Raw genomic sequence first — 56527 nt, 5'->3', positions numbered from 1 at the left:
GCACTGGCCCAGGCGGGTTACATCACTGGTGCCGGACCCGACGACAAGGAAGAAAAAGCCGCGCTCATGGCGACAGGGTGGCGTCCATATAGCATCAAGTCCGGAGACACCTACCACGAATACAGTCGTCTGGATCCGTTCAGCCAGTGGCTGGGACTGGCGAGCGACTTGGCCACGATGGACTACCAGCACAAGGACGCCGGCGACCTTGCGACTACCACGCTGTCCTCACTGGTAAACAACACTGTCAACAAGACCTACATGCAGGGTGTTTCTAATCTCGTCGAGTTCCTGCAAGACCCTCAGCGCAACGCCGGCTGGTATGTGCGTCAGATGGTCGGGACACTCGCGCAGCCTGTCACCCTGGCCAGCAACATCGCCAGCGAGAACGATCCGTACGCCCGCGAAACCAACTCTGTGCTGGACCAGATCCGCTACCGGACGCCAGGTCTGCGCCAGGATCTGCCGGCCAAGCGTGATCACTTCGGCGAGCCAGTCCCGAACCGCACCTACCCAGGTGGCCCGCTCTCAATCGCCGCGCCTATCGCCCAATCGAAAGAGACGACCGACCCGGTACGCCGCGAGGCTGCTCGCATTGGTTGGGCACCCGGCAAGGCGCAACCCCACTTCACCGTCAAGAAAGAGCGATACGACCTCAATGATGAGCAGATGGCTGAGTTCAACGAGCTGGCCGGGAAGCTGATGCATAAGTCTGCGCAGCGCGCCATGCAGTCCAAGGGTTGGGCGGCGATGGGCGACGACGAAAAGCGCGACTTTCTCGATGCCGAATTGAAGAAGGCTCGCACTGCTGTGCGTCTTGCGCTCATCCCACTTGTGGTCAACGGCAACCGTCGCGCCATCGACAACCTGCTCCGGGCAACCGGGCACCCTGGAGTGAAATGAAATGACCACTAGTGACGAACGACAAGCGGCTGACGCCGTGGCGAAAGCTCGGGATGAACTCGATCGGCTCCTACAGATCAAGGCCCTTTTGAAAGTCGAGCTGCCCGCTGCCCGCGCCGTATTGTTCGGTGCCGAGAAACGACTGCGCGGGCTGACGAAGCCGACCAAGGCAGCGGTTCGCGCAGCAGAGTTGGAAGCCCTCAGCCGTCTACTCAACGAGGTGAAAGAAAATGCTTAATCCCGACCTGCTATACATCCGCGAAGACTGCCGGACCCTGTGCATCGACACCACCCGCGCAACCATCAGCACCGACAGAGACGGCTACCTCGTCACGTTCGGCAAGCCACTGGTTGACCTCGGCGCCGCCTTGGACGATCCGCCCGAAGAGACGCGGTGCAGCAACGCCGCGCAGGCTGAGTTCGAGCTTTTGAGTGGCTGCCGTCGCCTCCAGTTGGCAGAGCGGGTCAAAGTCCGGGCGGGCCGCGTCTACGGCTGGTCCGGCTCGGACATCAACCGCCGACCTTTGACCGTCGAGGAACTGGCCGAATACAAGGCCAGCATCGAGCATGCCGCCACTGTGAAACGTCTTACCCGTGAACTGGCTGCCGTCGTCAAGCAGAACGCCGCCGCTGCCACGGCCAGTGCAGGCGCAGCTGACCTCGCCGACCGCTACGGCCTGGCGCCTGCCAAGACCCCAGCCAAGCCGGCTAAGGCAGACCCACTGCCTACCGCCAAACGTGAACGCAATCCATCGAGGGCAAAAGCATGAGCGACCTTAACGAAGACCTGAGCCAAGACTGGGCCGCCGAATTGACCGGCAGCGTTGGCCTGCACGACGATGGCAGCGGCGATGTGCCAGAAAGCCTGGCCACTGATCTGGCCGAGAAGGAAGCGTGGCAGGCCGAGAAGGACATCAGCGTACCCAATGACGTAGACGACACTCGCCAAGGCGCTGCCGACCGTGCTGAAGAAGCGGAACAGCAGCGCCCTGGCAAGAAAGTGCCGCTCGCTGCACTGCATGAGGAGCGCACCCGGCGCCAAGCGCTGGAGGTGCAGCTGCAGGCTCAGGCCCAACAGTTGCAGCAGCTCATCGCGCAGCAAGCCGCCCAGCAACAGGCACAGTTGCAGGCACAGCAGGAAGCGGAAATCCCCGACGTCGAGGAAGACCCGGTCGGCTGGCTTAAAGCTAAGGAGAAGCAGTTCGAACAGAGGCTCGAGCAGTTGCAGAACGGCGGTCAGCAACCACAGCACCAGCAACAGGCACAGCAGATCGAGCAGTTGGTGATGCAGGAGGCCACTGTGCTTGCCCCTGTGATCGCAGATGCGGAGGCACGGTTCGAAGCCGCTAACCCGGATTACCGGCAGGCGTTCGACCATGTGCAGCGGACGGTCGATGCGAACATGCGCGCCCAGCACCCAGGCATCAACGAGCAGCAGCTCGGCATGCTGCGCACCGCTGCGCTCGTCACACTTGCAAAGCAGTGCCAGGCGCAGGGTGTCAACGTGGCGGAACACGTCTATCAGCGCGCCCAGGCAATGGGGTTCCAGACTGCCAGCCGTGCGCCACGTCGTGAGCCACCTACCAGCCTGTCCAACCTCAGCGGATCTCCGAGGGCGCCGGACGAGAAAGGCGCTATCAGCGTGGCTGAGATCTCCGACATGTCGGACGCTGAGTTCGATAAATATTGGAACGAGATGCGCGGCAACAGTGCTGTCCGGCCAGCGGTTTAACGGGGGTGGATCATGACAATGTCGGAACGAAAGCCGCGACGCTCCAGAGAATCTCTGACCGAAGAAATGCTTTGCAGGCTTCAGCGAGAGATTGAGAGGGCGCCGACCAGCTCGGCTGAAGATCGCCGCCGCGATCGCGCCCTGATCCGTGGGTTCAGGGCTGCGCTCTGGAGCGTGACGGCACCGGCTACGCTCCCCGAACTCGAGGTGACGTTACGCCTGGAGCTGGGCTTACCAATACACACTGTGCCAGCCGGCACCGAAACCGAGGGGTGAATGAAATGATCGACAGACGCGAAGGTGAAACCAAGAAGCCAATCCCGAGTCAGGAAACGTACTTCCCTCGGGTGAAGCAGGAACTGCCGACGAAGGACGTACAACCCAGCCAGAAGAAGGCACCTAAGACCCGCCCGTGCGCAGAGTGAAGGCGCGCGGCGCAGACGACAAGGCCACCCGGGAGAGTGGCCTTTATTTTGCCTGGCGATCTATAGGTGGTGGCAGAGAATGTAAGCCACCAGGCCGATAAGCAGCCAGCCGACTTCGGTCGAGCAGCGAAGGCACAGGTAGCGCCAAGCCTTGTTGAAGTCGTGGGTGGATTTGCAGATACCCTTGCTGTCGCCCATTATGTAATCCACTGCACGGTAGCCGACACGCTCCCGGTTCCACTCGGCGCATATCTCCCTATCGGCGTCGTCCATCGGTGTGCCGTCCGGCCTGGTGTGGTAGGTGATGGTTCCGTCAGGTTCGAAGGTGCAGTATTCGTGGTTGGTGGTGTTCATGGTTCGTCACCCTCATCAGTCACCTTTCGTATGTACGCCCCTCGCGCTCTCTCGTACTGCTCGACAGCCTGTTCGGCGTCATGCCTGACGTCTGGGTCTTTGGCAGACTCCGCAAGTTCTTTCAGTTTCTCCAGCGCATCGAAGGCTTCGAGCTGCGCGAGCTCCCTACCGGCGTCAGGACCGGCAATGTCTAGCAACTCGGCGGCACAGCGTTGGCGGGTGTCCTCATCCGTCCCCGGATCGCGTGCCAGCTTATCCAGTGTACGCACCCATGCCTCAAACTCATTCATCGTCGTCACCATCGTCGGCGTCCAGATCATCCAGAAGCTGCTCCAGGCTACCGTCATCGATACGCTGTGCTGTAATGTCGCGCTCGATCCGGGGCGTCTGTGCTGCACCGTGAACTTGGGCTGCGCCGGATGCCACCGAGAACGCGGCCAGGACTTCCAGCAGCGTGTCGACGTCGCCGCCTTTCTTCTTGGCGTCTGCGTTTTCGTCCTCCGTTTCGCGCACCTTGCCGATCCCCCGGTTGATCAGATCCATGCGGATCTTGTGCGCCAGGGCCGGGTCAGTCGCAGGGTCGAGCGCCGCCTGGATGGTCTTCTCGGTCATGATCTTGGACCACTCGAGGGACAGCATCTCGATTTCATGCTTCGCCTTGCGCTTGGCTGCGAGCTGTCGGGCGCGTTCGTCGCTACGCTGACTGGTTGACTCCCTGTCCGCCACACGCTGGCTCACTGGGCGAATATTCAAGGAAAACGGGACCGGCAGCGGTGCTGTAGCGGTGCCAGATAGACTAGTCATGTGCCTGCCCCGTTTTCAGGTGTTCCAGAAACGCCGCGTGGGGTTGCTTCATCCACTCGTCGTAGTTCCTCCAGCAAAGGAACGACTCACTGTGCCTGTCGAACTGGAAGTGGATTATTTCAACGCCGAACAAGCGCTCAAGCTCCGCCATATCGAAGAATTTTACTTCAGCGGCGCTGCACATCGCATGACGTGCCGGGTCCAGGGACACGCGAAGACCACCGCACCGTTCGGATGCCCCGCTCGGTGCGTAACGCTCGAAGTCGTTGGAAAAGTACCCGGTGCCGTTTTCGATCTGGCTCAGGATGTCTGCAACCTGCCCGCGCCATGCGGCGTCCGGGTCTGGTTGTTGGCCTTTTGGCAATGGGTAGTCATTCATGATTTTCACCTTCGGTTTTCGGGTAGTCGTCAGGCGGCGTGCCTGTCTCGATGTAGGCGTTGAACGCCTTAGGCGATACGTCGATCCAATACGTCTGCTTGCGCCAGCACAGCGCCCTGGAGCCGGCGTTGGTGAGGCTGCCGATCTGGATGGCGCCCGCCTTGCGTGCTGCCCGGCTCACCGACGATGGGCTTAGGTCCATGCGCCGGGTAGCGGCTGCACAAGCTTCCCCCAACTCAGCGGCGATGTCCTTGGCGCGCCCGATGTCCTTGGCAAAGACGCCTTTGCCCCCGGCGATCAATTCGGCGAGAAGGGCGACCAGCGGGCTGCGCGATTCCAGCTGCATTTCCAGTGCTCCGGCTGTCTGTGGCACGTCGGCGTAAGGACTGTAATCGGCGGGGTGTTTCCAGTTGGCGAGCAACCCAGCCACCAGCGCCGGGCCTACGTCGCCGTCGCAGAAGTCCGCCCACGCTATGCGTTCCGTCAAGGTCAGTGGATGGCCGTGGTCAACCATCGAGAGCGCGCGCCGGTCTTTGTGTGCGAGCGGTAGACAATCCAAGTTGTTCGTGGAAATTACATAGTGCGTGAAGTTGCGGATCTGCTTCGACCCGGTACGCATCTGGCGCGAGGCCACATATTCCTCGGTAGTTCGGTTCTTGAACCGCTCGTAGCCCGTCGCCGATCGGCTTGCGGCTTGCGGCATCTCGTGCACAAAAACCATCCGCTTGTGGTCCGATAGTTCTGTGAACTTCTCGTTCAAATCCTCCCCGGTGCAGGATGAAACCAGACCCTCGCCGAGAACGCGCTTGAACAGCTTGAACAGCTTCGATTTACCGGTGCCTTGAAACTCCGAATACATCAGCGTGTACCAAGGCAGCTTGACGTCCGGGTGCTTGTATATCCACGCGTACCCGGCCAGGAAGAACATCACAGTATCGTCGCAGTCCGAGGCGTGCCCGGCGTAGCGCCGCATCTGGTTGAGGAAGATCGCGATCCGGGGATCGTCCAGCGTGACGCCCTCGATAGGTTCGACCATTTCCTGCTTGTACGCGTGCCAAAGGTTCAGCACCTCGGGGCCGTCCCTCGCGTCCTGTACGGCGGTCAGGGTGTTGGGCTCCATGATGACGCGGCGTACCGCACGACGCCCGAAGTCGGGCAGATCGTGATCCCACCAGTAATCCCCGAGCGGTTTCCTTTCTTCCTTCCGAACAATCTCGACCCCGCCGATGGGCGTGACCTTGGCTTTGGGATCTGGCAGCACTGTGCCTTTCCACTCCAGCACCACTTCGCCGACATGCGCAGCGCAGTGCTGCCTAAAGCCCTCTTTGCTCATCGTGTCGCCGCTGGCGATATGGTAGGCCCGGCTGCTGCTGCCGACAGTAAGCATCACGAACGCCTCTGATACTTTCTTGAGAAGTTCGCGGGACATGGGATCGGGCCACGGCTTATCCGGCAGCTTGTCGAACGGTGTTATCTGATTATCGAAGGGCAGCGCGTCTTTGGGGGTGTAGGGAACAAACGTGTCGGGCTGCGCTTTCTGGATCACCAAACCGTCGCCCTTGCCGAAGTCCACTTGAGACAGCCCCCCGAATATCGACTGCACGTCGTTGGCAGCGGGCGTCACCTTCAGGGTGGCCGATACCGTGCCTGTGATCGAATGCCCACCCGGTGCCTGCGCTGTATCACCAAAGAGGCTCACGCCTTGTTCGGTGCCGTTTACAGGTGCTGGCACAGGTTGCGACTTCGCCGCCGCAATGGCAGCCTTCTTTTTGGCGCGGTCGTCGGCTTCTGTACGCAAACGGGCTGCCTTGGACGCCTCTACCTGGGCGAGAATATCTGCCGGCGGCTGATTTTCAGGCGGCGAAGTGTTAGAATTCTTCACACTAAGTACTCCTTTAAGCCCTGGTTGAGCGCGAACTCATCGGGGCTTTTCTTTGCGCGCCGTTCAGGCAGGTTGGCTGGCACCGCGAGCGGACTTTGCGGTCGGTCCTACGGTGCAAGGCTTCGCCAAGTGCTCCGCGAGCCAGGCGTCGACTTCGGCTCTGCTCCAGACGGAACGACCGGCATAGCCGTTCGAGCGCTTCGGGCCGAGGGAGCGGCATGCGGGGAAATAGCCGGCGCTCATCCAGGCGTACAAAGTGCTGAGACACACGCTGGTCACCCGCAGAACTTCGTCGCGGGTCATGAGCGGGGAGAGGGTTGTTTCGGTGGCTTGGTGTGCGGACATAGCGGCGACCTCAAACAGAGTTGAGTCACTTTGGCCGGTGGCCTGCTATTAGAAGTTGGGTATGAAGTGACGACCGCATTTTTGCGATCTGGCGCCCATTATAGGGCGCAATTCGGCATGTAAATAGCAATATCTTCCGATCCTTGCCGACACCGTTTAGACCGTGCCATCAAGAGGCTCGGCCCGCAACTCATCCAGCCAGTCTGCCCACAATTGCGCCGCTTCAAACCGTTCTTCAAGAAATTCGTTCCGGTTGTACGCGTGCCCTAGCGGGTCTTTGGTTTCGTGCCCCATGGCTAATTCGAGAATCGTGACGTCTATCTTCAATGGCTTCTGACCAAGCGTCCGCCAGGTGGCCCGACCACCGTGCCCGCTCACCGTGCCTAATTCGTACCCCAGCTGTTTCAGCTGTGCCAGACGGAAGCTATCCGGGTGTGTCGGCTTGGAAGGATCGCGCCGGCTTGGAAGGACGTATTCTGCGTGTCCTGCACGACGTGCCTGCAATTCGCCAAGCAGCACCAAGGCTTGTCGGGGTAGCGGCACAGCGTGTAATTCGTCGACCTTTGTCATGCGGAAATTCCACCAGCCCGCCTCGAGATCCAGCTCGGTCCACTTCATGCGGGCGAGTTCAACCGGTCGGACTGGCAACATGGCCAGCAGCTTCAAACCGTAGAACGAACTGCTCCGGCCCGGGTGGGTGTATAGCTTGCGCAGGTATTCGGCGAAAGGGTCCACCTTCGTAATTGCCGGATGGTGGCGCTGGGAACGTTCGCCCTCTTTATTTTTCTTTTTTGGCAGTAGTGTCTCGCACCCCTGTGCCACGTTTTCCGCCACGTACCGTGACACCTTGGCGAAGTCGAGCACACGCTTGACGACGCCGAACGCGAAACGCTGCGCGGCCTTCTTGCCTTGGTAGTGGTTAATCACAGCTTTGATGTGGCCGACGTCAACCTCGTTGATCGGCACCGGGCCCATGATCAAGTTGATGGCTTTCAGCGTGTATCCATGCCCTTTGACCGTGCTTTCCTTCCAATCGTCCTTGGTCTTGTAGTATTCGATGAACTCCTTGGAAACAGCGTCGAATGTCCGTGCCGCTTTGGCCTTTCTGGCGACGTCCTCAGCCTGCTTGATGTCTTTCGGATGGGTACCTTGTCGGGCACTGACTTTCGCCCTCTTGGCCGCTGTGCGAGCGTCATCCAAGCCCATATGGTCGTCACTGTCCGGCTCGTAACGTCCGAGCGTGTGGACGTATTCTTTTTTGTCGACCCAATAGCGCAGCCGCCAGGACTTGGTGCCGGTCGGTGTGACGATCAGGAATAAGCCGCGCTCGACACCGTCGGGGTGGGTGCCGGGCTTCTTGCTGCGCACAGCCGGATCTGTCAAAGGCTTCCTGCCTGCCTTGGCGGGCTTGTCTTTCGTCTTCGTAGTCATAACTGTATAACCGATGCCTTTTAGGGTGCAGGGTCACGGTAAATTATACAGTTATCCGTAAAATGACAACGGATGACGCTGGAAAATGACAGATGACACTGGAAGAGAAAAGCCCAGTATTAGCTAGCCTTCGCCTTCGCTTTACCCAGTTCTTCAAGGCGCTGATCAATCAACTGGCACTTGTCTGGCAAATCCTTGCTGGCAGTGCCCAGATCCATCTTCTGCAACTCTTCATTGATCTCCTTGGCCTTGGTCGGATTCTGCTCCGTGAGCTTGGTGATTTCCCTGGCCAGTTGTTCGCGCTTGATGGTGGCTTCCTCGGGCGTGCAGGCCCAAACGGGAAGGGCACAGGCGAACGTGGCAACCAGGGTGAATTTCAGCAGGGTTTTCATAGGGCGAGCCTCTGTTCCGGAAAAGGCGGGTTATCCGGTTGAGGGTTGCAGGGTGGAAAAAGTTCAGCGAGGCCAATTGCAGATTGCCTGTTTCAAGCTGATTTAATAAAAACACCCCCACAGGGGTGGGGGTGTTACCCGGATCAATGCAGGAGCAAGCTTGCTCGCGATGGCCGCGACTCGGTCTCTACGGTCTACCCCCCATGACAGCAGCTGGATGACGCCTTGTCTCCATACTGATCATGAAGCTGCACCCATTCCATGATTTGCTCTTCATTTCGACCTTTGGGCGTCAAGTCCAGATAGTTGTAGGCACCCACCAACATGTCCAGGCCGCGGGCGTAAGTGGAGTAAGTGTGGAAGATTTCGCCGTTTTCATTGCGATAAAACACGCTGAGTCCGGGGAGTTCTTCTTCGGCGCCGTCGGATTTTTCGTAGTTGTAGGTGGCTTTGCCGGCGGCAACGTCTTCTGCCCTGGCCGAAACGCCGAAGTCGTAGTTGAAATCGCAGCCTTCTGACGACACCCAGTCGAATTTCCAGCCCATGCGCCGTTTGAAGGCCTGGAATTCTTCGAACGGTGCGTGGGAAACCGCCACCACCGCCACGTCATGGTGGGCCAGGTGCTGGTTGGCGCCGTCGATGTGGTCGGACAGGAACGAGCAGCCTGAACAACCTTCGTCCCAGCCTTTGGCAAACATGAAGTGGTAAATGATCAACTGGTTACGGCCGCCGAACAGGTCGGCCAGTTTCAACTCGCCGTCCGGGCCCTTGAAACGGTAATCCTTGTCGATTTTCACCCAGGGCAGGGCGCGGCGTTCGGCGCTGAGTTTATCCCGTTCCCGGGTGAAGGCTTTTTCGTGGGCCAGGTGTTGTTTACGAGCGGCGAGCCATTCTTCTCGGGACACGACGGGATGATTTTGAATGTTCATTGGTTTTCTCCTGCGGGATGCTGGGAGGTAACTGACACAGGCTAGTCGTTTGACCTGTGCCAAATTCGACATACCACCGGTCGGTGCTGTTCAAGACCTGATTCAAGACCTCAGCTGAACGGCTGCGCACGCAATCGGTCACAACCTATGTAAGCCATTCCACTCACGGGCGCTGGAGGTTGATCAGGATGACGACTTATAACTGGGATTTGATCGAACGCTTGCTGCACGAAGTACAGAACGGGGCACCCAGCTTCACGCCACGTCCCTATGCCGAACAATACGCTGCCGAGCAAGCGACAGAGGGCGAGGAGACGGAAAACCTGGATCACTTGAAAGCGGTGGCCGGCGAGTACGAAAAGCTACTGCTGGAGCGCGGCTATATCGAGCCTCGGCCAGAGGAGCAGGGTGGCACCGGCTCGAACTATATCTTGACGCCACGGGGCTCGAGTCTGTTGAGCCTGATCGACAGCAGCATTCCGGGCAATGATCATCCGCGGCAGGTGCTGGATGAGCAGGAGGATGCGCTGGACGAAGTGACGTTTGATGAGGTGGCTTCGAAGGCGCAGATAGCCTGAAGATCACGCATACCCAATGTGGGAGCGAGCCTGCTCGCTCCCACATTGGAACTGTGTTTCTTTTAGCCTTCCTTTACGGTTTTCAAGCATTTCAAATCATTGAAATCCTTGCGCACCCCTTCGATTTTCCTCAGCAACCGCTGCCGTTGTTCCGGCGTACTTTCAGCCATCAAGTCCACGAACAGTGACCGCGCCTGGGCCTCGGTATTGGCATAGGCCTGGCGATAGGTGGGGGTCCACAAGCTCTCGCGATTGACCAGGAGCGTCTCGATTTGCTGTGGGAATTGCGGACTCTGACGCTGCGCAACCGCCGCACTGAACTGCATCTGCCAATGGACGCGGTTGGCGATCCATTGCGTATTCTGGTCGCCCAAGGCCTTTGACCAGGCGACGACCCGTTGCTGCTGGATCGGGCTGAGCGGGCCGAGCCAGTCATTCAGGCGTTTTTCCATGCGCTCGCCACGCTCCCTGATTTGCTGCTCAAGCGACGGCTGCAGGTATTGCTCCTGGCGTTTGCGCTGGTCTTTGGCGAAGGCGGCGTTCATTTCCGCGACTTGCCTGTCATCCAGCCCCTGCAACAACTCGATGGCCGACGGAGTGATTTCCCGCGCGGTCTGGGCGATGGCCTGCTTGGCTTCCTGAGTGCGGGCTTGCAACGCGGCATCGGTGACCTGGTTGGCCTCGACCATGTCCTGCAGACGGTCCAGCCAGTCGAGGTAGCCCGGCAGTTGCGTGGTGCAGTGCCAGCTCAGGTGCTCTTCGAGGCGTTCGTCGAACCAGTCTTTCTGCCCACCGTTCATGCTCAGGTAATCGCCGAGCGTCCACGGGATGATCACGTCGAGATTGCGATAGGCCAGGCCCACGCGGCTGCACGCGCCGAGGGCAAGACTGAGGCTGATAACGACGGCGAGATACTTAAACCAGCGCGACATGGGCGAGTCCTTGCGAAAGCGTAGGGTTCTCATGTGGACGCGGGATCAGCGCGTCAGTTCAGCCAATCAATAGAACGCACGCTCAGCCTTGAGGGTGACCAGGCCATCGCACTGGCTGTTGTGCCCCGAGTAGGCGGAGCAGTCGCTGCCGCTGAGGCTGGAACCGCTGTAGATCAGGTCCAGGTCGATGCCCATGAATGGCCGGGAAAGTTGCACGGACCAATCGTTGAAACTGCCTACGTAGCCGCCATCGACCGACACCGGCGAGTTAAGCTGGTGGGTGGTGTATTTCATGCTGATGCCTATGCCGAAGGGCTGATTGCCACCCAGGTCGGCGAACACCGTGCTGTTCTGTTTGTCCGTGTCATTGCTGAACGCGGCACCGAACCGACTGCCCAGCAAGGTCAGGCCGCCGAACAGCTCATGGCTGTCGAGGGTGTCCACTTCCGGGTAGCTGTAATGGATCATGCCGACTTCATAGCCCAGGGTGTGATCGAAAGGTTGTTTAAAGCCCACGTAGGAATCGACTTCAAGTTTGCTCCCGGGGCTCAACCCAACGCTCGGTGACCATTGACCCACATAGAAGCCGCTGTCGTGGCTCAGGTCGAGACCACCGTGGAACGAGCCGATGCTGGAAGGTTTGACCAGCCCCTGGGCCATGCTGCGGCTGGGGGTGGTGCCGAGTTTGAGATCGAAGTCACCCAATTCACGCTGGAAGATTTGCGCATTGGCGACTGAACACGCCAGCAGGCTGGCGAGCAGGAAAAAAGAGTGCTTGAACATGCGTCACTCCATGAACAGCGTGGAGCAGGAACGAAAAACCTGCTGAAACGCTTGATCTAGACGGGTGCAAGCATACCGGCGAATGCCCGGCATTGATGGCCGTTCGTCGATTTTTGGAATATGGGTATGTTACGCGGGGTGTAGCAGGAGGGTTCCAGTCCAAGCGCTTCGAAGCTCAAAGCGCTTAGGGACCAGTTATCGCGGTGGACCTTGTGACAATTACTTTTTGCCCAAAGTGATCTGCTTGGACGGGCCGAACGTCTGGCCGCTGACGCCTTTGGCAATTTGCTGGATCTCGCCACCGGACTTGAGGAACGCAGCAATCTGGTTGTTGATCGATTCGCTGGTTTCAACGGCTGGAGCTGGCTTTGCTTTGCTGTTGGATGCTTTTACACGCATGGCGGCCATTAACCTGTAGAAAATTAACTTGGCCAAGCATAGTACATGAAATACTTGACAATTGCTTGCTAAATATCTCCCGAAATGCACATTGCCCGTGCGTGAGGTATCGCAAGTTATTATTCGGAATATTTGCCTAAGCTGCTGTTTTAACTATGAACATCAATCAGGAGCTGCAGCTTTTTTCACGGGATGGTCGTGGCGTGATCGGTCAGATTGGCCAGACGAGTGGCCACGCGCCATGGACAAAATCCAGGAAAATTAAGGGCTTCAGAGGATTTTCCTGCGCCATCGGGCTGTCCACCGACCGCAGCCCGCAAAACCGGGTAGAATGCCGCCCACGCAATGAGGGTATTGGACATGGCTTTAGTCGGGCGTTACAACAGTTTGCAAGTGGTTAAACACACTAACTTCGGTTTATATCTGGACGGTGGCGCGGATGGCGAAATCCTCCTGCCCAATCGTTATATTCCCAAAGATATTCCCAGCGAAGATGAAGATTGGCTCAACGTTTTTATTTATCTGGACAGCGATGACAAACTCATCGCAACTACCGAAAAACCGAAAGTACAGGTCGGTGAATTCGCCAGTTTGAAAGTCGTTGAAGTCAACAGCATCGGGGTTTTCCTGGATTGGGGCTTGCCGAAGGATCTGTTGCTGCCGTACTCCGAAGAAAAGCGTCAGATGACCGCGGGCGAGTATGTCGTGGTGCATGTCTACCTCGACAAGCACACGCGCCGCATAACGGCGACGGCGCGTCTGGACCGCTACCTGGACAAGACCCCGGCCAACTACACCCCGGGCCAGGAAGTCGATCTGCTGGTCGCCGAAGCCACCGACATGGGGTTCAAGGCGATCATCAACAACAAGCACTGGGGCCTGATCCACAAGAACGAAATCTTCAAGTTCATGCGCGCCGGTAAAGAGGAAAAGGGCTTTATCAAAGAAGTCCGGGCCGATGGCAAGATCAGCCTGAGCCTGCAACCGGTCGGCGAAGAAGCGGCTACCAGCCTCAACTCGAAGATCCTTGCCAAACTGCGCGACAACAACGGCACACTGCCGGTAAGCGACAAGAGCGACCCGACGGTAATCACCAGCATGTTTGGCGTCAGCAAGGGCAACTTCAAGAAGGCGATCGGTGCGTTGTACAAGAACGGCCAGATCGTTATTCATGCCGATCGCATTGAGCTGAGCTGACCCCGCAACGCCCTCGCTCCTACAGGCAAATGACGCAACCAGGAATCTGAAGGTCTCTGGCAGGCGGCATTTCCTGTCCATCTGGTTAATAATCGGCAGCATAATATTTCGCCCCGGCGCTTTCTCAGCAAGAAGCCGGGGCTTTGCTTTTACTGTCGAGTCACTGCCATGGATTGTGTTGTCGAGGTGTACCGGTGAGCGCCACGCGGCGTAGCGCCGATGGGTTTGCCCTGCAAGTGATGATGGGGCTGTGCCTGATCTGGGGCGTCCAGCAAGTCATGATCAAATGGGCGGCACCCGACATAGCGCCGGTCATGCAAGCCGCAGGGCGCTCGGGTATTTCCGCGTTGCTCGTCGGCCTTTTGATCTGCTGGAAAGGAGGGTGGGATCAGGTCGGCAGTACCTGGCGCGGCGGTCTGCTGGCGGGTGCGCTGTTTGGTCTGGAGTTTTTCTTCATTTCCGAAGGCCTGCAACTGACCACGGCCGCGCATATGTCAGTGTTTCTCTACACGGCGCCGATCTTTACCGCGCTGGGCGTGCACTGGCTGCTGCCGAGTGAACGATTGAGGCCGGTCCAGTGGTTGGGCATTTTCCTCGCTTTTATCGGGATCGCCATCGCATTTGCCGGTGGGGTGTCCTGGGACAATCTCGATCGGCGCATGCTGCTGGGCGACGCACTGGGTGTGCTGGCCGGTGCGTCCTGGGGCGCGACCACGGTGGTGGTGCGCGCGTCGCGCTTGTCGGAAGCACCGGTGACCCTGACCCTGTTTTATCAACTGCTTGTCGGTTTCGTCGGCCTGTTGCTGATCGCCATCCTCAGCGGCCAGGTCAGCCACGTCAGCCTGACCACCGTAGCGGTGGCCAGCGTACTGTTCCAGGGATTGGTGGTGTCGTTCTTCAGTTACCTGACCTGGTTCTGGCTGCTGCGCCGTTATCTGGCGGCGAACCTGGCGGTATTTTCCTTCATGACACCGTTGTTCGGCGTGACGTTCGGCGTGGTGCTGCTGGGTGAAGAACTGAGTCTCAATTTCATCATCGGCGCGGTGCTGGTGCTGTTGGGCATCACCTTTGTCAGCGCCGAGCAGTGGGTGCGCCGTCGTTTGCGCAAAGCCCTCGGGCAGCAATGACCGGCCTGGCACCAAGGCCTCCGAACCCTTCAGGCGTGGAGAGAATGGTGACAGACGGTCGATACGTCGTTTTCGCCCCGGGTTCAGGCGATTGCTTGAACTAACGGTCAGGTATTTGGATCAATTCAGTAACAGATCATTGCGTCTTTAGACGAGCATTGCGCAGGACTTCGGACTATTATCAGTGCGAAGGGGCTACAGAATTCACAGCCGCTCGGCACTACCCTGAAGGGGGCACCATGAAAGAGAAAATCCAAAACTGGCTGCATGACCTGGGTGTCGCACTCGGTTTGATCGAACCGCCTCTGCAACCTGTGCCTATTCGCACTGACGACGAACAACGTCGACGCCAGCAGCGTCGCCGGTAACGCGTCAAGGTCTGAAACGATCGCAGTCTGTGGCAGCTCCTGCAGGGGGGTGTGCAAATGCTGCGATTCAGAGTACCTGAGGAAACGCCCCAGACTCGGGCCGTGTTCTACAGGATTCATCATGGGCGGTATTCAATGCCGCCCAATCTCCATCAAAAACCGGCTCAAGTCATTCACCGTCCTGGCGGTCTTGAGCATGTTGTCTTCCTCGGCCGTAAACGCCGTCAGTCCCAGTTCATCTTCCAGATGGAAGATCAGTTCTTCGATATCCTCCTTATCCAGTCCCAACTGCGCCAGGCTGGCGTTGTCGTCGAAGTCGTCCTGACCCTCCAACAGACGGCTGATGAGGCGATGCACGGCGGCGCGGACAGCGGCTTTTTTCATGGTGGTTCTTCGAGGGCGTTATTGTTGTTGTCCCTGCGTTGGAGTACAGCAGGCTTCAGCCATGGGAACGCTGCCACTCGTCAATCATCGTGCGTAAATGCTCCCCGGAAAAACTGCCGAAATGCCCGCCGTGCACCGTGCGGATCGGCAGTGCGCGCAAGCGTTGCAGGCTGCGGGCGTAGTCGTCGAGGTTGGAGTGGTAGGCATCCTCGATCAGCGGCCCGTCGTAGATGATGTCGCCACTGAAGAGCGTTTCGGTCGCCGCCTCGTAAAGGCTGATGCCGCCCGGTGAGTGCCCCGGCGTGTGCAGCACCTGCAGCGTGCGGTTACCCAGGTCCAGCACATCGCCTTCTTCAATCATTCCGGTGGCCGGTGCGGCCTTGACCCGGTATTCGGCGTAGCACAACGGGCAGTCGGGGTGAGCCTCGAACATGTCGTCACCGACAAAGGCCGTGCTCAGTGTGTTGTCGCCGTCCGGTGCGGCGAGGATCTGCGCTTCGGCCGGATGGACCAGGCGTTCGGGGAATTCGTGATGGCCGGCAATGTGGTCGAAATGGCAATGACTCGCCACCGCGACCAACGGCCGCTCGGTGATCCATGGCAATTGCTCGCGCAGGCTGACCAGCCCGGAACCGCTGTCGAGCAGCAGGTCTTTGTCGCGGCCCTGGATGTGCCAGAGGTTGCAGCGATAGAAGGGCCGGATGTACGGCTCGTGAATCAGGCGTATGCCGTCACTGAGCGGTTTGACCTCGAACCACTGATCGCGGCTGACGATTTTCATTAGCGGTTTCCTTCAGGCGAAAAAAAACGAGTGTGGCAACCGACGCCACACTCGTCGAAGAAAAAACTTAATCCATTCTTTTCAGCTTAGATGGCGCTCGCTACCGGTGCCGGACGACGGGACAGCAGGCTGACCACGACGAAACTCACCAGGCCGACACCGAGGCTGTAGTAGATCGGGGTGTTGGCGTCCATACCGTCCTTGATCATGAACATCAGCGCGGTGGCAAAGCCCAGGCCCATGCTGGCGATAGCGCCGGCGGTGGTTGCGCGTTTCCAGAAAATCGCACCGATCAGCGGGATCAGCATGCCGCCCACCAACAGGTTGTAGGCCAGGGTCAGGGCGCTGATCACGTCGTTGACCACCAGCGCGATGCCGAGTACCACGATGCCGGTGAGCAGGGTAAACAGGCGGTTGATGCCCAGGCTCGACTGTTTGCCGCCGCGCAGTTTCGGCAGCAGGTCTTCGGTCAGGGTGGTGGAAGCTGCGAGCAGGCCGGCGCTGGCGGTGGACATCATGGCCGCCAGTGCAGCAGCGATCACCAAGCCCCGGATACCGTCCGGCAGGGACAGTTTCACGATGGCGGCAAAAGCGTTGTTGACGTTGTCCAGATCCGGAATCAGCACATGGGCGGCCATGCCGATCAGGGCGCAGGCCAGGCCGTAGAAGATGCAGTAGATGCCGGCGAAAGTACCGGCGTACTGAGCGACTTTGGCGGTCCGGACGGTGAACACACGCTGCCAGATGTCCTGGCCGATCAGGATCCCGAAGAAGTAGATCATGAAGTAGGTGATGATGGTGTCCCAGCCGATGGTGGTGAAGCTGAAAGCCGCCTGCGGCAGTTTCATCACCAACTCATCCCAGCCGCCGACGCGGTACAGGCAGATCGGCAACAGGATGAACATCAGGCCGACGGTCTTGATCACGAACTGGACGATATCGGTCAGGGTCAGGGACCACATGCCGCCGATGGCCGAATAGATCACCACCACGCCACCACCGAGCAGCACCGAGATCCAGAAGGGCAGGCCGAACAGTACTTGCAGCACGGTGCCGATCGCCAGGATCGAGGTCACGCCGATCATCAGCGCATACGCCAGCATGATTGCCGCACTCGCCGAGCGGGCCATCGGGTTGTAGCGTTTTTCAAGGACCTGGGTGACGGTGTAGATTTTCAGCTTCAGCAGCGGTTTGGCCAGGAACAGGTTCAGCGCCACGATCCCGCAACCCAGTGCGGCGCACAGCCAGAAACCGGAAATGCCATGCACGTAGCCCAGGCGCACGGTGCCGACGGTGGACGCACCACCCAGTACCGTAGCGGCCATGGTGCCCATGTACAGGGTCGGGCCGAGGTTGCGACCGGCGACCAAGTAGTCTTCGTTGGTCTTGGCCTTGCGCATGCCGAAGTAGCCGAGTACCAGCATCGCGGCGGCGTAAATGAGAACGACGAATAAATCCAAAGCCATGATGGCGTGTCTCCGATTGTCTTTTTTATGGTGGAACAAAGATGGTTCTGTGGGGCTGCTTTCTGTGGGAGCGAGCTGTGTCAGGCAGGCTGACGTAGTTCAGGTTTTGCCGTGATGTTTGCGCCTTTGCTGCGTGAATCATTCGGGCCGAACACCGCGGCCGGTTCCGGGAACAGGCTCAGCAGCGCCAGGTACACCAGCGACGCCAGGCCCAGGGTTACCGGCAGGCTGATGTCGATGCCGCCAGCCAGTTCACCCAACGGACCAACGAATTGCCCCGGCAGGTTCACAAAGCACAGACCGACCAGTGCACTCGGAATCCACGCCCCCAGCCCACGCCAGTTCCAGCCGTGGGTGAACCAGTAACGGCCACCTTTCTCGCCGCGGGTGAACACTTGCAGGTCATCCGGGCAGTAAAAGCCGCGACGCACCAGCAGACCGATGATCATGATCACCATCCACGGGGTGGTGCAGGTGATGATCAGCACGGCGAAGGTCGACACGCTCTGCACCAGGTTCGCGGCAAAACGCCCGATGAAGATGAAGGCAATCGACATCACGCCGATCAGCAGCGTCGCCTTGACCCGCGACAATACCCGCGGGAACACGCTGGACATGTCCAGCCCGGTGCCATAAAGCGAGGTGGTGCCGGTGGACATGCCGCCGATCACCGCGATCAGGCACACCGGCAGGAAGAACCAGCTCGGCGAAACCGCCAGCAGACCGCCGACGTAGTTGTTGGCCGCGATGTAGTCCGGTGCCTTGATCGCCACGATGGTGGCGGTGGTCAGGCCGAACAGGAACGGGATGAATGTCGCGATCTGCGAGATCACCACCGCGGCCATGATCCGGCGCTTGGAAGTGTCACGCGGGATATAGCGCGACCAGTCACCGAGGAACGCACCGAAGGAAATCGGGTTGCTCATGGCCACCAGCGCCGCGCCGATAAAGGCCGCCCAGAAGCCTGGTTGCCCGAGGCTGACGGTGCCGGCGAAGTTCACATCGAAGGGCCCGGCGAACGCGAAGATGCCCAGCAGGAACAGCAGGCTGGCGCTCCACACCGCGATCTTGTTGACCCACAGCAGGAAGCGGAACCCATAGATGCATACCGTCAGCACCAGGATCGCGAACAGACCGTAGGCCAGGCCCAGGGTCAGGTCGGTTTCCGGCAGGCCGATCAGGCGTTTGGCACCACCGATCAGCGCATCCCCCGAACTCCACACCGAGAGCGAGAAGAAGGCGATGGCGGTCAGCAGCGACAGGAACGACCCGACGATCCGCCCGTGCACGCCGAAGTGCGCACCGGAAGACACGGCGTTGTTGGTGCCATTGAGCGGGCCGAACAGGCCCATGGGCGCAAGGATCAACGAGCCCAGCAGCACACCGAGCACAATCGCCCCGACGCCGGCCTGGAATGACAGGCCGAACAGCACCGGAAAACTGCCGAGCACGGCGGTGGCAAAAGTATTGGAACCGCCGAAGATCATCCGGAACAAATCCGTCGGACCTGCGGTACGTTCGTTGTCCGGGATCTGTTCGACCCCGTGGGTTTCTATCTGCGTAAGGCTTTGGTCGTTGTTGTTGTTATTCATGATCTGCTCCGATCATAAAGGCGCGCTCATCGTGTGTGAGCGTCACCTGTTTGGCTAAGGGGGTGGCAGCCCTTCCGGCATCGCGGACAAATGTTCGTGGCAGGCCAGCCATGGGCCTTGTTGTTGTCGGCGAAACACAATCGTCTCGCGCTCCTGGCTGAAGTGTTGCTCCCCTTGCATGCGCAGCTCGGTGGCCACGTCATGGATGAAGATCGCCACGTCACCCTGCAGGCTGACGAAGGCGTTGCTTGAAGTGCACGAAAGCACTTCGAAGCCATCCTCGGACCGCCAGGTGTCCCACAACGCCTGATAGGCATCGCGCGACAGCAGAGGCTGTTCGAGGGTGTAGAACACGAAGCTGGCATCAAGGCTGAAAGCGCCGAAGTAGGCTTCGCGATCGTTGCGGGCAAAGGCCGACACCAGATCGGCGGCGGCTTTCAAAACCTGATCACGTTCGCTCATGACCGATCCTCAGCGGTGGACCACGCCAGGCAGTACGCAGAGCATTTCGTACAGCAGGTTGGCGGCCAGCAGCGAGGTGTTACCGGTGGTGTCGTACGCGGGCGAGACTTCTACCAGATCGCAACCGACCAGGTCGAGGCCTTGGCAGCCGCGAACGATTTCAATTGCCTGAATGGTCGTCAGGCCACCGATTTCCGGGGTGCCGGTGCCAGGCGCCCAGGCCGGGTCGATGCCGTCGATGTCGAAACTCAGGTAGACCGGGCCGCCGCCGACTTTCTCGCGAACTTCGGCCATCAATGGGGCCAGGGATTTGTGCCAGCACTCTTCGGCCTGGACCACACGGAAACCCTGGTTACGGCTCCAGTTGAAGTCGTCAGCGGTGTAGCCTTGGGCGCGCAGGCCGATTTGCACGACGCGGTCCGGGTCCAGCAGGCCTTCTTCGACGGCGCGACGGAACGTGGTGCCGTGGGCGATTTTCTCGCCGAACATGTGATCGTTGACATCGGCGTGAGCGTCGATGTGCACCAGGCCGACCTTGCCGTGCTTCTTGTGGATGGCCCGCAGGATCGGCAGGGTGATGGTGTGGTCGCCGCCCAGGGTCAGGGGGATCACATCATGTTCGAGGATATTGTCGTAGGACTCTTCGATGATCCGTACGGCATCCAGCAGGTTGAAGGTGTTGATCGCCACGTCACCGATGTCGGCAACCGACAGCGAGTCGAACGGCGCCGCGCCGGTGGCCATGTTGTACGGACGGATCATCACCGATTCAGCGCGGATTTCACGCGGCCCGAAACGGGTGCCGGGGCGCAGCGAGGTACCGATGTCCAGCGGCACGCCAACGAAGGCGGCGTCCAGGCCGGCAGCGGATTGCAAATGGGGGAGTCGCATCATGGTGGCGATGCCGCCGAAGCGCGGCATTTCGTTGCCGCCCAGTGGTTGGTGAAGAATCTTGTCCACGGGTAGGGCCTCATCGTCGTTGTTTTATTTATGCAGGTAAGCCGCTCGGGGAGAGACGGGCACCGCTGTGGGCCGATTCTGCGAAATGTAGTGGCCGGGAAGAATCGCTACGGGCAAATACTTAGTTCAGATTTTTCTAAACTAATGGTGATGACGGCGATAGACTTGCAGCCATGCGCAGAACCCTGTGGCGAGGGAGCTTGCTCCCGCTCGGCTGCGAAGCAGCCCCAAACCATTCACCTTGGTGTCAGATGGACCGCATCAGTAGATTTTACGACTGCTGCGCAGTCGAGCGGGAGCAAGCTCCCTCGCCACAGAAGCAGGATGCATTACCGTGTACCTCGGAGCCCCCATGGCCAACGCTTTACCCGACCTGAAACTGTTGCGCATCTTCGTCAGCGTGGTCCGCCATCAGGGGTTCGCCAATGCCCAGCAGGAGCTCAACCTCTCAACCTCGGCCATCAGCACTTACATGAGCCAGCTTGAAGCGGCCCTGGGCCTGGTGCTGTGCCATCGCGGTCGCGGCGGCTTCAGCCTGACCAGCAAGGGTGAGTTGTTCCATCAGGAAACCCTGCGCCTGCTCGGCGAACTCGAAGGTTTCGAGCAGTACGCAGCGGCGCTCAAAGGCGAACTGCGCGGCACTCTGAACCTGGGGGTGATCGATTCTACCGTCAGTGACAAGGCCTTGCCGTTTGCCGAAGCCATCGGCGCCTACACTCAGGAGCATCCGGCCGTGCATTTGCACCTGTCGGTCATGAGCCCCTACGAATTGCAGCTCGGCGTGCAGGACAATCGCCTCGACCTGGCCATCGGCGCGTTTTCCACGCGCATGAGCGGGCTGGTCTACATGCCGCTGTACCGGGAGCAGCACTGGTTGTATTGCAGCAGTCGGCACCCGCTGTTCACCGAGCGGCGCATCCCCGAGCAGGTCATCACCCAGCAGCGCATGGTCGGCCGTGGTTACTGGAGCCAGGCGGAACTGGCGCGCCATGGCTTCAAGCACAGCGCCGCAACCGTGGAGAGTATGGAAGCCCAGCTGATACTGGTGCTCTCCGGCGCTTACATCGGTTATTTGCCGGAACACTACGCCCAGGCCTGGGCTGACAAGGGCGATCTGCGGGTACTGCTGCCGGCAACCTTCGGCTATCAGGCGCCGTTTTCCATGATCGTGCGCCGAGGCCGCAGCCGCGAACCACTGATCCAGACTTTTCGCGATTTACTCAAAGCACAACTGAATCAGGCTTGAGACGATGTCCAGAATCCATTGCCCGCGCTGCCTGCGCCCACACAGTCACTGCCTGTGCCCGCTGATCCCGAGCCTCGACAGTCGCACTCGGGTGTTGCTGTTGCAGCATCCGAGCGAGGTGAACCATGCCCTGAACACCGCGCGCCTGGCGGCGTTGGGGTTGAACAATGCCGAGCTGATCGTGGGCGAAGTGTTCGAGGATTTGCCGGCGCTGCTGAATCAACCGGGGTACCGGGCACGGCTGTTGTTTCCTGCCGATGATGCGCAGACGATCCAGGCTTACGCGGCAAATGATGAACCGCTGTTGCTGGTCGTCCCGGATGGCACCTGGCGCAAGGCGCGCAAGATGCTGCACCTCAATCCGTTGCTGGCGGCGTTGCCCCGAGTGACGCTGGCTGCTGGCGCGGTGTCCCGTTATCGATTGCGCAAGGCACCGGGGCCCGGGGCGTTGTCGACGGTGGAGGCGATAGTGCAGGCGTTGCAGGTCCTGGAAGCGCCCGTCAGTTTTGAGCCATTGTTGAGGCCGTTCGAGGCGTTGATCGAGGGGCAGATTGCGGCGATGGGGGGGGAGGTCTTTCAGCGTAATCATGGTGACCGATAGGTACTGTCTGTACCGGCCCCATCGCTAGCAGGCTAGCTCCCACAGGGGAATTGGAGAGCGATCACATATTTTGTATTCACAACTGATCAACTGTGGGAGCTAGCCTGCTAGCGATAGCCATTGCACAGTCAATGAATATTCTGGCCGGATCTATCGCTCCCGCATCGCCTCGGTCCGCGCCTTTAACACCGGCTTGAGCAGATAATCCAGCACACTCTTGTGCCCGGTAATGATATCCACCGTCGCCACCATCCCCGGAATAATCAGCAACGGCTTCACATCCCCACCCAGATGATTCTTGTCGGTCCTGACTTGAATCAGATAAAAACTATTGCCCTTGTCATCGGTGATGGTGTCCGCCCCGATCAACTCCAGCTTCGCGCTCAAACCGCCATAAATCGTGTAGTCGTAGGCACTGAACTTGACCATGGCTTTCTGCCCAGGATGCAGGAACGCCACGTCCTGTGGCCGAACCTTGGCTTCGATCAGCAGGTTATCTTCCAGGGGTACGATCTCCACCATGTCGCTGCCCGGCTGGACCACCCCGCCGATGGTGTTGACCTTCAACATCTTGATAATGCCGTGCACTGGCGACACCACCGTGGTGCGGGTCACGCGGTCGTCGATGGCGATGCTCGAAGCGGTGATTTTCGACAGCTCGGTGCGCTTCTCATTCAGCTCCTTGGCTGCGTCCGAGCGGAAGGATTGCTCCGATTCATCGATCTTGCTCTTGATCTCGTTAATCGCCGATTCGGCCCGGGGAATCGCCAGGGTCGTGGCATTGAGCGAGCCGCGAATCTCCACCGCGCTGCGTTTGAGGCGCAGGATTTCAACCGGCGAAACCGCGCCGGTGCCCACCAGTGGCGCGGACATATTCATCTCTTGTTGCAGCAATGCCAGGCTGGAACTGTATTGACCCTGTTTTGATCTAAATTCCGCCAGTTCCTGGGTTTTTTGCCGAAGTTGTTCCGATAAGGTGCGTTGTTCGCTGGCCAGGCGGCGTTGCCGTTGTTCATGCAGCGAGCGTTCGTCCTCGGCCACTTGCGGTGCCTTGGCGATGACGTCCGGCGACAGTTTGAACGGCCGTCCTTCCGCTTCGGCCGAAAGACGTTCGACCTGCGCGGTCAGTGCGTAACGATCGGCCTCGCTTTCGCCCTTGTTCGACAGAAAACGCGTGTCATCCAGGCGCAGCAAGGTATCGCCCTTGTTCACCATTTGCCCCTCGCGGACGAAGATTTCAGTGACGATACCGCCCTCCAGGTTCTGGATCACCTGAATCTTGCTCGATGGAATCGCCTTGCCTTCGCCCATGGTGACTTCCTGTAACACGGCGAACTTGGCCCAGACCACGGCGGTAATGATCAGCCCGGCGGCCAGCCACACGGTAATCCGCGACCAGCGGGGTGAGTCCTGCAACGCGGCGCTGGCGGTTTCCGGCATGAATTCGCTTTCGGCGCTTTTACCGAAGCTTGCGAAGTAGCCCCGTGAATCTTCGGAAGCGGACATAGGCGACTCCTAGACAGCCGCAGAGCCGACGCGGCCCTTGCGCAGTGCATCGATGACCGTTTCTTTCGGACCGTCGGCGACGATCCGCCCGTTGTCCAGCACCACCAGCCGATCCACCAGGCTGAGCATCGAGGTGCGGTGGGTGACCAGCAGCAGGGTCTTGCCCTGGACCCAGCCGTGGAGTTTCTGCCGCAGAACGTCTTCGCTGCTGTTGTCCATGGCGCTGGTGGGTTCATCGAGCAGCATGATCGGCGGGTCGAGCAACAAGGCGCGGGCCAGTAACACCGCCTGGCGCTGGCCGCCGGACAGCAGCTGCCCGCGTTCGCCCACCGGCCGGTCAAACCCTTGTGGATGCTGGCGCGCGAGCTCGGTGACACCGGTGAGTTCGGCCACTTCGAGCATCCGCGCATCGCTGATATAGCGCGCGCCGAGGGTCAGGTTGTCGCGCAGGCTGCCGGCCAACAGCGGCAGGTCATGGGCGACGTAACCGATCTGCTGGCGCAGGTCGGCAACGTCCAGTTGCCGCAGGTCCAGGCCGTCGAGCAGCAGTTGCCCTTCTTCCGGCGCATAGAAACCCATCACCAGCCGCGCCAGGGTGCTTTTGCCCGAGCCGCTGCGACCGATGATGCCGATCCGCTCGCCAGGTTTGACGCTGAAGCTGACATTGGCCAGCGCCGGCGCGTTCTGGCCGTTGTAGTGGAAGGTCACACCGATGACATCCAGCGCACCTTGCAGCTGCGTGCGTTCCAGCGGCCGCTGCCTGGCGTCGCGTTCCTGGGGCAGGGACATCAGTGCGTCGGTGCTTTTCATGGTCAGTTGCGCTTGCTGGTAGCGGGTGATCAGACCGGCGATCTGTCCCAGCGGTGCCAGCACCCGGCTGCCGAGCATATAGGTCGCCACCAGCGCGCCGACGCTGAGGTTGCCGGCGATGATGCTGTAGACCCCGGCGACGATGGTCGCCATGCCGGAAAATTGCTGGATGAACAAGGTGCCGTTGGTGGCCAGGGCCGAGAGGTTGCGCGCATGGCTGTCGAGGCGGGTGAGGGCGCCGTGGGTGCTTTCCCACTGGTGCTGACGTTCGCTTTCGGCGCTGCAGGCCTTGAGCGTTTCCAGGCCACCGAGGGTTTCGATCAGCAGACCCTGGCGTTCGGCTCCCAGGGTCAGGCTTTTTTGCACGGTGTCGCGCAAGCGGGACTGAATCACCATGGCGAAGATGATCGTGATCGGAAACGCCAGCAACGGAATCACCACCAGCCATCCGCCGAGCAAGCCGATCACCACCAGCATCAGCACGGCGAAGGGCAGGTCGATCAGGCTGGTCAAGGTGACGGCGGTGAGAAATTCGCGCAGGCCCTGGAAGTCATGGATGCTTTGGGCGAAACCGCCGATGGTCGCCGGCCGCGCTTTCATGGCCATGCCGGTGATGCGTTCGAACAGCGTGGCGGACAGGATCACGTCGGTTTTCTTCCCGGCGGTGTCCAGCAAGTGCGCGCGCACCACCCGCAGCACCAGTTCGAAACCGGTGCCGATCAGCAGGCCGATGGACAGTACCCACAAGGTCGACGTCGCCTGGTTCGGCACGACGCGGTCATAGGTCTGCATGACAAACAGCGGCACCATCAACCCCAGCAGGTTGATCAGGAAACTCGCCAGGATCGCATCGCCGTACAGCCACTTCGACAGCTTCAAGGTATCGCGAAACCAGGCTTCGACCCGGGGCACCAGGGGCGAGCGCAAGTCTTCGAGTTCATGCCGCGGCCGGGCGAACAAGGCCTGGCCGCTGTAGTTTTCCGCCAGCTCTTCACGGCTGACCCATTGTTCACCACCGTCGGCTTCGCTCGGCAGGATCAGCGCCCGGCCGTCATCGCCCCAGCGCCGTAGAATCGCGGTGCGGCCGTTGTTGAGGATCAGCATGACAGGGAGGTTGAGGGCGTTGATATCCGCCAGTTCGCGGCGCAGCAAACGCGCCTGCAAACCGGCCCGGGCCGCTGCGCGCGGCAGCAGGTCCAGGCTCAGGCGCTGGTGTGCCAGGGGCAGCCCGGCACTCAGGCTGGCGCGACTGACCGTTGCGCCGTGGAGTTTGCAGAGGATCAACAGACCGTCCAGTAGCGGGTCATCGAAGCTCAGCCGCGGATCGACGCCATGATGGGTGGATTCCATGCTGGTCACAGGGCTCGCTCCAGGTGTGCTATCTCAGTTCGGGCAGGCGGGCTTCGTTTTTCACTTCGGCCTGGGCGATCGCGTCGGCGGGCAGCACCACCCGTTGTTGACTCAGCAACTGGCCCATGTTTGCCAGCACGCGGTACATCGAGTACTCCTCGACGTAACGCACTTCGGTGTAGCGACGGTTGGCGTTGTACAGCTCGTTTTCACTGTCGAGAACGTCGAGCAGGGTCCGCTGGCCGAGGCCGAACTGGTCCTGATACGCAGCCCTTACGCGGGTGGTGGTCTCGGCGTATTCGCGGGCGGTCGGGGTTTGTTTCTTGGCATTGACCATGGCGTTCCAGGCCAGGTGGATGTTCTCGTTAAGCTGACGCAGGGCGTTGTTGCGGATGTCCATCGCCTGGTTGATCCGGTGCGCGTTGCCAGCCAGCCGGGCCTTGTCGCTGCCGCCGCGGAACAGGTTGTAGTTCATCACGATCCCGACGCGCCATTCGTTGTCGTGACCTTCCTCGCCTTGCACGTTGTTGTTCGCGCCCACCGCGGCTTCGGCGTCGAAGCGCGGATAGAACGGCGACTTGGAGACTTCGTACTGGCTCTCGGCCGATTGCACATCGGCCTGGGCCGATTTCAGGTACGGGTTGTTTTCCACCATGCTCTGCTGGGCTTCGGGCAGGCTGGCGGGCAGTTCGCCGCGAATCGATGGCAGCGTTTCCAGTTCATCGGGCATGCGCCCCACGACGGCGAAGAAGTTCGATTCGGCATCGGCCAGATCGACTTCGGCGGTGTCGAGGTTGTTTTCCGCCAGCGCCCGGCGGGCAGTGGACTGGTCGGCATCGGCGTTGCTGCCGATACCGCGCTGGGTGCGCAGGCCGATCTGATCGTTGACGCGCAGGTGGGCTTGCAGATTGTTCTTGGCCAGGGTCACCAGTTCACGGCGCTTGAGCACTTCGAGGTAGACCTCGATGGTGCGCAGGGCCAGGTCCTGTGCGGTGCCCTGAGCGTAATACGCCCGGGAGTTGACCACGCCTTTGGTGCGCTCGACTTCGTTGGCCGTATTGAAGCCGTCGAAGAGCATCTGGCGCAGTCGCAGTTCCGATTGGGTGTAGGTGAGAATTTCCTTGTGGTGATTGCCGAACGCCCGGGTGTTGGTGTTATCGCTGTACCCGCGTCCGTAGGCGGCATTCAGATCAACCGATGGATAAAAGCCCCCTCTGGCGACTTTCACGTCTTCATCGGCCGCGAGGCGACTGTCTACCCGGGATGACAGCTCCGGGTGAGTCGCAATGGTGCTCTGGATCGCTTCGGTCAATGAGATCGCCTGGGCCTGGTTGGTGCAGGCCATGGCCAGAAGAATCGCGCCGCAAAGAGGGGTCAAAACGCGCATGGATGCATCTCCCTGAAGTCCTTGATGGTGCTTATCAGTCGCCAATTATTTGACGACTTTTATAGGTCAAACCGTTTCATGCTTGTAACAACAGAGCTAAGAACATTCTGGAGCCAACCTAAGAAGTATTTCTCATAAGCCATATGCCAAAAAAAACTTATGCGGTCTGAAAAATCCAGCACATTGTTCATTGCGAAAGCCCCTGATTTAGAAGCTTTAGGGAGCTTCTTGGCGCTTGAGGAAAGTTCAATCCATTTATCGACATAGGGCGGGGAAGTGCTGGAGGGGAGGGAAACGTAACGGTTTTTGGGTGACGGTTTTTTGTCACTCAGCTGCTTCAAAACCGTTACGCATCGCTCGCAGGCAAGTGGTTGCGCAACAGGACCCCGATGCCATTGATTGCATAGGGTTTTATCCCGAAACGCAGTATTTGCCCGCGAACGGCGCGCATGGCGAGCATCTCGCCAGGGCAGCGGCTTACTTCAGGTAAGCCCTGCCCAGGTGACGATCGGGCCTGCGACCTGCTTGAGCCATGAGCACATTCTTCGCAACAACAGGGTGCCGACAGTGGTTGGCAGCGGAGGAAATGCACATGGCTAAGCTCATCGGTGTCGTCAGTAAGGTCATTGGTCAGGTGTTTGCCGTTGCGAGCGACGGCACCCGACGCGCCCTGATTGAGGGCGATCGGCTGTTTGCCGGCGAGCTACTGTTCACCGGCAACGAGGGGGCGGTGGCGGTGCATCTGCAAAATGGCCGGGAACTGACGCTCGGCCGTGGCAGCAGTTTGCAAATGAACGCCCAGCTACTCGCTCACCAAGTGCCCCATGTGGACACCACGGAGGTGATGACGCCAAGTCAGGCACAACTGAACGATGTCGTGCAATTGCAAAAAGCGATCGCGGCGGGGGCCGACCCGACGCAGACCGCTGAAGCCACGGCGGCCGGCCCCGCCAAGGGCAATGCCAGCGGAGACCTGGGGGGCGGTCACAGTTTTGTGATGCTGGAAGAAGTGGCAGGTCGGGTCGATCCCACGTTGGGTTTCCCCACAGCGGGCTTCAACGGTATTCCGGAGTTTCCTCTGGAGCGTTTGGCCGGCGGCCCGAATAATGGCGATGACGGTGCGGGCGGCGCAGGTGGTGCAGGTGGTGCAGGTGGCGCGGGCGGTGCAGGAGGTGCAGGCGGCTCAGGCGGAACAGGTGTGGTGCCGGTGCCTCCTGACGATGTGGATAATCCGGTCACGCTGACGGGCCTGTCGGTGGCGGGGGGCGAACTGACCCTCAATGAAGCCAACCTGGCCGACGGTTCTGCCAGCAACCCCGCTGCGCTGACCCGCAACAGCACCTTCACCGTGACCGCCCCGGACGGGCTGAGCAGCCTGAGCATCGGCGGGATCAACGTGATCAGTGGCGGCGTGGCCGCAGGGTTCCCGCAATCGATCACCACCCCCTTGGGCAACACCCTGACCATCACTGGCTACAACCCCGAGACGGGCGTGGTGAGTTACAGCTACACCCTGCTGGATAACGAAACCCATCCGGATGCCAGCGGTGCCAACAGCATCAGCGAAGACTTTGACGTGGTCGCCACCGACAGTGATGGCAGCACCGCCTCGGGGCAGATCAACGTCAACATCATCGACGATTTGCCCACCGCCGTGAACGACAGCAACGCCCGCACCGCCTCGGAAGCGCGGCTGAGTCTCAACGGCAATGTGCTGAGCAACGACGTGCAAGGCGCCGATCACGTGCCGACCGGCCCTGGCAGCGGCCCGATCACCCCCGGCACGTTCAACGGAACCTACGGTACCCTGGTGCTCAATGCCGACGGCACCTACACCTACACCCTCAATACCAGCGATGCCGACTTCAAGGCCTTGCACGGTGGCGGCAACGGCAAGGAAACCTTCACCTACACCCTCACCGATGCCGATGGCGATACCAGCACCGCCAACCTGGTGCTGAACATCCGCAACAGCAATGACCCGGTCATCATCAAGGGCCTGGACATCGATTGTGGCGAGCTGACGGTCTATGAGAAAAACCTCTGCGACGGCTCGCGTCCCGATGAATCGGCCCTGACCCAAAGCGGCAGCTTCAAAGTGATCGCGCTGGACGGTCTGCAAACCCTCACCGTGGGCGGTATCGCCGTGGTGACCGGCGGCGTGGCCGCAGGGTTTCCGCAATCGATCGTCACGGCCCTGGGCAATACGCTGACCATTACCGGTTTCAACCCGGCCACCGGCGTGGTCCATTACAGCTACACCCTGGAGGATAACGAAACCCATCCCAATGCCCGCGGCGCCAACAGCCTCACCGAGAACTTCAATGTGGTCGCCACCGACGGCGACGGCAGCACTGCCTCGGGTCAGATCAACGTCAACATCATCGACGACTTGCCCACCGCCAAAGCGGATGCGGCCAGTGTGGAGGAGGGCGGCACGATCAGCGGCAACGTGCTGCACAACGACATCAGCGGCGCCGACGGCCCGGCACGCGTGATCGGCGTGCGTGCTGGCAGCGACACTTCGACCTCGGCCATCGGCGGCCTGGGTGCGCACATCAACGGCACCTATGGTTACCTCACGCTTGATGCCCACGGCAATGCGGTTTATCACAGCTATCCGGATTCGGTGGGCAGACATGGCGCCACCGACACCTTCACCTACACCGTGCGCGATGCCGATGGCGATCGAAGCACCACCACCATCACCATCGATGTCTACAACAGCTGCATCGAAGCGGTGACCGACACGGATGTGATCGTCTATGAGAAAGCCCTGGACCTGAGCAAGGGCGGCCAGGACCTGGCCGCGGGCAGCGTCACCGGCAGCGAGCCGGGCCATACCGGCGAAACCGCCTCGGGCACCCTGGTCGGTTCCGTCAGCGGCGCCAGTGGCGCGGTCACCTACACCCTGGTTGGCAGTGCCACCGGGACCTTCGGGCAAATCCTGCTCAACGCCGACGGCACCTACACCTACACCCTGACCTCGGCGCCGAAAACATCGCCCAATGCCAATGACGGACCGAACACCCTGAGCGAAAGCTTCACCTACAGAGCCACCGATGCCCTGGGCAACAGCACCACCAGCACCCTGGTGGTGAACATTGTCGATGACGTACCCAAAGCTGTCGCCGCTGAACGTTCGGTCGCCGCCGCGGAGATCGACTCCAACCTGCTGCTGATCATCGACGTGTCCGGCAGCATGGCTGACGGTTCCGGTGTGAATGGCTTGTCGCGGCTGGCGTTGGCCAAGCAGGCGATCAGCGCCTTGCTCGACAAATACGACGACCTGGGCGACGTGAAGGTGCAGATTGTCACCTTCAGCAGCAACGCTTCGGACAAGACCTCGGTCTGGGTGGATGTGGCGACAGCCAAGTCGATCATCTCCGGCCTGACGGCGGGCGGTGGCACCAACTACGACGCCGCCGTCGCCGTGGCGAAAACCGCGTTCGACACCCAGGGCAAACTGACCGGGGCGCAGAACGTCGGATACTTCTTCTCCGATGGCAAACCCAATGAAGGCTCCATCGGTACCTCGGATGAGGCGTCCTGGAAGGCCTTTCTCGAAGCCAATGACATCAAGAGCTATGCGATCGGCCTGGGCAATGGCGTCAGCAACGCCAACCTCGATCCGCTGGCTTATGACGGCATTTCCAACAGCAATACCAACGCCGTGATCGTCAAGGACCTCGCTCAGCTCAACTCGGTGCTGTCGGGCACCGTGGTCGGCGCACCGGTCACCGGTTCGCTGCTGGGCGAGGGCGGTTCATTTGGTGCCGATGGCGGTTTCATCAAGGCCATCACCGTGGACGGCACGACCTACACCTATGACCCCAAAGGCCACGGCAACCAGGGTTCGCTGAACTTCAGCGGCGGTGCCAATCACGGTACGTTCAATACGGTCAACAACACCCTGAGCATCGCCACCGACAACAAGGGCACCCTGCTGGTGAACCTCGACACCGGCGAGTACACCTACACCTCGCAGAAAACCACGGCGGTGGTGCTCACCGAAAACATCGGCTTCACCGTCAGCGACAACGACGGCGACCTGGCCAGTTCCACGCTGGTGGTCAAGGTCATTCCGAACGCGCCTCCAGTGGCGGTCGATGATCACGTCATCACCAACGTGCTGTCGGGGAGCGTCGTGGTGCCGGGCGAGTTGCTGCTGGCCAACGATAGCGATCCCGATGGCGACCCGCTCAGTGCCGCACCGACCACCTTCAACACCGGTTGGATCGCCAAAGGCGCGGACTTCTGCGGAACCGGGGCGATCAACTTCTCCGGCGTCCACAACTCCTCGGCCAACCAGACCCTGGCGAACGTGCGCAGCGCCTTTGCGGCGAATGCGGCCACCATGACCGCCGTGCTGGTCGTCAGCGGTTATCTGGGGAAAGTCACCCACGCCAATGCCAACGATGAGGACCGCATCACCGTCAACCTCAAACAGGGTGAAACCCTCAATCTGGACCACAACCTGTCGGGCGGTCATATCGCAATGGAGTATTCCGTCAACGGTGGCGCCTTCATTGCCATCGCCGATGGCCAGACCATTACCGCGACCTCGGATGGCGTTTACCAGATCCACCTCATCAATATCCCCGACGGCCCGGCGCATGGCGGCAACGTTTCGGAAAACTACAAGCTGACCATGACCGTCAATTACGCCGGGGCCCAGGAAGCCACCCCGGATTACCATGGCACCTACACCGCCAGCGACAACCATGGCGGCAGTGATAGCGCGGCCGTGACCATCAGTTATCAGCAAGGGCACACGCTGGTCGGCACCGCGGGCGATGACGTGCTGGTGGCGGGTAGCGGCGACAACCTCATCAATGCCGGCGATGGCAATGATGTGCTGACAGCCGGCAACGGCAATAACGTTTTGCACGGGGAGGGCGGCAATGACCTGCTGTTCAGCGGATTGGGCAACGACCTGCTCGATGGCGGCACCGGCAACGACACCGCCAGCTATGCCCATGCCACGGCCGGGGTCAGCGTCAATTTGGGCCTGACCGCAGCACAAGTCACTGGGGGCACCGGTACCGATACACTGACGGCGATCGAAAACCTGACGGGGTCGAACTTCAACGACGCCCTCAGCGGTGACAACCTCAGCAACATCATCAACGGCGGCCTGGGCAACGACATCCTCAAAGGCGGGGATGGCGATGACTTCCTGATCGGCGGCTTGGGCAACAACACCCTCACCGGTGGCGGCGGCGCAGACACCTTCCAATGGCTAAAGGGCAACAGCGGCCACGACGTGGTCACCGACTTCACGCCGGGCACCGATAAACTTGATCTGTCGCAACTGCTGCAAGGGGAAAACGGCACCGCGGCTTCGCTGGATGACTACCTGCATTTCAAAATCAGCGGCAGCGGCGACTCACTGGTCACCAGCATCGATGTCAGCGGCATGGCCGGCGCCGCGCCGAACCAGACCATCGACCTGGCGGGCGTCAACCTGGCCAGCCATTACGGCGTCACGCCAGGGGCGGGTGGGGTGGTCGCGGGGGGGCACGATACGGCGACGATCATCAACGGGATGTTGAATGATCATTCGTTGAAGGTGGATACGGTGTGATCTGAAAAGACTGAACTCGCCATCTCTGTGGGGAGAGGTGGCGGTTTACCGGGCAGGAACCTGAGTGATGCATTGTCTGCAAGATAGCCTTCGCGAGCAGGCTCGCTCCCACATTGGATATTCTGTGAACCCTCTTTTTGTAGCACCTAAGATCAACTGTGGGAGCGAGCCTGCTCGCGAAGAACGATAACGCGGTCCATCGACGAATTCACATCGGCTCCGGCGGCCCGATCAACCGCCCCATCACGCCAAACACCCCCAACTTCCTGATTACCTCCAGCTCCCCTTTGCTCTCGACCATTTCCGCAATCAACGGCAAATCGATGCTGTTCGTCGCCCGAAAAATCGCCTCGATAAACAGCCGCTTGTCCTGCTGCTCATCGATGCCCCGGATGTAGGCCCCATCGATCTTCAAGTACGCCAGGCCCAATTGCGTAAGGTTGCCGATCTGGCTGAAGCTGCCACCGAAATGCTGCAGACCGATGCGGTAACCGGTGTCGAGCAAGCTATGGCTCAGGCGTTGCAGATCCTGCGGTGGAGGCAGTTGGCGTTCATCGATTTCCAGGGTCAGCAGCGGGGCCAGCTCAGGCAGTGATTCAAGCATGTCGAGGATCCGTTGCAGATGCGCCTGATCGCGCAGGGTGCTGCCGGACAGGCTCAATGCCAGGGGCCAGCGGTTGACCAGGAGGTAGTCGAGGGTGGCTTCGAGCATGGCCAGGTCGAACCGCGCCGACCAGCCGAGACGCTCGATCCACGGCAGGAAATGCCCGGCGGCAATCGCTGCGCCTTGTGGATCGAGCAGGCGCGCGAGGACTTTGTGATGCAGCACCTGGCTGGTGTCGGCGCATTGCACTACCGGTTGAAAATACAGCTGCATCTTGCCTTCGGTCAGGGCCTCGTCGATCCAGGTTTGCCAGTCGTGTGGGGACTGGTTCGGCGCGCTGTCGCTTTGGCTCAGGAGTCTCCACGGTCGCTCGGGATGCAGCTGCGCCTGTGTCAGTGCCTGATCCAGTCGCAGCAGCACATCACTGGCCGGCTCGCCGGGTTTGAACGCGACCATTCCCAGATGCGCCACCGGCATGCAATCGCTGGCGCCGGTCAGGCGCAGGTTTTCCAGGGTCGCGCTGATTTCGCCGGCCAGGCGTGCGGCATCCTGGCTGTCCAGGCCCGGTGTCAGCAGGCTGAATTCGCCACCGCGATTACGCGCCGCCAGCCAGGTACGACGCTCCGGCAGTTGAGTCAGGCGCGCCAGCAATTGACCCACGGTGCTGATCAAGGCGTCGGTGCGCTGACCGCCGAGGCGCTGGTTGAGACCGACCAGATCATTGATCCGCAGCATCAGCAAATGACCGCCACTGCTTTGCTCGCACACCAGCAGACAGTCAGCCAGTTGTTCATCCAGCAAGCGCCGGTTGGCCAGGCCGGTCAGGCTGTCCTGAAAAGACTGCGCCCGCAGCTGCTCACTGCGCGCGGCCTCTTCGGAAAATAGCGCCTTGAGCTTCTCGACCATCTGGTTCATGGCCAGCACCACGCGTTTCAATTCCGGCGTACGCGGCAGTCTCGGCAGGCTGAGAAACTCGCGTTTGCTGATGGCTTCGGCCTGTCTGACCATGGCCTCGAGCGGGCGAAATTGCCGACGCAACAACCATCCACCAAACACCGCGCTGAGCAATCCACACAGCAACAGCCAGATCAGGCTACCGAGGGTGCTGTCCCAGAGCTTGGCCAGGGCAAACTGCGGATTGCTCAGCACTTCGACACGCGCGATCTGTTCCCAGCCGCGCATGATCAATGCGTCGCCACCTTGTGGATGCAGGTTGACCAGACTGACAAACCAGTCGGGCACATCGTCGGCCAATGCCGCTGCGCTGCGCTCGACCAGCACCTGCTCATTCTCGATATTGATGATCCGGATGCTGCTGAAGTAGCCGCTGTCGAAAATCGAACTGACCATCAGCTGGATCATCGCCGGGTCGTCGATTTGCGCGGTCAGCGATAGACCCAGGGCCGTGGCGGCGTCCTGGGCGTGGGCGCGCAACTGGCCGAGCATCTGTTCCCGGGCGCTTTCCAGGCTGACGAAAAAACTGCCGCTGAACGCCACCAGCAGGAACAGGCAAATGGCGAGAAACAATTGTTTGCGCAACGACATGAACACGCTCCTTGCTGTGTCGACTGGCCGTGGGCATGTCTGGCGACTCGGGTGCAGATGCGTGAAGTCTAGGCGGTGTTTGTCGCGAGGAGGGGCAGATCGTCGGGGCGGCGCGCAAAAGACTGCAGCCTCGAATACTTAAAGCTCAAGACTTGCGCAGGGTCTTTTGTCGAAGAATATAGACAGTCACCAGCACAGCACTGGTCAGCATGACGCCTCGGGCCCACGGCAACGGCACCAGGTAGCAGGAGAGCAGGATGCTCGTCCACATCAATCCGATGGCATACACCTTGCCCTTGAGCGGGATGCCGTTGCCGTCGAGATAATTTCGAATCCAGGGGCCGAGCCGCGGATGCTCCACCAGCCAATGGTAAAAACGCGGGGAACTGCGCGCGAAGCAGGCGGCTGCCAGCAGCAGGAAGGGTGTGGTGGGCAGCACCGGCAGGAAGATCCCGATCACCCCCAGCGTCACGCTCAGCCAGCCGACGGCCAGCAGCACGTAACGCAACATCAAGGAGCGGTTGCCTATGGGGTTGTCCATAGGCAAAACCTTAGTGGTGACGTGGCTTGAGGATCGCCGGTTTTTCGTCTGGCGCCTGGCACAGCAGGTACAGCGCGGTCAGGGCTTCCGGGATCTGCACGATCATGTCGTCCATCAGGTTGGCATCTTTGGCGATGTCTTCGAACTCAGGCTGTTCGTCGAACAGACCGGAACCGACCATGATCGGCAGCAGCATTTCGCTGACTTCGTCTTCGGCGGTTTCGAACCAGGCCGCTTCGCGCAGGAACACGCCTTCCATGAAACCGATGCACCAGCCGCGCAGGTCGGAATCGTCCGGCTCCTCGCCCAGGTCAAGGTCGCATGGCAGCTCGAACTCTTCATCGGCGGCCAGTTGGCGCGCGATGTGAGCCTTGAGGGCCAACAGGGTGGATTCGATCGCTTCACGCTCGGTGTCGTCGGCGTAATGCGGCTCTTCGGCGAAGAGGGCGTCGATCCATTCACGATCCGGAACCTCCTCGGAACAGATCGAAAGCGCAGTGAGGTAGCCGTGGGCGGCCACGTAGTCCAGCGCCTCGTCATGCAGTTCGTCGGCGTCGAGGAAGACTTGCAAACGGGTTAGTTGCTCAGCGAAGGACATTAAAGGGCTACCTTGGGGAATTAAACAGATGCGGGAATTCTAGGCCTTCTTGAGCGCTTGGGCCAGCCGCGCGGGATATTTGCACACCTGGGACCTCACAAACACCGCAATCTCTGTGGGAGCGAGCCTGCTCGCGATGAGGCCGGTACATCCAATACATTTATCGCCTGACACGCCGCCATCGCGAGCAGGCTCGCTCCCACAGGTTTAGCGGTGCATTGACGTTCGTGTGTCTTCTCAGCGGCGCCCTTTGCCGGACAGCGCTCGGGTATACTCGCGCGTTTTGTGATGCCCTGCTGGCGTCGCGGCTGAGATGTGAAGCGTCATGCAATGCGCACTTACTATTTGTCGGTGCAGCCTGCGTGGTTCTGAACCAGTCTTGCAGGGATGTTTTGGTGATTTCTGGAGTTTTTATGCTCGAACAGGCTCAACGCGTCCTCAAGGACATCTTCGGCTACGACAGTTTCCGTGGCCGTCAGGGTGCAATCATTGAGCGCGTGGCCAGCGGTGGCGACGCCCTGGTGCTGATGCCTACCGGTGGCGGCAAGTCCCTGTGCTTCCAGGTGCCGGCACTGCTGCGCGAAGGTCTGGCGGTGGTGGTCTCGCCACTGATCGCGCTGATGGACGACCAGGTTGCGACCCTCGAAGAACTGGGTGTCGCCGCAGCTGCGCTGAATTCCACGCTGAGTGCCGAGCAGCAGCGCGACCTGGCCGCCCGGATCAAGCGCGGTGAAGTGAAAATGCTTTATCTGGCGCCCGAACGCCTGGTCCAGCCGCGCATGCTGGCGTTTCTGCAAAGCCTTGAAATCGCCCTGTTCGCCATCGATGAAGCGCACTGCGTGTCGCAGTGGGGCCACGACTTCCGTCGCGAATACCTGCAACTGGGCCAGCTGGCGGAACTGTTCCCCCATGTTCCGCGCATCGCCCTGACCGCGACCGCCGACAAGCGCACCCGGGAAGAAATCGTCGATCGCCTGCATCTGCAGGACGCCGAGCGTTTCCTCTCGAGTTTCGACCGCCCGAACATTTTCTACCGCATCGTGCCCAAGGAGCAGCCGCGCAAGCAATTGCTGGCGTTTCTTGCGGAACGGCGCAGCGATGCCGGCATCGTCTATTGTCTGTCGCGCAAGAAAGTCGACGAAGTGGCGGTGTTCCTCAGCGAACAAGGCTTCCCGGCACTTCCGTACCACGCCGGCCTGCCCAACGATACCCGCGCCCACCACCAGAAACGTTTCCTCAACGAGGAAGGCCTGATCATGGTCGCCACCGTGGCGTTTGGCATGGGCATCGATAAACCCAACGTGCGCTTCGTCGCTCACCTCGATTTGCCCAAATCCCTGGAGGCTTACTACCAGGAAACCGGTCGCGGCGGCCGCGACGGCCTGCCAGCGGATGCCTGGATGGCCTACGGCCTGCAAGACGTGGTGATGCTCAAGCAGATGTTGCAGAACTCCGAGGGCGACGAACGCCACAAGCGTCTGGAGCAGCACAAGCTCGACGCCATGCTCTCGCTCTGTGAAGAAACCCGCTGCCGACGCCAGACGCTGCTGGCTTATTTCGACGAAGACATGCCCGAACCCTGCGGCCATTGCGACAACTGCGTTGACGGCGTGCAGACCTGGGACGCCACCGAGCCGGCCCGTCAGGCGCTCTCGGCGATCTACCGCACCGGCCAGCGCTATGGCGTCGGGCATCTGGTGGACGTGCTGCTGGGCAAGGACAACGAAAAAATCCGCAGCATCGGTCATCAGCACCTGTCGGTATACGGCGTCGGCAAGGCGATGGCCGAAGGCGAATGGCGCTCCCTGTTCCGCCAGCTGGTTGCCCGCGGTCTGGCCGATATCGACCTCGAAGGCTACGGCGGCTTACGCCTGAGTGACACCTGCCGGCCATTGCTCAAGGGCGAGGTGACCCTGGAACTGCGCCGCGACCTCAAGCCGCAAACCACTGCCAAAAGCAGCAAGAGCCAGGCGAGCCAGCTGGTTCGCGGCGAAGAACGCGAACAGTGGGAAGCCTTGCGCGCCCTGCGGCGCAAACTCGCCGAAGAGCATGGTGTGCCGCCGTACGTCATTTTCCCGGACTCGACGCTGCTGGAAATGCTTCGCAGCCAGCCGACCTCGCTGGCGCAGATGGCCACGGTCAGCGGCGTCGGCGCACGCAAACTGGAACGTTATGGCGAGGCCTTCCTCGCCGTCCTCGGCGGCCAGGTCGAGGCGCCGACAGTGGTGGCCGACGTGCGCCATGAATTGATTACCCTGGCGCGGGCCGGCATGACCCCGCTGCAGATCGCCGGCCAACTGCAATGCTCGGAAAAGAACGTCTACAGCATGCTCGCCGAAGCGATTGGCAAGCAGCAGTTGTCGCTGGAGCAAGCGCTGGATCTACCCGAGGATCTCATGGGCGAAGTCCAGGACGCATTCCTCGACGGCGAGGGTGAATTGCCGCCCGTGTCGGAGATTGCCGCGCTGTTCGCCGGGCGAGTGCCGGAAGGTGTCTTGTACTGTGTTCGTGCCGCTTTGCAGTCGGAATTCGAAATCTGAATGACTTGGCGCACAGATGTAACGATTCAGTACATAGCAAGCCTTGCCTATAGCCAAAGGTCATGCTTAGCTGACTAATAATTAGCTTTTCTCTATTTTCAGCCTGAACATGAGTGTTTTATGCCGTTCACCGATCAACACCGCTTTGGCATGCAACTGGCCCAGATGTCGCGCGGTTGGCGTGCCGAACTGGACCGCCGTCTAGCCGGCCTCGGACTGTCCCAGGCCCGCTGGCTGGTGCTGCTGCACCTGGCGCGTTTCGACGATGCACCGACCCAGCGCGAACTGGCCCAGAGTGTCGGCGTCGAAGGGCCGACCCTGGCCCGCTTGCTCGACAGCCTGGAAAGCCAGGGACTGGTACAGCGTCAATCAGTATTGGAAGACCGCCGGGCAAAAAAGATCGTACTCTGTGCGCCGGCCCGCCCGCTGATCGAACAAATTGAAACCATTGCCACCCAGCTGCGTCACGAGTTGTTCAATGGCGTCGATGAAGCGGATTTGAAAATCTGTATGCGGGTGCACGGACACATTCTGGCCAATCTGGAAAAATCTTGAGGCATAACCGCATGCCGGACTTTTGAGATACCCCGTTGGGCAGACTATAAAGAACTAGTCGGCAATATCGTGTTCGTACCGGATGTGCGAACGCGTACAAGGTTGGTTCCGGTTATCCAAGGGATGCTCATGCTCGAGAGTTTGCACGTGGTATTGCGCGGTTGCGCCAGGCTGCTTCTGGTCGGTGGTGCTGTTTTTTACTCGGCATTGACGCCCGCGCTGGGCTTGGGCGAAATCACCCTGCATTCGGCGCTGAATCAACCGCTGCGCGCCGACATCGCCCTGACGGACGCCGCGGGCCTGGAGGAGGGCGAGTTGTCGGTCAGCCTGGCGACGGCAGAAGAATTCAGCCGCGTCGGCGTTGATCGGGTGTTCTTCCTCAACGACCTGAAGTTCACGCCCATCTTGCGCGGCAACCGCAACCTGATCCGGGTGAGCTCCAGCAAGCCGGTCAATGAACCCTTCCTCAACTTCCTGGTACAGCTCAATCAGCCCAACGGGCGCGTGCTGCGCGAGTACACGGTATTGATCGACCCGCCGGGCGCGCCGGGGATTGTTCCGGTGGCTGACGAACCGGTTGCCAGCACGTCATCGTCAGCCTTCCCGACTGTCGAGCCAGCCGTTGCACCGCCGCCTGCGGTGAAGAGCAAAAAGCCGCCCACCCCGCGCCTCGATCAACCGGCTGCCGCGCCGGTCACTGATCCTGCTGCCGAGCAATTGGCCGCCAGTGTCCTGCAAAACCAGCAGTTGCAAGCGACGATCGATGAGTTGAATGCAAAATTGCAGGCGCAAAACGGGCACATTGCCAGCCAGAAAAATCAGCTGACCGAGTTGCAGACTCAATTGGCGCAAGTCAAACAGGCTCCGGCGCAGCCTGTTGCGCCAGAAGCCGCAGCTCCAGCACCGGTAGTAGTCGAGAAAATAGAGACGACCAGTTTGCCGCTGGTCTTCGGGTTGCTGTTGCTGGTGGCCCTGGTGTTGCTCGCAGTTTTCGTTCGCCGTCAGCGACAGCAGGTTCAGGCAGTGGCTGAGCCGATACCCGTTTTGCCGTCACGGCATGAACCGGTGCTGAATCGGCAAGCGCAGCCGCAAGCTCCGGCACCCGTACAGGGTGAAGAGACACCGGCGGGCGATGTGCTCGAAGGGGTCGGCATTTATCTGGCCTATGGCCGTTTTTCCGAAGCGGCCGGTTTGTTGAGGGAGGCCTTGCTCAAGGAGTCTCATCGCACCGATCTGGCGGTGCGGCTGCTGGAAGTTCTCGGCAAACAGGGCGACGTGTCCGCCTATGATGCTCAGGAGCACAGCCTGCGTGACGCCGGGTTCGACCCGCAGAAGCTTGTGGAGATTCGTGAGCGTTATCCGAAAATGGGCAATGCCGCCGCCTTGTCCATCGCCCCCACCATCGCGCTGCCCGTGGTCGCGCAGGCCCAGGCAGCCGCCAGCGATGAGTTTCAGTTGAACCTGGATGATCTGTCGATTGATTCGAGCTGGGACTTGATCAGCCCCTTCGATAACCAACCGCCGGCCGCCGTATCCCCGAACGAGATAACCCGCGCCAGCGAGCCCGAATTCACTTCGAATCTGCACGTCTTGCCCGATGTATTCGAAATGCCTGACGAGCCGACACTGGACGAACCCCAGTTCGAGTGGGTGGCCGAGCCTGATGCACAGCCTCTGGATGAAGACTTTCTCGATGAATTCGGTGATCCCGGCTTGTCGTTGGAGCTTGAACCCTTGAGTGCCGAATCGATGGAGCTCGAGTCATTCGAACTGAGCCATGCAGGCAAACTGGAACAGGCCCAGACCTGCATCGATGACGGCGACCTGGACAGCGCCATCGAGCTGCTCAACGAGTTGCTCAAGGATGGCGACGAACCGCTCAAACAGACCGCCCGGAGTTTGTTGGCCGGTATCCGCTAGGATTGCCTGCAATTGGATTTATGTGTTCATAAATGTGCGTGGCGACGAAGGCCGCTATGATAGCGACGCCCTCTAGCTCAGGAGATACGTCCGTCATGACCGCGCATAAACCGGAAATCATCATCACTTATTGCACGCAATGCCAGTGGCTGTTGCGCGCGGCCTGGCTGGCCCAGGAACTGCTCAGTACCTTTGGCGACGACCTGGGCAAAGTGTCCCTGGTGCCCGGTACCGGTGGGGTCTTTCACATTTTCTGTGACGAAATGCAGATCTGGGAGCGCAAGACCGACGGCGGTTTCCCCGAGGCCAAGGTGCTCAAGCAGCGGGTCCGCGATCAGATCGACCCGGACCGCGACCTGGGGCACAACGACCGGTCTCAGTGAGAGGGGGCTTGTGCCGCCACGGTCTTTTTGCTTGAGCCACCCGAGAGCCGGCTGGACACCACGATCGCGACGATGATTAACGCACCGCCGATCAACATGCGCAGCGTCGGATTTTCATCGAACAGCAGCCAGGCCATGGTGATCCCGTAAACCGGCTCCAGAGCAAACACCACCGCGGCGGTTCGTGCCTTGATCACCGCCAGGCTGGCGACGAACAGGCTGTGAGCGACGCCGGTGCAGAACACCCCGAGCAGAGCGATCCACAGCCAATCGAGGGGGCGCACCTCACTCAACTGCGGTGCCGCCACCGGCAGCAGGCACAGCGCGACTACCACGTTCTGACACAGCGCCGCCTGCACCGGTGGGATGCGGGCCGAGCTGGCGCGGTTGGTCAATGACAGCAGCGCGAACAGCAAGCCGGAAGCCACCGCCCAGAGCAGGCCGGTGGTGGCGCCGCTGGCCAGATCGAAGTCCGGCGTGACCAGCACCAGTCCCACACTCACCAAAACCACCAGCAGGATTTCGTTGGCGCGAATCCGCTCGCGGAAGATCAGCCCTTCGAGGATCACGGTAAACGCCGGAAAGCTGGCGAAGCCCAAGGTCGCGATCGCCACGCCGGCGACCTTGACCGCAATGAAGAAACTGACCCAGTGCCCGGCTAGCAGCAAGCCGCTGAGCAACAGTCGGCGCCAGTCCACGGCCTCAAGTTTCAGCCAGCGGGTATTGCTGGCGAACCGTGCAAAAAATGCCAACGCCAACACCGCAAACGCGGCACGTCCGAAAACGATGACGCCGGGAGAGGCGGCCGCGAGTTTGCCGAACACACCGGTCAGGCCAAACATCAGTGCGCCGATATGCAGAGCGCCAAGGGCGGTACGGGGAGTCATTGCAGTCCTTGATAAACGTATTGAACCCGGCGAGCGACGCTCATCAACACTGAACGCGTTCCAGGGGTACATTGAACCCTGTGAAGGCAGTCTGTGTCTGTCGGCAAACTATCGTTGTTTGTCGCCAGCCTCGCGCCGCAATTTGCCCGGCGAGGCGCCGAACTCACGCAGCACCGCGGCCGCGAAGGCGCTCTGGGAGCTGTAGCCGACCCGGCTGGCAATCTCGCCGATGGGCAACGCCGAATCCCGCAACAGGCCCACGGCCATGTGCAATCGTCTGCTACGGATATAGTCCATGGGCGTCTGCCCGCATTCGGCAACGAACCGCGCATGCAATCGCGCACTGGATAATCCGGCGATACGCGCCAGATCGGCAACTTGCAGCGGGTAGGCCGCGTACTGATCAATATGTGCGTTCAGCGCGGCATACGGCAGACGCCGAGCGCCCATGATCTGCGGCCTGGCATTGTTGAGGCTGGCCAGCAACAGCACTGCACCCTGTTGCGCGATCACTGGATCACCGACCTGACTGCCCGCCAGCCAGCTCACCAGTTGGCTCTGTCCGGCATCCAGAGGCAGGCGCCCGGCGTTGTCGAGCAGACGACGGCTGGCTTGCGCGTGATCGCCCAGGGACTGCAAGACCCACTGATCGCTCGGCACATCCAGCACCAGGCAGCGGCTGCCATTGGCACTGCCGCAGGCATGATGAAGCCCGGAAGGTACCACCACGAAACTTTGCTGAACGACCTGGCTACCACGCCCGTCGACCTCGAAATCCAGCGCGCCCGACAGCCCGAACACCAGTTGCGCGTGGTCGTGGCTGTGGACGATCAGGTCGTCGCTGTACTGGCGTAGCGTGAGGATCGGTCTCATCGCAGGTCTCCTATCAAGGTCGCCAGTCTACACCGAGGGCGCCTGCGAGCGTTGTCACAGGACTGACTTGCGATTGTCATGGGCAATTAACCCGGCGCGGGCAAGCTTGCCCAAACAATCGCAGAGGGTTGCCCATGACCAGCGCCGAGCTCGCCAAACCCAGTCGCAAGCAACGTGTGCGGACGTTGTGGATTTCCGATGTGCACCTGGGCACCCGGGATTGCCAGGCCGAACACCTGTCGCATTTTCTCAAGGGCTACCATGCGGACAAGATCTACCTGGTCGGCGACATCATCGACGGCTGGAAACTTCGCGGCGGCATGTATTGGCCCCAGGCGCACACCAATGTGATTCGTCGGCTGCTGACCATGAGCAAACGCGGTACCGAAGTGATTTACGTCACCGGCAACCATGACGAGTTCCTGCGCCGTTATTCGACGCTGATTCTGGGCAACATCCGACTGGTGGACGAAGCGGTGCACGTCACCGCCGATGGCCGTCATTTGCTGGTGATCCATGGCGACCAGTTCGACGTGATCACCCGGTACCACCGCTGGTTGGCCTTTCTCGGCGACTCGGCCTACGAATTCACCCTGACCCTCAACCGCTGGCTCAACCATTGGCGCGCCCGTTATGGTTATGGCTACTGGTCGTTGTCGGCCTACCTCAAACACAAGGTTAAGACTGCGGTCAGCTTCATCAGCGACTTTGAAGAAGCCATCGCCCACGAATGCGTCAAGCGCGAATTGCATGGCGTGGTGTGCGGACATATTCACCACGCCGAGATTCGCCGGGTGGGCGGGGTGGACTACCTCAATTGCGGGGATTGGGTGGAGTCATGCACGGCGCTGATCGAGCATTGGGATGGCTCGATCGAGTTGTATCGGTTGGCAGATGCCCAGTCGCGGGAGGCTGAGTTGAGGGCGGTGAAGATCGCAGAGCCGGCGTAAGAACCAGGTGTCCGGGCGCGCCTCTTCGCGAGCAGGCTCGCTCCCACACTTGATCTCCGGTGAATATGATAAAGGTGAACCAACGCGGATACTTGTGGGAGCGAGCCTGCTCGCGAATGGACCGCGTAGCGGTCCCCTCCGATTATCAGGCCGGCGCCTGCTCTTGCATCGCCGCCTTGTAAATCGAATTCTTAGGCGTCGCAAACAACCGCTCCATCATTGGTTCAAAGAAGCTCAACGGCAGCGTGTCATACGCCGGATCAAACGCCGCCGCGTCATACCTGGCGCAGAACTCGATCGTCGCCTGATACTGCGGATGGCCGCTGAATTGCTCGCGCAGGTGCCGATCCATGCCCAGGTGATGGAAGAAATAGTAACCTTGGAAAATCCCGTGTTTCTCCACCATCCACAGGTTCTCGACGCTGACGAACGGCTTGAGGATTGCCGCCGCGATGTCCGGATGATTGTAGGAGCCCAGCGTGTCACCGATGTCATGAAGCAGGGCACAGACCACGTATTCTTCGTCGCGGCCATCGCGCCAGGCGCGGGTGGCGGTTTGCAGGGAGTGGCTCAGGCGATCCACCGGGAAGCCGCCAAAATCGCCCTCCAGCAACTTCAGGTGCGCCACGATTCGTGTCGGCAACTGCCGGGCGTAGGCACTGAAGTCGGCGGCGATGATCGCCCAGTCTTCCTGGGTGCCGTCTTTCATGTGGGTGAAGCGGGCATTGGCGTTCATCGGCGGTCCTCTTCTGATTGATTGCGCCTAGAACGGCACGCGACCCAGGATCATGTCCCGGTACATGACGAAATCGCCGAGCAGGCTGTAAAGCGGATGCTGGAAGGTCGCAGGGCGATTCTTCTCGAAGAAGAAATGCCCGATCCAGGCGAAGCTGTAACCCGCCAGCGGCAGGGCCAGCAACATCAGCCAGGCGCCTTTGCCGATGGTCAGGGCCAGGATGAAAATCACCAGCGTGGTGCCGATAAAGTGCAGTCGTCGGCAGGTACTGTTGCTGTGTTCGCTGAGGTAATACGGGTAAAACTCAGCGAAACTGTTGAATCGCCTGATGTTTTCCACGACTGCGATCTCTATGGTTATCGTTCTGACTGCAAGTTGTTCTGCGGCTAGCTTATTTAAGTCTAGAGTGATCAATGGCATCAGCCAGTGACAATAGGCGCCACTTTACTATCCTTCGGAAAAACCGGCCGTAGCATGCGGCTCATCATGTAAGTAAACGCCATGAGCGAACGAACGACTTCTGCAAGCTGGGCGATGGGGATTGTCAAAGCACTGGAAATGGACGGCCTGGATTGCCGGGCACTGTTCAAGCAACTGGGGCTCGACTACGCGGCATTGGTCGATCCGGATGCGCGCTTCCCGCAAGATTCCATGACGCGACTGTGGCAGCGTGCGGTCGAGCTGTCCGGCAACCCGGCGATTGGCCTGAACATGGGCAAGGTGGTGCGCCCGGCCTCCTTCCATGTGGCGGGCTATGCCCTGATGTCCAGCCAGACCCTGGCCGAAGGCTTCCAGCGGCTGGTGCGTTATCAGCGGATCATTGCCGAAAGCGCCGACCTGAGTTTCCGCCTGCTGGATGAGGGGTACGCGCTGATTCTGACGGTTCATGGTGACCATCTGCCGCCCACCCGGCAGAGCGCCGAAGCCTCATTGGCCTGTGCGCTGGCTCTGTGCGGCTGGTTGACCGGGCGTACGCTGCAGCCGCGCAAGGTGCTGCTGCAAGGCGATCAACCCGTTGATATCGGACCTTATAATCAAGCCTTCCACGCCCCGCTGGTGTTCAACGCCTCGTATGACGCCTTGATCTTCGAGCGCGCCGACATGGAAGCGCCGCTGCCTACCGCCAACGAGGCGATGGCGCTGCTGCACGACCGGTTTGCCGGCGAATACCTGGCGCGGTTCTCTGAGAGCCGGGTGACCCACAAGGCGCGGCAGGTGTTGTGCCGGTTGTTGCCCCAGGGCGAACCCAAGCGCGATACCGTGGCGCAGACGTTGCACCTGTCGCAGCGCACCCTGCAGCGACGCTTGCAAGAAGAGGGCACGAGTTTTCAGACGCTGTTGGACGACACCCGGCGTGAACTGGCGGAGCAGTACCTGGCCCAGCCGAGCATGACCCTGCTGGAGATTGCCTACCTGCTGGGGTTCGCCGATCCGAGCAACTTCTTCCGGGCCTTTCGACGCTGGTTCGATGCCACCCCCGGCGAATACCGGGTACGGCTGATGGAAGCGCCGAACCGGGTCAATGACGCCAAAACGCCGGAATACACAGGACAAACACCGTAATGATCTCCAGCCGGCCCAGCAGCATGCCGAACGAGAGAATCCACTTGGCGGCGTCCGGCAGGGAAGCGAAGTTACCCGCCGGCCCGATGGTCTCGCCCAGCCCCGGGCCGACACCGGACACGGTGCTGGCCGCGCCGGTCAGGGCGGTCATCCAGTCAACGCCGAGCAGCGACAGCAATAGCGCGATCACGCAGATGGTGATGGCGAAGAAGAACGAAAAGGTCAGAATCGAGCGCACAATCTCTTCGTCGAGACGGTGACCGTTGTACTTCTGCTTGATCACCGCACGTGGGTGAATCAATTGGTTAAGGTTGGCCTTGAGCAGGATGTAAGCGACCTGGAAGCGGAAAATCTTGATCCCGCCGGCGGTCGATCCCGAGCAGCCACCGACAAAACCCAGATAGAAGAACAGCATCAGCGAGAAATTTCCCCACAGGCTGTAGTCCCCAAGCGCGAACCCTGTCGTCGTCACCACCGAGGTCACGTTCAGCGCCACGTGCCGCAGCGCCTCGAGCCAATGCAGCTGGGTGGTCCACCAGTACCAGGTACCGAGCACCAGCCAGGTCACCAGCAACATGCCGAGCAAGCCTTGCACCTGCTGATCGTTGATCAGGGCGCGGCGATTACCGCGCAAGGTCGCCACGTACAGGGTGAACGGCAGGCTGCCGAGAATCATGATGACGATCGCCACCCAGTGCACCGCCGGTTGCGTCCACTTGGCCAGGGACTGGTCGGAGGTGGAAAAACCGCCGGTGGAAATCGCCGACATCGCATGGTTGATCGCATCGAACGGGCTCATCCCGGCCCACCAGAACGCCAGGCTGCCGAAAATGGTAATGCCGACGTAGGCCGCCACGATCAAGCGCGCCACCATGTGCGAGCGGGGCATGACCTTTTCGGAACGGTCCGACGACTCGGTCTGAAACAGGCGCATGCCACCGATGCGCAGCAGTGGCAGGATCGCTACCGCCATGCCGATGAAGCCGATGCCGCCGATCCAGTGCAGCAACGAGCGCCACATCAGGATACCGGGTGACATGTCGTCCAGGCGGTTGAGCACGGTCGCACCGGTGGCGGTGATGCCGGACATGCTTTCGAAGAACGAGTCGGTATAGCTGATGTGTTGCGTCAGCAAAAACGGCAGCGCGGCGAAGATGCACACCACCAGCCAGCTGCTGACGGTCAGCAGGTACATGTCCCGCGGGCGCAGGTGCACGTGTTCGGGACGCCCGGGGATGACCAGGGCCAGGCCGGCGACAAAGGTGATCATGCTGGCCCAGAGGAACGACGGCAGGTCGCCGGTGCGCTCGAAGATCACCAGCGTGGCCATGGGCACGACCATGGCGATGGCCAGCGTGATCAGAAAGATGCCGATGATGAAACCAATAGTCCGTAAGGTCGGCAACGCCATGAAGTCCGCTCGGGCTGATAGTGGGAAGGGCGCCATTCTACCTGTGGGGCAGGGCATGTAAACCGGCACGGCCAGGGTAGTTGAAGCTAGAATAGCCGGACATTTTTTTCAGGAGGTGGCCGATGCAGGCTCTCGACGCTTTGCTCAACCGTGTTTCCGTTCCACGACTGCTCGAACCGGCACCCACTGCGCAGCAGCGCGAAGTGCTGTTTGCCGCTGCGATGCGTGCCCCGGACCATGGCCACCTGCAGCCTTGGCGCTTCCTGACGGTCGAAGGTGCGGCGCGCGAGCAGATGGGCGAGTTGCTGGCCGAAGCGGCGAAGCTGGCGGACAGCGAAGTGTCCGAGGCGGCGCTGGACAAGGCGCGCAACGGTCCGTTGCGCGCGCCGTTGGTGGTCGTGGTGATTGCGCGATTGCAGGATCACGTCAAATACCCCAAGTCCGAGCAACTGTTGGCGGCAGGCTGTGCGGCCCACGGGATCTTGCTGGCGGCCTATGCGCAAGGGATTGGCGCGGTATGGCGCACCGGTGAACTGGCTTATTCGCCGCATGTGGCCAAAGGGTTGGGGTTGGCGGAAGGGGAAGAAGTGATTGCGTTTCTTTACCTTGGCACGCCGCAGAAAGAGCCGCGCGTGGCCGAGAAGGTGGACCTGGCCGAATTCGTCAGCGCCTGGCCCGCAAAAGCCTGACGACACCGATCTAACTAATGTGGGAGCGAGCCTGCTCGCGAAAGCGGTCTTCCAATAACGTTGATGTTGGATGTGCTGCCGTCTTCGCGAGCAGGCTCGCTCCCACAGGGGTTCAGGGTTGAACCACCGCTCCGGGTATCAACGGCAATTCCAGGCTGGCGACGAACCCCCCCTGCGGATGATTGGCCAGCACCAGGCTCCCGCCATGCCGTTCCGCCGCACGGCGCGCAATCGCCAGTCCCAGGCCATGCCCCGCCGCAGTCTGTCCCGGCGCGCGATAGAACGGCTCGGCCAGCTGGCTCAAATGCTCGGCCTCCACCCCGGGCCCATGATCGCGCACACTGACCACAATCCGTTCGCCCTGACGTGACGCCTGCATTTCGATCGATTGCCCCACCGGGTTGAAGCGCTGGGCATTGCGCAGCAGGTTGTCCACCGCGCGTTCGATCATGGTCGGCCAGCCTTTGAGGTTCAGCTGCGGTTCGGCTTCGAGGCGCACGTGCTGTTCCGGCGAACCCAGTTGTGCATCTTTTTGCAGGGTGTGGAGCAAGGCATTCAGGTCCACGTCTTCGGCGCTCGCGTTATCGGCATCGACCCGTGCCAGCACCAGGATCTCGCTGATCAGCGCTTCCAGCCGGTCGCATTCACGGGTCAGGCGTGGCCAGAGTTTTTCCCGTTCTTCGGGGTTGGCCCGTTCGGCCAGCGCCAGCGCAATGCGCAGCCGGGCGAGGGGCGAGCGCAATTCGTGGGACACATCGCGCAGCAGTTGTCGCTGGCTGCCAATCAAACTTTGCAGACGGGCGCCCATGCGGTTGAAATCGTTGGCCAGCACGCCGAACTCGTCGCGACGGTTGGCCAGTTTTACCAGGCTGTTCTGCTGATAAGTGGTTTGCCCCAGGTCATGCACCGCACCGCGCAATCGACTCAGCGGTCGGGTGATCGAAAAGGTCACCAGCAGACTGAACAAGGTCAGCACGACCAGCGCGATGCCTAATGCACTCAGCGGCCAGAGCAGGCTTTCGCGGTGCCAGGCGTCCAGTTCCGGGTGCGGAATACGGTAGATGAGCAGGTAGGTATCGCCGGTTTTGGCGCTGGTGTACTCGTCGGTCAGGCGACGCCACGGCAGGCGGCGATCGTCGTTGTTCTGCCGTGCTTCGAAGGCCGCAGCACGCCGGGGGAAGGTGCCGCGCACCACCGGATCGCCGCTTTCGTTGAGCACCTGGACGTCGATGTGATATTGACGTTTGCGCTGCTCCAGAATGTCCTGGGCCGCTTCCTCTCCCTGGGCTTCGTAGGTTTGTGTCCACTGTTCGGCCAGGGTGTTGAGGCCCGGATGGCGGCTTAGAATCCACGCGTCCTGGTTGAGCATGTGCCCCAGCAGAATGGAAAGCCCTGCAACCAGAGCGATGGCCAGCCAGAAGCTGGCCAGGATACGCCAGAACAATGAGCGCACAGAAAATCCTCAGACGAACATAAACCCTGTGGGAGCGAGCCTGCTCGCGAAAGCGGAGTGTCAGTTAACGAATGCTTTTCCTGACATACCGCTTTCGCGAGCAGGCTCGCTCCCACATTGAACTGAATGGCAACAGACCCAACGGTGTTCAGCCGTTGGGTCCGGGGTTAGCGCATTATTGCGCTTTTTGCGGTTGCTGCGCTTTCCACGCCTTGAACTCGGCCCATTCGGCGCGACGTTCGGCCTTTTTCGTCTGGATCTCGTCGAATTGCTTCTGTTGATCCGGTTTCAGCAGGGCACGCACGTCGGCTTCGGCTTTCTTGTGGTTGGCGGCCATTTCATCCTTCATGGCTTTCTGGTCGGCTGGCGAGAGTTTTTCCAGGTACTTGTCGACCACTTGCTTACGCTCGTGCATCTGCTCGCCCATGATCTTGCGGATCTGCTCGCGCTGCTCGCGGCTCAGGTCCAGCTGGCTGTACGGGCCTTTGCCGTGCGAGCCATGCATCTGACCGCCGTGGCGTGAGCCGTCCATCGGACCCATGGGGCCGGCACCTTCAGGCATGGCCATGGCAACGGTCGGCAGGGCGGCAGCGAACATCAGAGCGATAAGAGTCTTGCGCATGGTGAATCTCCTTGTCTCGTTCCCGGTACGTTCCGGATGAGTTCAGATTACGCAGATCAAGGTCAGCGGCGGTCAGCGGAGCGTAAAGCTTGGGTAAAGACGATTGCTCGCCGACCTTACAAACACCGTGCCCCTGTAGGAGCGAGCTTGCTCCGGGCGGCGTTCCGACGATGGACGTCAACGATAACGCGTGCTGCCTGGATGAACGCGTTGGCCCGACGTTTTTCGTCGGAACGCCGCCCGGACCAAGCTCGCTCCTGCAAGCGCCTCGCAGATGACACATCAGAGGCTGTAGTAGTAACCACGGCTGCGCAGGGCGACGATGCGTGGGCGGCCGTCGGGATGTGGGCCGATCTTTTTGCGCAGGTTGCTGACGTGCATGTCCAGGCTGCGATCGTACAGGGTCAACTTGCGGCCCAGGGCGATCTGCGCCAGTTCCTGTTTGTCCAGCGGCTCGCCGGGTTGCTTGAGCAAGGCTTCAAGCAAACGGCTCTCGGAGACGGTGAGGGTGAACTCCTGCTCATCGATGCTGACCACGCCACGCACCGGGCTGAAGCACAGGTCGCCCAGTTCAAGCTGGCTGGACACCGCCGCCGGATGACTGCGGCGCAATACGGCGCGCAAGCGGGCTGTCAGTTCACGCGGGTCGCAGGGTTTGGCCAGGTAGTCGTCGGCGCCGAGTTCCAGGCCGAGGATGCGATCCAGCGGTTCGCCCCGGGCCGAGAGCATCAGCACCGGCAAGTCCGGATGATCGCTGCGCAATTGCTTGAGCAACTCCAGACCGCTGCCGTCGGGCAGCATCACGTCCAGCACCACGGCCGCCGGCGAGGTTTCAGCCAGCGCGCGACGGGCGCTCTGGCCGTCGTGGCAGGCACGGACGTGGAAGCCTTCCTGGCTCAGCCAACTGCTCAGGAGCTCACACAGCTCCTGGTCATCATCAATTAATAACAGCTCGCTCATGAATCACTCAATTTAGCCATTGCCGACGTTTCCTGGTTGCACCACTGGCGAAGATACCGCAGAGCAGGGCAACTAGCGCTACTCCCGCGCCGATGACGAACCATTGTTGCTGATCAGTCAATAGACGCGGCAGCGCACTGGTGGCCTGGGCTTCCTTCAGCTGCAGCTTCAGGCGCTGGTTCTCCTGGCGCAACCGGGTCAGCTGGGCACTCTCGCGTTCGCCATCGGCATTTTGCAACTGTTTTACCAGCTCTTCCCGTTGCCGTTCGCTCTCTTTCATGCGCTGCTGCAACTCGCTGACCTGGCTGGCGGCGCTCAGGGACGGCGACGTCGAATGACTGCCTTGGGTGCTTTCTTCACCGTGGGCGGATGCCACGATCGACAACGTGACCAACATCAGACACAACGGACCTTTGCGCATCGCGACTCCTGATTCCAATACGAGTGTTGGGCAGGTTGTCGGCCAGTAGACGGGAATAATGAGCGTTGAGAGCGCGATGAACCGATAAGGTTCATCGCGAGGGGGATGTTACGGCAGGACTTGCTTGAACGGCTTGACCGAAACGTTGGCGTAGACGCCCGCGGCGATGTACGGATCGGCGTCGGCCCAGGCCTGGGCGGCGCTCAGGGAATCGAATTCGGCGACGATCAGGCTGCCGGTGAAACCTGCGGCGCCCGGATCATTGCTGTCCACGGCCGGGTGCGGGCCGGCCAGAACGATGCGGCCTTCGCCCTTGAGCACTTGCAGGCGCTCAAGGTGCGCGGGCCGTGCGGCCAGGCGGGCTTCCAGGGAGTTGGCGACGTCTGTGGCAATGATTGCGTAAAGCATGTCAGTCCTCGGTTTTTGGCGTTGTGGTTTCGGCGTCGTGCAGATGGCGGGACAGGTAGATGCCCTGAGCGATCAGGAACAGCAGGGTCAGGCCCAGGCTGCCGAAGACCTTGAAGTCGACCCAGTATTCCTGGAACGTGAACGCGACGAACAGATTGGCGCCACCGCAGAACAGGAAAAACCCGATCCAGGCGACGTTCAAACGGGTCCAGACCGGCTCTGGCAATGTCAGCGCGTGGCCCATGATGCGTTTGATCAGCAATTGGTCACCGATGAAGTGGCTGCCGATGAACGCCAGGGCAAACAGCCAGTTGACCACCGGGGCTTTCCATTTCAGGAAGGTCTCGCTGTGGAACGCCAGGGTCAGGCTGCCGAAGACCAGGCAGGCGATGAGGGTCAGCCACTGGCTCTTCTCCAGCTTGCGCTGCTTGATATAGAGGGCGCCGTAAACCACCAGGGAGCTGACGATCAGCATCGCGGTGGCGCTGTAGATACCGCCTACAGTGACCTCGTGACCGGCGATGTCGACGACCCGTGGATCGATTTTGAAAACAATGAAAAACAGCAGGAGCGGGATGAAATCGATGAATTGTTTCACAGTGGCAGCCAGAAGCAGGATGTGGCGGCATAATAACAAACATATGGGCGCGCGATAGCGCCAGCTGATTTGAGGTAACACATCCCCGTGAATGTTGATTTGCACTGCCACAGCACGGCCTCCGATGGTGCCCTGGCGCCTGCGGTTCTGGTTGCGCGTGCGTTCGAGAAAGGCGTGCAAGTCCTGGCCTTGACCGATCACGACACCCTCGAAGGCCTTGATGAGGCCCGTAGCGCGGCGTCCGCGCTGGGCATGCAATTGGTCAATGGCGTCGAATTGTCCTGCACCTGGGGCGGCGCGACCATCCATGTGCTCGGCTACGGATTTGATGTCAATGCACCACCGTTGGTCGAGGCAATCGCGAAATTGCACGATGGCCGCTGGTTACGGTCCGAAGAAATAAGCCGCAAGTTGGCGTTGAAAGGCATGCCGGGAGCGCTGGAAGGTGCCCGGGCCATTCAGCAGGAACTGGGCGACAGCGGCAACGCGCCGGCCCGTCCGCACTTCGCCGACTGGATGGTGCGCGAAGGTTTCGTCAAGGATCGGGCCGAAGCGTTCCGCAAATGGCTGGGCGCCGGCAAGCTGGGGGACGTCAAGCAACACTGGCCGACCCTGGAAGACACTGTCGAAACCCTACGCGCGGCGAAAGCCTGGGTCAGCCTGGCGCATCCCTGGCATTACGATTTCACTCGCAGCAAACGTCGCCGGCTGATTGCCGACTATATTCAAGCAGGGGGCCACGCGATCGAAGTGGTCAATGGCCATCAGCCCGCCGAGCAAGTGGGCAGCCTGGCGATTCTTGCCCGTGAGTTCGGTCTGCTGGTCAGCGCCGGCAGTGATTTTCATGGCCCTGGAGGCTGGTCCGAGATCGGTGAATACCGCCCGCTTCCGGAGGATCTGCCACCACTGTGGTGTCGATTCAAACATGACCCAAATATTGCCGCCGTCTGAACAGGTAGAGAATGTGAGTCAATTTTTCCAGATTCATCCGGAAAACCCGCAAGCGCGCCTGATCAAACAGGCTGTCGAGATCATCCGCAAAGGCGGGGTGGTGATTTATCCCACAGACTCGTCCTACGCCATTGGTTGCCAGATCGGTGACAAGAACGCCGTGGAGCGCGTGCGCCGGCTGAGACAGCTGGATGAAAAGCACAACTTCGCGCTGATTTGCAGTGACCTGTCGCAACTGGGATTGTTCGCCAAGATCGACACCGGCACCTTCCGCCTGCTCAAGGCGCATCTGCCGGGCCCCTATACCTTCATCCTCAACGCCACCCGCGAAGTCCCGCGCCTGCTGTTGCATCCGAAAAAACGCACCATCGGCCTGCGCGTGCCGGCCCATCCGATTGCCCTGGCGCTCCTGGAAGAGCTCGGCGAACCGTTGATGAGTGTGACCCTGATCATGCCCGGCGACACCGACCCGATGAGCGATCCTTACGAAATGCGTCAGTTGCTCGAGCATCAGGTCGACCTGATCATCGATGGCGGTTTTGGCGGGATCAAGGCGTCCACCGTGATCAACCTCGCCGATGGCGAACCTGAAGTGATCCGCGTCGGTTGCGGCGACCCCGCGCCGTTCATGGCCGAGGCCTAGATGTCCGCAGTGGAACCCGTCGACAGTCAGGCCGGAGCCCAGCAAGAGCTGCCCTTCGCGATGGTCTACGGGCAGGCGGTCATGGAAATGCCGCTGGACCTGTATATCCCGCCGGACGCGCTCGAGGTTTTTCTCGAGGCCTTTGAAGGTCCCCTCGACCTGCTGCTGTATCTGATCCGTAAACAGAACATCAACATCCTCGACATCCCGGTGGCGGAAATCACCCGCCAGTACATGGGCTATGTGGAGCTGATGCAGTCGGTGCGCCTGGAGCTGGCCGCGGAATACCTGGTGATGGCCGCGATGCTGGCCGAAATCAAATCGCGGATGTTGCTGCCCCGTGCCGAAACCATCGAAGACGAGGAAGACGACCCGCGCGCCGAACTGATCCGGCGCTTGCAGCAGTACGAACGCTTCAAGGCCGCTGCCGAAGGTATCGATGGCTTGAGTCGCGTCGGTCGTGACGTGGTGGTGCCCAAGCTCGATGCTCCTGAGGCTCGCGCGCGCAAGCTGGTGCCGGACGTGAGCCTGGAAGAGTTGCTGATGTCCATGGCCGAGGTCCTGCGCCGGGGTGACATGTTCGAAAGCCACCAGGTCAGCCGCGAGGCTTTGTCCACTCGCGAACGCATGAGCGATGTGCTGGAACGGCTCAAGGGCGGCGGTTTCGTGCCCTTTGTCGAGCTGTTCACCGCTGAAGAAGGACGTCTGGGGGTGGTGGTGACCTTTATGGCGATCCTCGAACTGGTCAAGGAATCCCTGGTCGAGCTGGTGCAGAATGAGCCGTTCGCGGCGATCCATGTCCGGGCCCGAGCCGAATAACGAGTTGAATCATGAACCTGACTGAACCCCGCGAGCTGGCGCCACTGCTTGAAGCCTTTCTGTTGGCCTCGGGAAAACCGCAATCGCTTGAACGCCTGTTCGAACTCTTCGAAGAGGCCGAACGGCCGGAGCCGCCGGTCTTCAAGAAAGCCCTGACGATTCTGGCCAAGTCCTGCGACGGCCGCGCCTTCGAGCTGAAGGAAGTGGCGTCCGGGTATCGCCTGCAGATCCGCGAAAAGTTCTCGCCGTGGGTAGGCCGTTTGTGGGAAGAGCGCCCGCAACGCTATTCCCGCGCCATGCTCGAAACCATGGCCCTGATCGCCTATCGTCAGCCGATCACCCGGGGCGAGATCGAAGACGTACGGGGTGTGGCGGTCAACACTCACATCGTCAAGACCCTGCTGGAGCGGGAGTGGATCCGCATCGTCGGCTATCGCGACGTCCCGGGAAAGCCGGCCATGTTCGCCACCACCAAGGCCTTTCTCGACCATTTCAACCTGAAGAACCTGGACGACCTGCCGCCGCTGGCCGAATTACGCGAGCTGGAGCCTGATCCGGTGCTCGATTTCGACGACGCGCCGGTGCCGGCCGGGCTGCAGGAACTGGCGGATGCCAGTGCCGAGCCGGAAGAGCCCAAGGAAGAAACCAGTTTCCATACGTTGTTGCTGGAGCTGGACACCATGGAGGAGGGGCTCAAGACGGATTTCGACGACATCCTGCGCGATGGGGCGGTGACTGAAGCCGAGGAGGTGTTGGAGCAGCCAG

The 56527-nt window shown here is 60.6% G+C and carries 58 protein-coding genes (2 of these 58 cut by a window edge); 22 read left to right on the top strand and 36 right to left on the bottom strand.

The features are described from left to right. The 4 genes in view from ACA041_RS23845 to ACA041_RS23830 are tightly spaced (at most 1 nt apart) and all read left to right on the top strand, a layout consistent with a single transcriptional unit that may run on beyond the window. Positions 1-903, top strand: partial view of a hypothetical protein gene (locus tag ACA041_RS23845; protein WP_497437983.1) — the 3' portion only. 2838 nt of this gene lie to the left of the window's left edge; the window shows 903 of its 3741 coding nt (coding positions 2839-3741); the start codon falls outside the window, past its left edge; it ends in the stop codon at positions 901-903. A 1-nt stretch (position 904) separates the two neighbouring features. Further along, entirely contained in the window at positions 905-1141 is a 237-nt protein-coding gene (locus ACA041_RS23840) for a hypothetical protein (RefSeq protein ID WP_497437982.1), read from the top strand. Next, entirely contained in the window at positions 1134-1673 is a 540-nt protein-coding gene (locus ACA041_RS23835) for a hypothetical protein (protein WP_497437981.1), read from the top strand. The genes ACA041_RS23840 and ACA041_RS23835 overlap by 8 nt, the downstream gene beginning before the upstream one ends. After that, positions 1670-2635 (top strand): hypothetical protein, encoded by a 966-nt coding sequence (locus ACA041_RS23830; protein ID WP_497437980.1) that lies wholly within the window; start codon positions 1670-1672, stop codon positions 2633-2635. Before ACA041_RS23835 ends, ACA041_RS23830 begins: the two co-directional genes overlap by 4 nt. Positions 2636-3120: 485 nt before the next feature. Here ACA041_RS23830 and ACA041_RS23825 read toward each other — a convergent pair whose 3' ends face one another. From ACA041_RS23825 to ACA041_RS23785, 9 genes are all read right to left on the bottom strand, one after another. Beyond that, complete coding sequence (locus ACA041_RS23825) at positions 3121-3414, bottom strand: hypothetical protein (RefSeq protein WP_497437979.1); 294 nt, start codon at positions 3412-3414, stop codon at positions 3121-3123. Beyond that, complete coding sequence (locus ACA041_RS23820) at positions 3411-3704, bottom strand: hypothetical protein (protein WP_497437978.1); 294 nt, start codon at positions 3702-3704, stop codon at positions 3411-3413. The genes ACA041_RS23825 and ACA041_RS23820 overlap by 4 nt, the downstream gene beginning before the upstream one ends. After that, positions 3697-4218, bottom strand: coding sequence for a hypothetical protein (locus ACA041_RS23815; RefSeq protein ID WP_497437977.1), 522 nt, complete (start codon positions 4216-4218; stop codon positions 3697-3699). The genes ACA041_RS23820 and ACA041_RS23815 overlap by 8 nt, the downstream gene beginning before the upstream one ends. Beyond that, complete coding sequence (locus ACA041_RS23810) at positions 4211-4597, bottom strand: hypothetical protein (RefSeq protein WP_497437976.1); 387 nt, start codon at positions 4595-4597, stop codon at positions 4211-4213. The genes ACA041_RS23815 and ACA041_RS23810 overlap by 8 nt, the downstream gene beginning before the upstream one ends. Then, a complete protein-coding gene (locus tag ACA041_RS23805; RefSeq protein WP_497437975.1) occupies positions 4590-6479 on the bottom strand; it encodes a primase-helicase family protein in 1890 nt (629 codons plus the stop codon). The genes ACA041_RS23810 and ACA041_RS23805 overlap by 8 nt, the downstream gene beginning before the upstream one ends. 63 nt (positions 6480-6542) lie before the next feature. After that, positions 6543-6782 carry a helix-turn-helix transcriptional regulator gene (locus ACA041_RS23800; RefSeq protein ID WP_497442164.1) on the bottom strand — a complete coding sequence of 80 codons (240 nt, stop codon included), beginning with the start codon at positions 6780-6782 and terminating at the stop codon, positions 6543-6545. A 198-nt stretch (positions 6783-6980) separates the two neighbouring features. Then, positions 6981-8255 carry a tyrosine-type recombinase/integrase gene (locus ACA041_RS23795; protein WP_497437974.1) on the bottom strand — a complete coding sequence of 425 codons (1275 nt, stop codon included), beginning with the start codon at positions 8253-8255 and terminating at the stop codon, positions 6981-6983. Positions 8256-8374: 119 nt separating this feature from the next. After that, the gene (locus ACA041_RS23790) at positions 8375-8647 is read right to left on the bottom strand and encodes a hypothetical protein (RefSeq protein WP_497437973.1); all 273 of its coding nucleotides are present in this window, start codon (positions 8645-8647) and stop codon (positions 8375-8377) included. 194 nt (positions 8648-8841) lie between these two features. Next, positions 8842-9576, bottom strand: coding sequence for a DUF899 domain-containing protein (locus ACA041_RS23785; protein ID WP_497437972.1), 735 nt, complete (start codon positions 9574-9576; stop codon positions 8842-8844). 188 nt (positions 9577-9764) lie between these two features. Between ACA041_RS23785 and ACA041_RS23780 the strand changes: the two genes are divergently transcribed. Further along, positions 9765-10154, top strand: a complete 390-nt coding sequence (locus tag ACA041_RS23780; protein ID WP_497437971.1) for a transcriptional regulator — start codon at positions 9765-9767, stop codon at positions 10152-10154. A gap of 62 nt (positions 10155-10216) precedes the next feature. Here ACA041_RS23780 and ACA041_RS23775 read toward each other — a convergent pair whose 3' ends face one another. The 4 genes from ACA041_RS23775 to ACA041_RS23760 all read right to left on the bottom strand — a co-directional run bounded on the left by ACA041_RS23775 (position 10217) and on the right by ACA041_RS23760 (position 12630). Further along, positions 10217-11086: a DUF6279 family lipoprotein gene (locus ACA041_RS23775; RefSeq protein ID WP_497437970.1), complete on the bottom strand. Its 870-nt coding sequence runs from the start codon at positions 11084-11086 to the stop codon at positions 10217-10219. Between the two features lie 66 nt (positions 11087-11152). Further along, positions 11153-11869, bottom strand: a complete 717-nt coding sequence (locus ACA041_RS23770; RefSeq protein ID WP_497437969.1) for a TorF family putative porin — start codon at positions 11867-11869, stop codon at positions 11153-11155. Between the two features lie 219 nt (positions 11870-12088). Then, positions 12089-12277, bottom strand: coding sequence for a PFL_1563 family small protein (locus ACA041_RS23765; RefSeq protein ID WP_017337097.1), 189 nt, complete (start codon positions 12275-12277; stop codon positions 12089-12091). 176 nt (positions 12278-12453) lie between these two features. Beyond that, positions 12454-12630 (bottom strand): hypothetical protein, encoded by a 177-nt coding sequence (locus tag ACA041_RS23760; protein ID WP_497437968.1) that lies wholly within the window; start codon positions 12628-12630, stop codon positions 12454-12456. Between ACA041_RS23760 and ACA041_RS23755 the strand changes: the two genes are divergently transcribed. The 3 genes from ACA041_RS23755 to ACA041_RS23745 all read left to right on the top strand — a co-directional run bounded on the left by ACA041_RS23755 (position 12629) and on the right by ACA041_RS23745 (position 14960). Then, the gene (locus ACA041_RS23755) at positions 12629-13465 is read left to right on the top strand and encodes a CvfB family protein (RefSeq protein WP_150634047.1); all 837 of its coding nucleotides are present in this window, start codon (positions 12629-12631) and stop codon (positions 13463-13465) included. The two genes, ACA041_RS23760 and ACA041_RS23755, sit on opposite strands and share 2 nt — an antisense overlap. Before the next feature lie 194 nt (positions 13466-13659). Then, positions 13660-14592, top strand: coding sequence for a DMT family transporter (locus ACA041_RS23750; RefSeq protein WP_497437967.1), 933 nt, complete (start codon positions 13660-13662; stop codon positions 14590-14592). Between the two features lie 239 nt (positions 14593-14831). Beyond that, a complete protein-coding gene (locus tag ACA041_RS23745) occupies positions 14832-14960 on the top strand; it encodes a PA1414 family protein (protein WP_007914492.1) in 129 nt (42 codons plus the stop codon). Between the two features lie 132 nt (positions 14961-15092). Here ACA041_RS23745 and ACA041_RS23740 read toward each other — a convergent pair whose 3' ends face one another. The 6 genes from ACA041_RS23740 to speB all read right to left on the bottom strand — a co-directional run bounded on the left by ACA041_RS23740 (position 15093) and on the right by speB (position 20605). Next, the gene (locus ACA041_RS23740; protein WP_497437966.1) at positions 15093-15344 is read right to left on the bottom strand and encodes an acyl carrier protein; all 252 of its coding nucleotides are present in this window, start codon (positions 15342-15344) and stop codon (positions 15093-15095) included. A 55-nt stretch (positions 15345-15399) separates the two neighbouring features. After that, positions 15400-16125, bottom strand: coding sequence for an MBL fold metallo-hydrolase (locus ACA041_RS23735; RefSeq protein ID WP_497437965.1), 726 nt, complete (start codon positions 16123-16125; stop codon positions 15400-15402). Between the two features lie 86 nt (positions 16126-16211). Continuing rightward, complete coding sequence (locus ACA041_RS23730) at positions 16212-17591, bottom strand: sodium:solute symporter family protein (protein WP_497437964.1); 1380 nt, start codon at positions 17589-17591, stop codon at positions 16212-16214. 80 nt (positions 17592-17671) lie between these two features. Then, a complete protein-coding gene (locus tag ACA041_RS23725) occupies positions 17672-19183 on the bottom strand; it encodes a purine-cytosine permease family protein (protein WP_497437963.1) in 1512 nt (503 codons plus the stop codon). Positions 19184-19237: 54 nt separating this feature from the next. Further along, complete coding sequence (locus ACA041_RS23720) at positions 19238-19645, bottom strand: YybH family protein (protein WP_497437962.1); 408 nt, start codon at positions 19643-19645, stop codon at positions 19238-19240. Positions 19646-19654: 9 nt separating this feature from the next. Beyond that, on the bottom strand, positions 19655-20605 hold the full coding sequence (gene speB, locus ACA041_RS23715) for an agmatinase (RefSeq protein WP_497437961.1): 951 nt from the start codon (positions 20603-20605) through the stop codon (positions 19655-19657). Between the two features lie 352 nt (positions 20606-20957). Between speB and ACA041_RS23710 the strand changes: the two genes are divergently transcribed. Together ACA041_RS23710 and ACA041_RS23705 are read left to right on the top strand one after the other, a co-directional pair. Continuing rightward, positions 20958-21851, top strand: a complete 894-nt coding sequence (locus ACA041_RS23710) for a LysR family transcriptional regulator (protein WP_064679167.1) — start codon at positions 20958-20960, stop codon at positions 21849-21851. A 4-nt stretch (positions 21852-21855) separates the two neighbouring features. Next, positions 21856-22452 carry a tRNA-uridine aminocarboxypropyltransferase gene (locus ACA041_RS23705; protein ID WP_497437960.1) on the top strand — a complete coding sequence of 199 codons (597 nt, stop codon included), beginning with the start codon at positions 21856-21858 and terminating at the stop codon, positions 22450-22452. A gap of 150 nt (positions 22453-22602) precedes the next feature. Here the strand turns inward: ACA041_RS23705 and ACA041_RS23700 are convergent, their stop codons facing one another. From ACA041_RS23700 to ACA041_RS23690, 3 genes are read right to left on the bottom strand one after another with little or no spacing between them, the layout of a single operon-like run. Continuing rightward, positions 22603-23958: an HlyD family type I secretion periplasmic adaptor subunit gene (locus tag ACA041_RS23700; RefSeq protein WP_497437959.1), complete on the bottom strand. Its 1356-nt coding sequence runs from the start codon at positions 23956-23958 to the stop codon at positions 22603-22605. Between the two features lie 9 nt (positions 23959-23967). Next, positions 23968-26127 (bottom strand): type I secretion system permease/ATPase, encoded by a 2160-nt coding sequence (locus ACA041_RS23695; protein WP_497437958.1) that lies wholly within the window; start codon positions 26125-26127, stop codon positions 23968-23970. Positions 26128-26146: 19 nt separating this feature from the next. Next, the gene (locus ACA041_RS23690; RefSeq protein ID WP_497437957.1) at positions 26147-27505 is read right to left on the bottom strand and encodes a TolC family outer membrane protein; all 1359 of its coding nucleotides are present in this window, start codon (positions 27503-27505) and stop codon (positions 26147-26149) included. Positions 27506-28097: 592 nt separating this feature from the next. Between ACA041_RS23690 and ACA041_RS23685 the strand changes: the two genes are divergently transcribed. Then, positions 28098-33092, top strand: a complete 4995-nt coding sequence (locus tag ACA041_RS23685) for a retention module-containing protein (RefSeq protein ID WP_497437956.1) — start codon at positions 28098-28100, stop codon at positions 33090-33092. A gap of 208 nt (positions 33093-33300) precedes the next feature. On the opposite strand, the gene lapD is transcribed toward ACA041_RS23685, so the two are convergent. The 3 genes from lapD to ACA041_RS23670 all read right to left on the bottom strand — a co-directional run bounded on the left by lapD (position 33301) and on the right by ACA041_RS23670 (position 36380). Further along, positions 33301-35241, bottom strand: a complete 1941-nt coding sequence (gene lapD, locus ACA041_RS23680) for a cyclic di-GMP receptor LapD (protein ID WP_497437955.1) — start codon at positions 35239-35241, stop codon at positions 33301-33303. A gap of 145 nt (positions 35242-35386) precedes the next feature. After that, positions 35387-35782 carry a YbaN family protein gene (locus tag ACA041_RS23675; RefSeq protein ID WP_497437954.1) on the bottom strand — a complete coding sequence of 132 codons (396 nt, stop codon included), beginning with the start codon at positions 35780-35782 and terminating at the stop codon, positions 35387-35389. Between the two features lie 10 nt (positions 35783-35792). Then, positions 35793-36380: a UPF0149 family protein gene (locus ACA041_RS23670; RefSeq protein ID WP_497437953.1), complete on the bottom strand. Its 588-nt coding sequence runs from the start codon at positions 36378-36380 to the stop codon at positions 35793-35795. 413 nt (positions 36381-36793) lie between these two features. Between ACA041_RS23670 and recQ the strand changes: the two genes are divergently transcribed. From recQ to ACA041_RS23650, 4 genes are all read left to right on the top strand, one after another. After that, a complete protein-coding gene (recQ, locus tag ACA041_RS23665; protein WP_497437952.1) occupies positions 36794-38920 on the top strand; it encodes a DNA helicase RecQ in 2127 nt (708 codons plus the stop codon). Between the two features lie 120 nt (positions 38921-39040). Then, positions 39041-39475: a MarR family transcriptional regulator gene (locus tag ACA041_RS23660; RefSeq protein ID WP_497437951.1), complete on the top strand. Its 435-nt coding sequence runs from the start codon at positions 39041-39043 to the stop codon at positions 39473-39475. A 129-nt stretch (positions 39476-39604) separates the two neighbouring features. Further along, positions 39605-41395, top strand: a complete 1791-nt coding sequence (locus ACA041_RS23655) for a motility hub landmark protein FimV (RefSeq protein WP_497437950.1) — start codon at positions 39605-39607, stop codon at positions 41393-41395. A 95-nt stretch (positions 41396-41490) separates the two neighbouring features. Continuing rightward, positions 41491-41778: an Rdx family protein gene (locus tag ACA041_RS23650; RefSeq protein WP_497437949.1), complete on the top strand. Its 288-nt coding sequence runs from the start codon at positions 41491-41493 to the stop codon at positions 41776-41778. Here ACA041_RS23650 and ACA041_RS23645 read toward each other — a convergent pair. Then, positions 41772-42665 carry a DMT family transporter gene (locus ACA041_RS23645; RefSeq protein ID WP_497437948.1) on the bottom strand — a complete coding sequence of 298 codons (894 nt, stop codon included), beginning with the start codon at positions 42663-42665 and terminating at the stop codon, positions 41772-41774. The two genes, ACA041_RS23650 and ACA041_RS23645, sit on opposite strands and share 7 nt — an antisense overlap. Before the next feature lie 108 nt (positions 42666-42773). Then, positions 42774-43538 (bottom strand): helix-turn-helix transcriptional regulator, encoded by a 765-nt coding sequence (locus ACA041_RS23640; RefSeq protein WP_497437947.1) that lies wholly within the window; start codon positions 43536-43538, stop codon positions 42774-42776. Between the two features lie 134 nt (positions 43539-43672). On the opposite strand from ACA041_RS23640, the gene ACA041_RS23635 reads away from it, so the two are divergent. Then, the gene (locus tag ACA041_RS23635; protein WP_497437946.1) at positions 43673-44488 is read left to right on the top strand and encodes a UDP-2,3-diacylglucosamine diphosphatase; all 816 of its coding nucleotides are present in this window, start codon (positions 43673-43675) and stop codon (positions 44486-44488) included. 145 nt (positions 44489-44633) lie between these two features. Here the strand turns inward: ACA041_RS23635 and ACA041_RS23630 are convergent, their stop codons facing one another. Then, the gene (locus tag ACA041_RS23630) at positions 44634-45224 is read right to left on the bottom strand and encodes an HD domain-containing protein (RefSeq protein WP_497437945.1); all 591 of its coding nucleotides are present in this window, start codon (positions 45222-45224) and stop codon (positions 44634-44636) included. Positions 45225-45251: 27 nt separating this feature from the next. After that, entirely contained in the window at positions 45252-45563 is a 312-nt protein-coding gene (locus ACA041_RS23625; RefSeq protein WP_497437944.1) for an Mpo1-like protein, read from the bottom strand. A gap of 162 nt (positions 45564-45725) precedes the next feature. Between ACA041_RS23625 and ACA041_RS23620 the strand changes: the two genes are divergently transcribed. Continuing rightward, positions 45726-46787: an AraC family transcriptional regulator gene (locus ACA041_RS23620; protein WP_497437943.1), complete on the top strand. Its 1062-nt coding sequence runs from the start codon at positions 45726-45728 to the stop codon at positions 46785-46787. On the opposite strand, the gene ACA041_RS23615 is transcribed toward ACA041_RS23620, so the two are convergent. Continuing rightward, positions 46744-48198: a TrkH family potassium uptake protein gene (locus ACA041_RS23615; RefSeq protein ID WP_497437942.1), complete on the bottom strand. Its 1455-nt coding sequence runs from the start codon at positions 48196-48198 to the stop codon at positions 46744-46746. The genes ACA041_RS23620 and ACA041_RS23615 overlap by 44 nt on opposite strands. A gap of 122 nt (positions 48199-48320) precedes the next feature. On the opposite strand from ACA041_RS23615, the gene ACA041_RS23610 reads away from it, so the two are divergent. Continuing rightward, positions 48321-48887 (top strand): NAD(P)H nitroreductase, encoded by a 567-nt coding sequence (locus ACA041_RS23610; RefSeq protein ID WP_497437941.1) that lies wholly within the window; start codon positions 48321-48323, stop codon positions 48885-48887. Between the two features lie 112 nt (positions 48888-48999). Here ACA041_RS23610 and ACA041_RS23605 read toward each other — a convergent pair whose 3' ends face one another. From ACA041_RS23605 to ACA041_RS23580, 6 genes are all read right to left on the bottom strand, one after another. Beyond that, positions 49000-50340 (bottom strand): sensor histidine kinase, encoded by a 1341-nt coding sequence (locus ACA041_RS23605; protein WP_497437940.1) that lies wholly within the window; start codon positions 50338-50340, stop codon positions 49000-49002. 175 nt (positions 50341-50515) lie between these two features. Next, a complete protein-coding gene (locus ACA041_RS23600) occupies positions 50516-50962 on the bottom strand; it encodes a Spy/CpxP family protein refolding chaperone (RefSeq protein WP_497437939.1) in 447 nt (148 codons plus the stop codon). Positions 50963-51244: 282 nt separating this feature from the next. Further along, positions 51245-51922: a response regulator transcription factor gene (locus ACA041_RS23595; RefSeq protein WP_008156129.1), complete on the bottom strand. Its 678-nt coding sequence runs from the start codon at positions 51920-51922 to the stop codon at positions 51245-51247. A gap of 7 nt (positions 51923-51929) precedes the next feature. Next, positions 51930-52343 carry an SH3 domain-containing protein gene (locus ACA041_RS23590; protein WP_497437938.1) on the bottom strand — a complete coding sequence of 138 codons (414 nt, stop codon included), beginning with the start codon at positions 52341-52343 and terminating at the stop codon, positions 51930-51932. A gap of 108 nt (positions 52344-52451) precedes the next feature. After that, positions 52452-52751, bottom strand: a complete 300-nt coding sequence (locus ACA041_RS23585) for a YciI family protein (protein WP_008156126.1) — start codon at positions 52749-52751, stop codon at positions 52452-52454. Between the two features lies 1 nt (position 52752). Beyond that, positions 52753-53349 (bottom strand): septation protein A, encoded by a 597-nt coding sequence (locus ACA041_RS23580; protein ID WP_497437937.1) that lies wholly within the window; start codon positions 53347-53349, stop codon positions 52753-52755. 87 nt (positions 53350-53436) lie between these two features. Here ACA041_RS23580 and ACA041_RS23575 point away from each other — a divergent pair, with 87 nt between their 5' ends. The 4 genes in view from ACA041_RS23575 to scpB are tightly spaced (at most 13 nt apart) and all read left to right on the top strand, a layout consistent with a single transcriptional unit that may run on beyond the window. After that, complete coding sequence (locus ACA041_RS23575; protein ID WP_497437936.1) at positions 53437-54300, top strand: PHP domain-containing protein; 864 nt, start codon at positions 53437-53439, stop codon at positions 54298-54300. 13 nt (positions 54301-54313) lie between these two features. After that, positions 54314-54943: an L-threonylcarbamoyladenylate synthase gene (locus ACA041_RS23570; protein ID WP_064680778.1), complete on the top strand. Its 630-nt coding sequence runs from the start codon at positions 54314-54316 to the stop codon at positions 54941-54943. Next, positions 54944-55762 (top strand): segregation and condensation protein A, encoded by an 819-nt coding sequence (locus tag ACA041_RS23565; RefSeq protein WP_497437935.1) that lies wholly within the window; start codon positions 54944-54946, stop codon positions 55760-55762. Positions 55763-55773: 11 nt separating this feature from the next. Continuing rightward, positions 55774-56527, top strand: the 5' portion of a protein-coding gene (scpB, locus tag ACA041_RS23560) for an SMC-Scp complex subunit ScpB (RefSeq protein WP_497437934.1). It continues 269 nt past the right edge of the window; 754 of the gene's 1023 nt are visible here — the first part of the coding sequence; its start codon is at positions 55774-55776; its stop codon lies beyond the right edge, outside the window.

Source organism: Pseudomonas sp. LBUM1676 (assembly GCF_059695605.1).
Note: the sequence above shows the minus strand (reverse complement) of the source record. Positions and strands in the feature narration are given on the sequence as shown.

Excerpts from the sequence above, each read along its gene's own strand:
- ACA041_RS23840 (WP_497437982.1), top strand. The coding sequence starts at position 905 with ATGACCACTAGTGACGAACGACAAGCGGCTGACGCCGTGGCGAAAGCT.
- ACA041_RS23835 (WP_497437981.1), top strand. The coding sequence starts at position 1,134 with ATGCTTAATCCCGACCTGCTATACATCCGCGAAGACTGCCGGACCCTG.
- ACA041_RS23830 (WP_497437980.1), top strand. The coding sequence starts at position 1,670 with ATGAGCGACCTTAACGAAGACCTGAGCCAAGACTGGGCCGCCGAATTG.
- ACA041_RS23825 (WP_497437979.1), bottom strand. The coding sequence starts at position 3,414 with ATGAACACCACCAACCACGAATACTGCACCTTCGAACCTGACGGAACC.
- ACA041_RS23820 (WP_497437978.1), bottom strand. The coding sequence starts at position 3,704 with ATGAATGAGTTTGAGGCATGGGTGCGTACACTGGATAAGCTGGCACGC.
- ACA041_RS23815 (WP_497437977.1), bottom strand. The coding sequence starts at position 4,218 with ATGACTAGTCTATCTGGCACCGCTACAGCACCGCTGCCGGTCCCGTTT.
- ACA041_RS23810 (WP_497437976.1), bottom strand. The coding sequence starts at position 4,597 with ATGAATGACTACCCATTGCCAAAAGGCCAACAACCAGACCCGGACGCC.
- ACA041_RS23800 (WP_497442164.1), bottom strand. The coding sequence starts at position 6,782 with ATGACCCGCGACGAAGTTCTGCGGGTGACCAGCGTGTGTCTCAGCACT.
- ACA041_RS23795 (WP_497437974.1), bottom strand. The coding sequence starts at position 8,255 with ATGACTACGAAGACGAAAGACAAGCCCGCCAAGGCAGGCAGGAAGCCT.
- ACA041_RS23790 (WP_497437973.1), bottom strand. The coding sequence starts at position 8,647 with ATGAAAACCCTGCTGAAATTCACCCTGGTTGCCACGTTCGCCTGTGCC.
- ACA041_RS23785 (WP_497437972.1), bottom strand. The coding sequence starts at position 9,576 with ATGAACATTCAAAATCATCCCGTCGTGTCCCGAGAAGAATGGCTCGCC.
- ACA041_RS23780 (WP_497437971.1), top strand. The coding sequence starts at position 9,765 with ATGACGACTTATAACTGGGATTTGATCGAACGCTTGCTGCACGAAGTA.
- ACA041_RS23775 (WP_497437970.1), bottom strand. The coding sequence starts at position 11,086 with ATGTCGCGCTGGTTTAAGTATCTCGCCGTCGTTATCAGCCTCAGTCTT.
- ACA041_RS23770 (WP_497437969.1), bottom strand. The coding sequence starts at position 11,869 with ATGTTCAAGCACTCTTTTTTCCTGCTCGCCAGCCTGCTGGCGTGTTCA.
- ACA041_RS23765 (WP_017337097.1), bottom strand. The coding sequence starts at position 12,277 with ATGGCCGCCATGCGTGTAAAAGCATCCAACAGCAAAGCAAAGCCAGCT.
- ACA041_RS23755 (WP_150634047.1), top strand. The coding sequence starts at position 12,629 with ATGGCTTTAGTCGGGCGTTACAACAGTTTGCAAGTGGTTAAACACACT.
- ACA041_RS23760 (WP_497437968.1), bottom strand. The coding sequence starts at position 12,630 with ATGTCCAATACCCTCATTGCGTGGGCGGCATTCTACCCGGTTTTGCGG.
- ACA041_RS23745 (WP_007914492.1), top strand. The coding sequence starts at position 14,832 with ATGAAAGAGAAAATCCAAAACTGGCTGCATGACCTGGGTGTCGCACTC.
- ACA041_RS23740 (WP_497437966.1), bottom strand. The coding sequence starts at position 15,344 with ATGAAAAAAGCCGCTGTCCGCGCCGCCGTGCATCGCCTCATCAGCCGT.
- ACA041_RS23735 (WP_497437965.1), bottom strand. The coding sequence starts at position 16,125 with ATGAAAATCGTCAGCCGCGATCAGTGGTTCGAGGTCAAACCGCTCAGT.
- ACA041_RS23730 (WP_497437964.1), bottom strand. The coding sequence starts at position 17,591 with ATGGCTTTGGATTTATTCGTCGTTCTCATTTACGCCGCCGCGATGCTG.
- ACA041_RS23725 (WP_497437963.1), bottom strand. The coding sequence starts at position 19,183 with ATGAATAACAACAACAACGACCAAAGCCTTACGCAGATAGAAACCCAC.
- ACA041_RS23720 (WP_497437962.1), bottom strand. The coding sequence starts at position 19,645 with ATGAGCGAACGTGATCAGGTTTTGAAAGCCGCCGCCGATCTGGTGTCG.
- ACA041_RS23710 (WP_064679167.1), top strand. The coding sequence starts at position 20,958 with ATGGCCAACGCTTTACCCGACCTGAAACTGTTGCGCATCTTCGTCAGC.
- ACA041_RS23705 (WP_497437960.1), top strand. The coding sequence starts at position 21,856 with ATGTCCAGAATCCATTGCCCGCGCTGCCTGCGCCCACACAGTCACTGC.
- ACA041_RS23700 (WP_497437959.1), bottom strand. The coding sequence starts at position 23,958 with ATGTCCGCTTCCGAAGATTCACGGGGCTACTTCGCAAGCTTCGGTAAA.
- ACA041_RS23690 (WP_497437957.1), bottom strand. The coding sequence starts at position 27,505 with ATGCGCGTTTTGACCCCTCTTTGCGGCGCGATTCTTCTGGCCATGGCC.
- ACA041_RS23685 (WP_497437956.1), top strand. The coding sequence starts at position 28,098 with ATGGCTAAGCTCATCGGTGTCGTCAGTAAGGTCATTGGTCAGGTGTTT.
- lapD (WP_497437955.1), bottom strand. The coding sequence starts at position 35,241 with ATGTCGTTGCGCAAACAATTGTTTCTCGCCATTTGCCTGTTCCTGCTG.
- ACA041_RS23675 (WP_497437954.1), bottom strand. The coding sequence starts at position 35,782 with ATGGACAACCCCATAGGCAACCGCTCCTTGATGTTGCGTTACGTGCTG.
- ACA041_RS23670 (WP_497437953.1), bottom strand. The coding sequence starts at position 36,380 with ATGTCCTTCGCTGAGCAACTAACCCGTTTGCAAGTCTTCCTCGACGCC.
- recQ (WP_497437952.1), top strand. The coding sequence starts at position 36,794 with ATGCTCGAACAGGCTCAACGCGTCCTCAAGGACATCTTCGGCTACGAC.
- ACA041_RS23660 (WP_497437951.1), top strand. The coding sequence starts at position 39,041 with ATGCCGTTCACCGATCAACACCGCTTTGGCATGCAACTGGCCCAGATG.
- ACA041_RS23655 (WP_497437950.1), top strand. The coding sequence starts at position 39,605 with ATGCTCGAGAGTTTGCACGTGGTATTGCGCGGTTGCGCCAGGCTGCTT.
- ACA041_RS23650 (WP_497437949.1), top strand. The coding sequence starts at position 41,491 with ATGACCGCGCATAAACCGGAAATCATCATCACTTATTGCACGCAATGC.
- ACA041_RS23645 (WP_497437948.1), bottom strand. The coding sequence starts at position 42,665 with ATGACTCCCCGTACCGCCCTTGGCGCTCTGCATATCGGCGCACTGATG.
- ACA041_RS23640 (WP_497437947.1), bottom strand. The coding sequence starts at position 43,538 with ATGAGACCGATCCTCACGCTACGCCAGTACAGCGACGACCTGATCGTC.
- ACA041_RS23635 (WP_497437946.1), top strand. The coding sequence starts at position 43,673 with ATGACCAGCGCCGAGCTCGCCAAACCCAGTCGCAAGCAACGTGTGCGG.
- ACA041_RS23630 (WP_497437945.1), bottom strand. The coding sequence starts at position 45,224 with ATGAACGCCAATGCCCGCTTCACCCACATGAAAGACGGCACCCAGGAA.
- ACA041_RS23620 (WP_497437943.1), top strand. The coding sequence starts at position 45,726 with ATGAGCGAACGAACGACTTCTGCAAGCTGGGCGATGGGGATTGTCAAA.
- ACA041_RS23615 (WP_497437942.1), bottom strand. The coding sequence starts at position 48,198 with ATGGCGTTGCCGACCTTACGGACTATTGGTTTCATCATCGGCATCTTT.
- ACA041_RS23610 (WP_497437941.1), top strand. The coding sequence starts at position 48,321 with ATGCAGGCTCTCGACGCTTTGCTCAACCGTGTTTCCGTTCCACGACTG.
- ACA041_RS23600 (WP_497437939.1), bottom strand. The coding sequence starts at position 50,962 with ATGCGCAAGACTCTTATCGCTCTGATGTTCGCTGCCGCCCTGCCGACC.
- ACA041_RS23595 (WP_008156129.1), bottom strand. The coding sequence starts at position 51,922 with ATGAGCGAGCTGTTATTAATTGATGATGACCAGGAGCTGTGTGAGCTC.
- ACA041_RS23590 (WP_497437938.1), bottom strand. The coding sequence starts at position 52,343 with ATGCGCAAAGGTCCGTTGTGTCTGATGTTGGTCACGTTGTCGATCGTG.
- ACA041_RS23585 (WP_008156126.1), bottom strand. The coding sequence starts at position 52,751 with ATGCTTTACGCAATCATTGCCACAGACGTCGCCAACTCCCTGGAAGCC.
- ACA041_RS23565 (WP_497437935.1), top strand. The coding sequence starts at position 54,944 with ATGTCCGCAGTGGAACCCGTCGACAGTCAGGCCGGAGCCCAGCAAGAG.